Raw genomic sequence first — 41,472 nt, 5'->3', positions numbered from 1 at the left:
AGTTTATGCTGCTGCTTACCTCCTGATTTATTATGCGGGAGGATATTTCATCCCCATGATCGTAATGATCCTGCTGTGGGGGATTGTGCATTCCGGCGGGCTTATTGTCAGCCAAAGCTGGCTTATGACTGAAGCGCAGGAGGCCCCTGAGTTCGGCAACAGCCTGTTTGTCTCCTTCACGAATCTCGGCATCACAATCGGAGCGTCGGTCGGCGGCTGGTTGATCGGGCAGTGGGGAATCCACCAGTTGATGTGGAGCGGGATCGGGTTCGCCCTGCTGGCTTTCCTGCTCATCAACGCAAAAATTAACGGTACAGCACGACAGCTGGGATCAAGGAGCAGGGGACTGCGACGCCATAACCGGTCAGCGCTTTAGCCGCAGGATTTTTATAGCAAGTTTTTTCTTTCTTCCAGGTGTGCTAAACTTAAGAACATAAGGAATGTGACCTCTAGGACCAAACTCGGAAGAAAGGAGCTCTGACCGATGCAAATTTCCGATTTTCTGTTCCCCAAGGACAAAGTGGCCTATATTATCTCGTCTGCTACGATGCAGGAGGCCTTGGACAAGCTAGAGCAAAGCCAATACACGGCAATTCCCGTGATTGATGGGGAGGGGAAATACATTGGTACCCTCTCGGAAGGGGATCTATTCTGGAAGATGAAGAATACCCCCGGATTGAGCTTTCAAAACCTGGATATTATCAAAGTGCATGAAATTAAACGCCGTATTCATAATGAGTGCGTTCCGATCAATGCGCACCTGGACGATATGCTTCATCTGGCTGCCGATCAGAACTTCGTTCCCGTCGTAGAAGACAACCGGATCTTCATCGGAATTATCCGCCGCAAAGATATCATCGAGTACTATACGAATAATATTACGGACTAGCAGCGGGGCTGTCTGTCGAAACTTGCTTTCAAAGTAAATCCCCTCGAAGCAGCATTCTTGAAAAAGAGTGCGCTTGGAGGGGATTTTTCGATTTTAAAGATGATGTAAATAGTAGAATAAAAGTAAATAAAATATAAAATTGTAAAATATTATTGTTAAAATGGCAATATTATGCTATTTTGAGTTTAGTATATTGTGCACATTATACTAAACTATCATTAAGGAGTGACTTTATGAAAAAGCTTTTGATTTCCGCTATGGTTACACTCACCTTGATGACCCCTACAAACATTTTTGCAGCTTCCCCCGATTCTGTTGCTTCCATTGCAGCGGCTGAAAATAGCGGCTCTGCTTGGGTTGCGAGATTTCCCGGCTCCAAAAGTGTCGATGACCTCAACGACCCGTTCAAAAGCAATGTCAAGAGATTCATAGCTGCACTTCACGAGGCGGGCATTTCCACGAGCATCGAATCTACTTATAGACCGGAAGAACGGGCTTATTTGATGCACTGGTCTTGGAAGATCGTGAATAAGAAGGTAAGCCCGAAGGATGTGCCTGCCAAGGCCGGCGTTAACATCAAATGGGTACACGATAATGATGATGCCAATTACAGCAAATCGATCGCCGGAGCAAGAGCAATGGTAAACGGCTACGGGATTTCTAACCTGAACGTTGCACCGGCGCTGAACTCCAACCATACCGCAAGAAACGCGATAGATCTTGGTACGTCTTGGTCGAAGGCCAGCGTTGTGATCACGGATGCGAACGGCAAAAAAGTAACGATCAATTCCGGCGCCAAAAATAGTACAAACGCAACGTTGATTTCCGTAGCCAAAACCTACGGCCTGGTCCATTACACTCCTGTAAATGACGATAAAAACCATTTTTCGCCTAACGGGCGCTAGTTTGCAGTCAAGAGTCGAAGTTATTCGACTAGCTTGTTGTGAAAGTGGCCAGTTGAGATAATAGAGGTTACGAGGCGGTGGGGTATCTACTTCCGGTCGCTGTTGTCAGCAGGAAACTTTGATTGAAGCCGCTTAGCAGCGGATGTTTCCCGCAGACAAAGGCGAACGCTATCGCTCCTCCAGTAGATACCCCACCTCCGTATGCAGCTCTATTTTTGAAAAAGCCCACGTTCTCAACAACCTGGAGAGTCGAATTTATTCGACTCTTTTTTATTGTATAAAGAAACTTGACATATCTATAATTTGCGATATTATAATGTGTATGGAGCCGATTGAAATTTTTAAAGCACTGTCCAATGAGTCGAGACTGCAAATTTTGCATTGGTTGAAAGATCCCGAAAAACATTTTACGCCCCACGAAGGGATTGATATGAGGAATATCGGGGTATGTGTAAGTCAAGTCACGGAAAAGTTGAAGATGACACAGTCCACAGCTTCCCAATATTTATCGATACTCCAGCGGGCAGGTCTGATCACGACGGAACGTATTGGGAAGTTTACGTACTACAAAAGAAACGAGAAATTGATACGCGAAATCGGTGCTTTTTTTAATAACGAAATCTAACGACAACAAACTGAATGCTCTCCTGAGGATTCGGTTTGTTTCAATCGTACATATCGATGTATTACAATATGTAGATTTTTATGAAAAACACATCGATAATTTATAATATATAGATGTGAAATGAATAAGGAGTGGTGAAATTGAAGTCGAACACTTGGAAAGTTTATTTTTTGGCAATTGTCAGTTTTTTGGTCGGGACATCCGAGTATGTCATTTCAGGGATTTTAGATAAGATTTCGGATACGATGGGGATCTCGATTACTTCGGCTGGGCAGCTTGTTACCGTTTTTTCATTTGTGTATGCGATTTGCACCCCTGTACTGATGGCATTGACGGCTAAAATCGAGAGGCAAAAGCTGCTCGTAGTAGCGCTAGGAATTTTCGTGTTCGCCAATATTTTGTCCTTTGTTCTGCCGGGATTCGGACTTTTTGTCCTCGCACGCGTGATGATGGCTTTAGGCGCAGGAATGGTTGTTGTAACCGCTCTGGATATCGCAGCGAAAATCGCACCCGAAGGTAAACAGGCCAGTTCCATTGCAACCGTGGTGATGGGCTTCACGACGTCATTAATTATCGGTGTTCCTCTCGGACGCATGATCGCTGCGGCCTACGGCTGGAAATCGGTGTTCGGTTTCATCGCTATAATGGGGCTTCTGGCTATCTTTGTTCTATACAAAACGATCCCGCAAGTGAAAGGGGATGCCCCCGTACCTTTATCCAAGCAGCTTGCTCTTCTAAAAAGCAGAAAAGTGGCTCTTGGGCTCTCGATCACTTTCTTCTGGCTCGGCGGTTACTCTATTGCGTATACCTACATTTCTCCTTATCTTCTCAAGGTTGCCGGCTTGAATGAAGAAGTGCTGAGCGGAACTTTGTTGGCGTTCGGCGTGGCCAGCTTAATCGGCTCCAAATTCGGCGGTTACAGTACGGATAAATGGGGAGTTTCGTTCACGTTAACCGGGGGTATGCTGCTGCACATCGCGGCACTCATTTTACTATCTGTTACAATTGCTCTAACGAATTCTTGGTTGCTCGTTGTCGCCGTACTTGTATTGTGGTCATTTGCAGCGTGGTCATCCGGCCCTACGCAGCAATATAATTTGATCCGAATCGAGCCGAATTATTCGGGAGTCATGCTCGGGCTCAACCAATCCACGATGCAATTAGCGATGGCAGCAGGAGCGGGAATAGGCGGGCTTGCCGTTGATCAGGTATCCTTATCATCCATCCCGTGGTTCGGGACGATCGGTGTAGCGATTGCCGTCATGGCCTCGTTTTTATTATTTGCATGGATAAGAGAGGAGGCAAGAAAAGCAAGCAAGCCGCAAGAACATGTGTTATCGGACTGATTCAGATACACAGGTGCTCCCCAAATGATCAATCGGCAAACCAGCGGGAGCGGCAAGATCACTTTTGGAAACCCATGTCTATCCGATGTGGGTTTCTCTTTGTTTCGGCGTCTCGCAGATAGAGGATACCTGTGAAAGCAAGGCGAATATTAAAGATATAGAAGTGAAGCCGGATTTTTTATTGGTTTTCCTTGCTAGATTTCATCGGGGGAGGTAGAGTATAGCAAGAGATGAAGAAAATGACGGAGATTCATTATTTATTGCCTATTGACTGCATTTATTTGTCTGAAGAAATAAGTGAGATTAAAAGCTTAATGGGTATTCAATTTGACGACGACTTTCTAGTATCAAAATACGATTCTTACGGTATAGGACGTGGCGATGTTCTTGTATTCAAAGCCGAGAGAGAAAGCCCGGAGTTTATGCTGTTTGACCTATATCATTCATTCACAGATCAACAATTTATGGTCTTATTTGGAGTACGCTGTTTCGAACCTTGTAACATTAAAAAATTGATGTTGGCTTTACATAACAAGAGCGAACCAACCAGCAAATTTATAATGGGTGAAGGAAACGACTTAAGCAGCATGGCCGATTTCACCAATTATCCCAAAATCATAAAGTATGGCGATCAGGTTTATAACCAATGCATAGAACTGTATGTAAATAAATCGAACAATAAAAATCCACTTCAAGGACATATACAAAATGAAAAATAAAACAATTTCTATAGCTACTATTCTATTCATACTATTTGTTTTATATTTTAACAAAGGTTGGCTTCTAACGAATCTTTCAACACCAGCAAACAACGAAGCTGAAAGCGCAGTTGTACTCCATTTTCCATCGGAGCGTTTTCCGGAAACCGGCGCCCATATAAAAGCGGCGATTGAGCATGGGAAATCCTCCATTTGTACAATCGATAGAAAAGGCGCTGAAGCCAATCGAAAAGAATCTCTAAAAGGCGTGCCCGTAAAGCCTAATTTGGACCGAGACGAGTTCCCCATGGCCATGTGCGCAGAAGGCGGCAAAGGAGCCGATATCATGTATATTAGCCCTTCCGACAATCGAGGAGCGGGATCTTGGGTGAGCAATCAATTGGAAAAGTATCCCGACGGAACGCGAGTGAAGATTGTTGTGAAGTGAAGTGCTTCTACGGCGAAAGGGCCAATGGCTCAAGTCCATTGGCACCCGCATAAAAGAAATAAATGAATAGTAAGGCTACTATTCATTTATTTTGCTAATCGCTATGGTGTTCGTTAACTTATGAATAGAGTAACCATTCAACATAAATTGAACAATACTATCGTTAAATTTTACTTCGGAGCCTTCTTCAAATGTAAATTTATAGGCTTCCAAAGGATTGTCGGTATGTTTAAGATTGCGCATTAGTTCGAATATGGCATGAACCGGGTCAACAAATAAGTAGCCGCGATCAGGATGATGCAATAAATAATTCACGCTTTGCTCAATAATCTTATGCATTTTTACTCACTCGCTCCAATCAATAAGCAATTTATTTTTTGCGGTAAGAATGAAAGCACAAAGAGTATATCACAATTTTTGGAATTGGTCATTAGACATTTTGATGATTATTACATTAGTACGCAATAAATTCATCATTTCACGAAAAAAACTACGATTTTTTTTTGGCATTGCAGCGAACAAGCCGCAGTATTTTAATAAATTAATATATTATTCGGTCATATATCAATCAGACATTTTGCAATGTAGTCCTTGTAATCGGGCAATTCTTCGCACAGCCACACTTTCCCTAATTCTGACGGCACATACATGGCATTCCGAGCTTTGGCAAAATAAGCCGCCCAAATAAGGATCTCCTCCGAATTCTCGTATCCCAAGTAATAAACCGGCTCGATTGCTTTCTTTAATAACGGTTCGATTAATGTTGGTTTGTATTTTGCAATCGATGAAAGAAACGAGAAATACCCTTCTGCGGCCGATTCACAATTGTAGCTGGGAATCCAAGAAATAAATTTTTCAACAAGATCGGCATCAGCCATAGAAGTATCTCCGGCTTCAATCCCTCGTTGAATAAGTTCCATTTCACGATAGGTTGGCATGAATTCATCGCTCCTAATTTAATACCATTTCCCTATCATTATTATCGACAAACCTCGGTTCCGTTGAACAGAAGAAATGTTCATTTTTTGTTTAGTTCGACCTTATATATTAAGTTAGGTCTTAAATATACAGGAGAGGATGAAAAAGATGTATCCGTCGTGGAAGAAATATGCGGCCGAATTCATTGGTACTTTGGTACTCGTACTGATCGGCTGCGGAAGTGCAGCTACGGCAGGGGGCGAGTTGGGGTATCTTGGAATCGCCTTCGCGTTTGGTCTGTCCATCGTCGCGATGGCCTATGTGATCGGTCCGATCTCAGGATGCCATATTAATCCTGCCGTTTCATTGGCAATGCTCATACGCGGGAGGATGCCTCGAAAGGAATTCCTGGGTTATGTGATTGCTCAGACAGCCGGTGCCGTTATGGGTTCGGCGCTGCTATCCGCGATTATCCAATCAACGGGTAAGTCCGTATCGAGCCTGGGACAGAACGGATTCGGCGAAGGGTACGGGATCGGGATAAGCGGCACGATGGCATTTATCGTGGAAATCGTTTTGACGTTCATCTTCATTTACACCATTCTCGGAGTCACGTCCGATGCTGCTAACAGTCATGTTGCAGGTCTTGTGATCGGCTTGTCGCTAGTGCTTGTTCATATTCTGGGCATCGGCCTTACAGGCACTTCCGTGAATCCGGCTAGAAGCTTCGGACCGGCAGTACTATTGGGCGGGGAAGCGTTAGCGGAACTATGGGTATTTATTGTGGCTCCTCTGATCGGAGCGGTACTGGCTGCCATTGCGTACCGGCGGTTGAATGTCAACACAGAAGCGTGATTCGGGAGGTGCCGAGAAAAATCGGCGCCTCGTTTTCTTTTATTGAGCTGACGATTTTCTAAATGCCCCCTCCAATACAAGGCGGGGTATTTGGCGTTCCCTTCGTGCCATTGACATTGTTGTGTATATTGTATATGCTGTGTATGTAATAGATACACAGTTGTGATTTGTGGAGGTCACATGAAAATTATTATTTCCAATACGTCCGATCCGCCGATCTATCAGCAAATCAAAGATCAAATCAAGGACGCCATTATTCGCGGAGAATTAAAGGAAGGAGAAATGCTGCCTTCGATACGTGCCTTGGCCAACGATCTGCGCGTAAGCGTCCTTACGACCCGAAGAGTATATGACGAACTTGAATCGGAAGGATTTATCACGACCAAGGCAGGCAAAGGCTCATTTGTCGCCAAGGAAAACTTTGAGCTGCTATTGGAATCGAAACGGCATATGGTTGAAGTCAAGCTCACGGAAGCGTGGAAAACCGCCCGTTCGTTAGGCATCAGCAAAAACGAATTGTATGCCATGATGGATTTGCTGTTTGAGGAGGGGGAAGAATGAAGCCCATTTTAGAGGTAGCAGGCCTGAAAAAAGACTTGGGGAATTTTAGGCTGGACGATGTCGGTTTTTCTTTGATCGAGGGCTGTATTACAGGATTCATTGGGGTGAACGGCGCCGGAAAAACGACGACCATTAAACTGATTCTCGGATTAATGTTGAAGGACGCGGGAGAGATACAATTTTTCGGAAAAGATGTTCAAAAAAACGAACGGGAATTCAAAAACCGTATTGGGATTGTTCTAGACGAAGGTTATTTCTATGACGAGTTAACTTTGCTGGAGATGAAAAACATTGTCGCCCCGGCCTATTCCAATTGGGATAACGCTTTGTTTAACCGTCATATGGAACGATTCGGGCTGCAGCTGAATCAAAAAATAGGGACGCTTTCCAAAGGCATGCGTATGAAGTATGCTATCGCGTTGGCGATTTCCCATCGGGCGGACTTATTAATTATGGATGAGCCGACGAGCGGTCTCGATCCGCAGGTGAGATTGGAATTAATGGACATCCTGCTTGATTATGTGAAGGACGGAAAAAGTGTCTTTTTATCTTCGCACATCACTTCGGATTTGGATAAAGTTGCGGACGCGCTAATTCTAATTGACAACGGTCGAATCGTCTTCAGTGAAGAGAAAGACATCTTGTTGGACAGACATGGACTCGTGAAAGGTGATCCTAACGAGCTGAATGAGGCTACAAGAACAATGTTTTTAACCTTGCACGAAACCGAGTATGGGTTTTCCGGCGTAACGAACGATAAAGCGGCCGTGCGTCAGCACATGCAACATGCGCTCATTGAAAGGCCGACCATTGAAGATATAATGTTAGGCTACATTAGGAGGTGACCCCGATGCTTTTTCATCTTGTGAAAAAGGATTTCCTGCTCGCAAAAAAATATTGGATCATTATGCTGCTTGCAGCGATGGTGCTGCCGGTCTTCATGCATACGAAGCTCGACTTCATTGCAGGGGAGTTTCTGCCTTTTTTTCTAAGTACGTTATACATTGCTTTTTTACTATATAGTACGGTTTCCATGATGGAATATAAATACAAAGGCGCATCGCATCTTTGTGCGACCCCATATACAAGAAAGACGATCGTGATGTCAAAGTATTTTTTTGTCGCTGCCATTTTTATCGGTTGCTGCAGCTTGTACACTATTGCGGCTCTGATCAGTCCGGTGAAAGTCGGGTTACTCGATCTATCTGAGGTAGGTCGAACGTTCTTCTTGCTAAGTATCATTTTCGGAGTCATGATTCCGGTACAATATCGTTTTGGTTACGAAAAATCAAGATATATATTCTTTTTTCTGATCTTCCTGACGCCTTTCGTATTACCGAACATCATGAAAATAGTGCAAAATAATGGAGCCATGTTCCCGGTCTCGCTGCCTTTTCCGCCATTCGTGCTGGACTTGCTCTTTGTTTTACTGGCATTTGTTATCGGGGGAATCTCGATGGTCCTATCGATCCGGATTTTTTCTAACAAAAATCTGTGATACTCTAGGGGGAGCATACCGATGAACTTCAACCGGAAAACGATCTTTTACTGTTTAATAGGGATCATTCTTGCTGTGAGTGCTTTAAGCCAAGCTTTGAATAAAAGTTACCTTGCTATATTTCCGCTCTTTGGTTCCGTTGCTTTTTTTGTGAATGCTTGGCGAGCGAATAATAAGTAATTTATACTAATCATATACGCATTTATAACATATACTTGCCCGAAGGAGAGTGTAGCTTGTGCCCGATACCTGCGTTCCGACTGGCGTGAAGCTAAAAGATACCGGCTTTGGATATACGTTGTCCGTCATAGGCGGTAAATATAAAATGATCATTATATATTGGCTGGCAGAAAATAAGGTCATGCGGCATAACGAGCTGAAGCGAAGTATCGGTACCATTTCCTTTAAATCGTTAAGCATCATGTTAAAAGAGCTAGAGGCCGATGGTCTGATCCTGCGCAAAGAATTCCCCCAAGTACCTCCAAAAGTGGAATATTCCTTATCTGAACGCGGTCTATCTCTCATCCCCTTATTAAATATGATGTGCGAGTGGGGTGAGAAAAACAGCTTGCCGGCTCAGGAGGTTTAAATCAAAAGAAGTATCTCCGTAACAAGGAAATACTTCTTTTTTTAGCTTAATAAAGCTACCACTTACAGGTTATCGATAAAATTCACGTAAGCTTGCGCGCTTTTTTCCAATTCGCTCGCAGAGGACTCGATTTCTTCACCAGGCACATTTTCGCCAGGCTCATTTTCCGTGCCGTAAAACGCAAAGAACGAACGATAATCTGCATTGCAGTATCGGAAAGTAGTTTCAAAAGGAGACAATAAATGGTCAAGCGTATAGCGATATCTACCCGCTTCACTATAATCTTCTTTTTTAATTCCGGCCGATACGGCTAAAGCCGCTTTGCGGTTCTTTAATTTATCGCCTTTCGAACCATAAGCCCAGCCATAAGCAAACACATCGTCAAGCCATTTTTTCAGGAGAGGCGGGCAATTAAACCAAAAAATGGGGAACTGTAAAACAAGATTGCCATGCGATTCAATGAGCTGTTGTTCTTTTTCCGCATCGATGTTTCCGTCAGGGTAAACCTTATGCAATTCGTGGACCGTATACTTATCAGGGTACTTTTTAAGCTCCTCGACCCATCGTTTATTGACGACGGAAGTTTCTATGCTTGGGTGCGTTACGATAATAAGAGTTTTCACTGCTTTGTCCTCCTTGAGAATGATTTACTTCTTGAGTATAAAGTGCGCGCTTCAAATATGTAAGTATGCACTTTTAGTACAGGTACTTACAAAAAGGAGAGTGTAAGATGGGGATTTTTCAAAAATAAATAAAATATCCCAGAGAATGCTAAGATACGACGAGAATCCCTATTAAAGCCAAGAAAAGATGAAGTGAACGGTTATAGATACTATACGAACGATGATATTAATACGGTAAGTAAAATAAAATTGCTGCGCAAATACCACTTTTCAATGGATGAAATAAAGAATGTACTAGAGATGGATTCTGAAGCGATCAAAGATAGATTTCAACAGAAAATCGCTGAATTAAATGAAAAAGCATTGGAATATATGGATGTAATCGAGGAAATGAAAAACTACATTGAACCTAAGAAAACTACAAATAGAGTGAATGCTTATGATGTATTGAGGGGAGTGAGGAAACCATTTCATGCTTTTTGCTTAAGAAAAACGGTGGATGAGGCTGGTTTAGAGTCGTTAATAGAACAACTTCATAAACACGTCAACGAAATCAATCCAGTTTTAGCCGGCAAATGTTTTTCAATTTTTCATTCTGTGGAGGAAAGCGATTTTTATCAATATGATGTCGAAGTATGTCAACCTATTTTAATGGAAAGAGAGATTACAGATTCCAGGATCATATGTTTTGAAGAAACAAATTATATAAGCACCCTAGCAATTATGACAGCATTAGTTTTGCTTATAGTGCCTTATATGACTGGGCCAATTCATATGGTTATCGTTTAGACGGCCCATTTATTGAAAAGTATTTTGCAGATGAGTCTGTTGCAATAGATCAAGATGATTTTGTCACGGAAGTTGGTATCGCTATAAAAATGTAACTCGCCTAAGCCTCCAATTCCATTCGCCTCATTTAACCCTCACGCTAGTTTCGAACACCTATTTTCACTTGTGCGATCTGATACTACAAAGAGACTTGAGCTTCACACCGTGTGAAGATTTATAATGTTACCGTACCGCAACGAGACCGTGGGGGATAAGAAGTAGAGGAGGCTGAAGCAGTGAATAAATATACGATTCCGGATGAAAAAAGCGAACATGAAGGTACTTGGTTACAATGGCCTCATGGATACACCTATGGCGAAGATTATAAAAAAGGGATAGAGCACATTTGGATCAAGATGGCAAGCGCTTTAAGCGAAGGTGAGAAAGTTCACATCGTTGCGTATAATCAAGCAGAAAAAGAAAAAATTAACAAACTCCTTACGAGCCAAGGTATAAATATGAACATGATTGATTTCTTTATTTCGCCAACGGATGATGTGTGGGCAAGGGATAATGGACCGATTTTTGTTTATGACCATAATAATAATCTAAACTTATGGGACCCGGGATTTAATGGATGGGGGAAGAAAACTCCTTTTGCCAAGGACGCTTCACTTCGCGAGCGCCTCAGCAAGGAATTAAACATCGAAAGAACGATTCGCATAAACTCGTCATAGAGGGCGGAGCTATTGAACTGGACGGCCATGGTACCTTTTTATCGACCAGAAGCTCTGTAGTGAATCCAAACCGAAATCCTGACTTATCCGAAGCGGAAATTGAAGAATATCTCGGCAGCCTTGGCGCTACGAATTTTATTTGGTTAGATGGAGTGCCAGGCGCGGACATTACCGACTTTCATATTGATGGATTTGCCAAATTTTACGACAAATCTACGATCATTACATTTTCAGAAAACGACTTGGCCGAATGGGGGCTGTCAGCCAAGGATATTAAAACATTATTGAATGCCAAAAATGCTTCAGGCGAGGCTTACAAGTATGTATATTTACCGCTTAGTAAACATAATGTCACTCTAGAAAATGGAGAGGCATTGGGTGAAAAAGGTTCGTATGTGAATTTTTATATAGGGAATAAAGTAGTATTGGTACCTAACTATAATGATCCTCATGATACAATAGCAAACGATATCATCCAAAAACTATATCCTGAGCGCAAAGTGGTTGGGATTGATGTAAGAGAGCTTTATAAGGATGGCGGAATGATTCATTGTGTTACACAACAACAACCAGCGATTTGAGATAAACATCAGGAGGAACCCAAACATGAATAAGAAAAAAATTGTAGTGATTGGTGCAGGTATTGTCGGCGCATCAATGGCCTATGAGCATTTGAAATCCTTCGTTAACATCTACAAGGAGGGGAGACCTTAGAGCTGGAAAGTATCGAGGTAGGAATGCGACCCATGCCTGAAGATGGCTACCCTATCGTTGGTTTTCATGATCGGATAAAGGGCCTCTATCTTGCAGTTATGCATTCGGCTATTACGCTGGCTCCTGTTATTAGCCGATTGGCGGCAAATGAGATTATAGACAACGCACAGATGAAAGAATTAGAAAGCTGCCGGTTATCCAGATTTAACTATAGCTAAAGGAAAGGGATGGATACAAAGTGAATTACATTGTGACGGATTTAGAGGCCACTTGTTGGGAAAATGACCGAACCAAACAAAACGAAATTATTGAAATCGGTGCCGTTAAAATCAATGAACAACTTGAAATTATCGATGAATTTCAAACGTTTATTAAGCCGATATTAAATCCTTGGTTATCAGATTTTTGCAAAAAACTAACTTCCATTACACAAGAGGATGTTAATCAAGCAGAATACTTTCCGGAAGCCATTCAGAAATTTCAAGATTGGATCGGTAAAGAAGATTATTTCTTGTGCTCTTGGGGATTTTATGATAAAAGTCAACTAACGAAGGATTGTGAACTATATAAAATAAGTACAGATTGGCTTGCTAATCATATCAGCATCAAACATCAACATGGCAAGACGATCGGTAAAGAGCGGGGAGTAGGCATGGCAAGGGCGCTGGAAATGGTTAAGCTGCCGCTAGACGGCACACATCATCGGGGAATTGATGATGCCCGGAATATTGCAAAGATATTTGTAAAGATTTTTGACAAGCTGGAATTTCGTTAATCATAATCTTGGTTTGGAAAAATAATACTTACAACATATTAAAAAGAGCCGTGTTATCGGCTCTTGAAATTAATCGTTTATTTCACCAGTCTACTTGTTTATAATCCTTTAAAAATACACCGGTCAATGGTCTTTCTACGTCTTTACCTTCATATATTGGATCGCAGATTCTAGCAGCAGCATCATCAAAATCCAATGGTAACTGAATCTTTCGATTATTTTTAACTTGTTCCGGGAACTGGTTCGAGACCCAACCAGGATCTACACTAGTAATGAATATTCGATGTTTCTTATACTCTTTAGCCATGGTTAGGGTCATCATATTGAGAGAAGCTTTTGCCATGTTGGTGTGGACATGGTAGCCACCCTTTCTTTTCATATTAAATCTACCTTCTGATGCAGATACATTTACGATAAAGCGGTTTTGGTGCGGACTTCTCAACATAGCATCTTTCAACTTTGTATTTATCAAAAACGGAGCAGTAACGTTAATTAACTGTACTTCGAGCATTTCAACAACAGATATTTGATGAGATTGTGCTGTCCACGAATTATGTAACAGTGGATTGTGATTCATAACTACTTGCTCACAATTAATCTGTTGTAGATGCTGAAATTCCTTTGTTTCATTCTCCGATTTAACGAAGTGAGAAATACGCATCCTGTCCGCAATAAGTTGTAATTGTTGGTTGCCGGTGATTTGTCTTTGGAGTTCCGCTTCATTTATGGATAATGCCTGATATTCCTCTTCCGACATTCGTACCGTCTGAGCAGCGTTATTAATAATGATATCAATGTAGGGAAACTCTTTGTCTATGAATTGCGCAAACATCTCGACTCTTTCAATTTGACGAAAATCTAATTCATAGATGTGAATGCGATCACACCAATTTTCGAAATCAGGTTCTTTAATATAACGTTGTAAGGCGTCATATGGAAAGCGGGTTGTTAAAATTACACGTGAGCCATCTCGTAGTAATCGTAATGCTGTATGATATCCTATTTTTGTTCGTCCACCTGTAATCAAAGCGGTGTAAGATTCTAAATTTTGCTTGGCTAGGCGTTTCTTTTCATTGTATTCACCACAAGTTTGGCATAGTTTTACATAGTGTTCGTGAGTTACAATAAGAGGTTCTTTGCAGACATAACACCTATTCTTTCTATCATTCTCGTTGGTTTGTTCCTGATTTTTCATTTTATCACCTTGAAATTATTTACAAGCATCATAGCATATGCTATTATACTAAAACACAGTAGCTTAATCAAAGCGCCTGCCTTTCACGCAGGAGAATGAAGGTTTCGCTCCTTCCTGTGTAAGGTGATAGTTTAATGAAAATACCTTCATGCTAAGAAGGAGATGGAGGTCTCACTCCTCCTCACCTTTATAATTGATTAGAGTGGCCTTGATTCTTGCTTTCTCGCGAATCAAGGCTTTTTTGTAGGTAAACTACACTGTCTGCTAAAGGAAACATTTTTTTCGGTAGTGGTCTGCTTATTTTCATTGAATGCTGCATCTACTATTCCTTTTACGATCACTTGTTTTGCAAGCATCGTTTTATTACAATCATCATAAATAGTTGACTCGAGGAAGAGTACCATATGACAATCGACACAGATAAAGTTGATTGTCTTTTTTGTTTTTAAATTCAATAAGGAATATACTCAAAATGTAACAATATTCCTTTAGGGAGTGTTAGAGAATGCGTGATGAAACGGTGAAGCATAAATACACAAATCGGCTCATAAATGAGAAGTCTCCATACTTATTACAACATGCTCATAATCCCGTAGATTGGTTCCCGTGGGGAGAAGAAGCTTTTAGTAAATCTGCACGCGAAGGCAAACCGGTATTCTTGTCCATAGGCTATTCCTAGCCTTCGGGCTAATGCGATGAAAGAAGTGTGACTAGTTTTACTTGCCATTGGTGTCACGTCATGGAAAGAGAATCCTTCGAGGATGAAGAGGTTGCGGCGCTGCTGAATCGCGATTACGTAGCGGTCAAGGTAGACCGCGAGGAGCGGCCGGACGTGGATAATCTGTACATGTCCGTCTGTTGACTCGCCGTGTCATAGAGATGAACATTCTAGAGTCCGTGGGACGGGAAACGATTCGTCAAACGTTAAAAAAACGAAACTTAAGCCTCACCTGAAGAAGCAATGGTGCATTCCGGCTAAAGCCAACGCTGAATTTGTCGCACGCATGGAAGACATCCTGGAAACCTATGCCTTCCCGTATGACCCGGAGATTCCGCTCATCTGTATGGATGAGCAGCCCGTACAGTTGCTTAATCACTCCCGCTCGCCGGAACCGATGAAACCAGGGAAGGTACAACGAGAAGACTATGAGTATGTACGCAAGGGCTGTTGCAGCCTGTTTCTGTTTACCGAACCCTTGGCCGGGTGGCGTCATGTCCATGTGAGCGAAAGACGAACGAAAGCCGATTGGGCGAGACAGGTCCGAGAACTGCTTGACTTGCATTATCCGCAGGCGAAGCGCGTTCGGCTCGTCATGGATAACTTGAACACCCATAGGATTTCGTCATTGTATGAAACGTTTAGCCCCGACGTTGCCCTTTCGTTAGCGAAGCGTCTGGAGATTCACTACACCCCAAAACATGGAAGCTGGCTGAACATTGCTGAAATAGAACTGAGTGCCCTGACGGTGCAGTGCCTGCATCGCCGAATTGACTCCATGGAACAATTACAGCGAGAAACAGCAGCTTGGGAAACGGACCGCAACCACGCTCAAAAGTCGGTACAATGGCACTTCACCACCGAACAAGCCAGAGGGAAACTAAAACATTTGTATCCTGATATTTGACTCGGTCAAAGTACTAGTACCTTGACCGAAGTAAATTTAAGGTTTTGTGTGAGCTTCCTAACGCTACCTTACATCGTCTAACAGAAAAATCAGTCCTTAGATTTGGCGCGGTCAAGGTACTAGTAATATCATTTGATAATTCTTCAAAGTTTTTCATTTTAAATAGAGTTAGAAGAAATCTATAGGTATTGTTACTGATGATGTATCGAAACGATCGAGTTACTTAGCGTCTTCACTCATCTTCTTCAGTAAGAGAAGAGAGCCCAATAACAGATAAATTCCTTTGCTATTTCTGAAGACATTCCGTTCCTTAGGAATCAGTAATATGAGCGATTCCTAAATTTAGGCCAAATTCAATTGAACTATTATTGCTTTAACTAACTAAAAGATGTTAAAATGATAATTATGTAATAAGGAGCAAATCCTGTAATGAAGTAATTTGAGCTTTGAAAGAAAAAACACCTCTTATATACTGGGTAACGTTCCGACCAAAGAACAACCCCACATACGAAAAGAGGCATACACATGAAGTAAAGATGAAGCAGAATCAACGGATAACACGAATTACCGAAAAAACGTTGGTCGTCGGCGCGGACATTGCCAAGAAAGTTCACGTAGCCCGGGCCGTGGATTTTCGCGGAATCGAGCTAGGGAAGGACTGTGTGTTCCAAAACGATCAGGAAGGGCTGACGAAGCTGGCAGAGTGGATGAAGGAGCTAGGCCGAGTTCGTGACAAGACAAGACAGACATTGTATTCGGCATAAAGCCTACCGGACACTACTGGTTCCCGTTAGCAGCGTTTTTGAAAGGGCAAGGCATCCAGATTGTCGTTGTCAATCCGCACCATGTGAACAAGAGCAAGGAGCTTGAGGATAATTCACAGACCAAGACGGATTATAAGGATGCGAGGGCATTGCCGACCTTATACGGAACGGGAAGTATTCTGAGCCCAACTTACCGACGAAGGAATATGCACAGCTGCGCATTCTGATGAATTTTCGCGAGAAGGTCATGGTGAGCTTGAATCAAGTAAAACGCGGATTACAAACTGGTTTGACCGCTACTTTCCGGAATATCCACAAGTGTTTAAGGATTGGGAAGGCAAAGCATGACTGATGACGATGCGTCAACTCCTTAAGAGATCGTCTCTACAGGCGCCAGAGACGTCCTCACACACTGGAAAAGGGAAACTAAACGTGGAGTAGGCATCAAGAGAGTGGAGCAGCTTTATGCCGCCTACAGTCTCGATCGGGCTTGCCGAGGGCTGGCAGCGGCTCGATCGAGCTTGCCGCCTTGCGGATCAATACGACTTGTACTGCAAGCAAGAAGAAACCATCATGGCTAACGTTCTGCAGATTCTGGAGAAAATCCCCGGAACGAAGCAAATGCTGGATATCCCAGGAATTAGTGTTTTGACCGTCGCTGGTTTCTTGGCGGAGGCTGGCGATTTAAATAGCTACGACCACGGACAGCAGATCATCCGCTTAGCTGGACTCCATTTGACCGAGAACAGTTCCGGGAAACGAAAGGGAAAGACCGGAATCAGTAAACATGGGCGTTCTCGTCTCAAAGGCATTTTGTTTTGTGCTATGCTGCCCATGGTGGCCAAAAACACAACATGCAGTCAGAATCCGTTAAAGAAGAAGCAGTCGATCATAACCTTTAGTGGAACACTGGTTCGCGTCCTTTATACATTGGGGACAAAGGAGAAAGAGTATAATAACGCAACCGATGTACTAGGGTAGGTTCGCAAAGTCCAGACTGTAGTCTCGCTTATTCACATGTGCACAACTACGACAACGGAAGCACCGGAGAAGCCGAAGGATTATAATCCATAAGGGCAACGACCCAGTCAAGGAGCCAAGAATCGGCCTCCACCCCTTGAGAGGTAGAACGAAGGAATGTAAGGGCTAGACCCAGTGCGACATGGGACCCGAGGGCGGATGTGGAGATCCACTGTGCGATAATAACCTTTCATCCACAGTTTGGAAATCAATGATTTCAAGCTCTCTTCCCGCAACCGGCCCCTACAGAAAAATATGTATCCTTTAGGGAGGATTTTTTATGAGTAAAACTGTATTAGTAACAGGTGGGGCTGGATTTATTGGATCCCATATTTGTGAAATGTATCTCAAAGAAGGATATGAAACGATCTGTATTGATAATCTTGTTTCCGGAAAACGTGAGAATATCAGTATATTAGAAGAAAATAGTCATTTTACATTTTATAAAGTAGATATTAGAAACTATGATGAACTAGAAGAAATATTCAAAAAACACCAGCCAAAAATTATCAACCACCACGCCGCTCAAAAATCAGTAGCTTATTCAGTTGAAAATCCAATATATGATTTAGAAAATAATCTCTTTGGCTTAGTAAATCTATTAAATTTAGTTAAAAAGTATCCAATAAAAAACTTTATCTATGTTTCTTCTGGTGGGGCACTTTCTAAAGAAATTTTGGGTAATGAAAAATCAACTGAAATAGATACACCTCAACTTGTATCTCCCTATGCTATTACGAAATTTGCAGGTGAAAAATACCTCAGCATCTATAGTAAGGAATATAATTTTAACTACACTGTATTAAGATATGCAAATGTATTTGGACCTAGGCAGATTCCTGATGGAGAATGTGGTGTTATTCCTATATTTATTAACAATGTTCTTGACGATAAGGGATCTATTCTTATGACCTACCCTGATATGCCAAGAGGGTGTACAAGAGACTATGTCTATATATCAGATGTTGTTGAAGCCAATAAACTCTGTACTGAAAAACCAGTCAATACTGTCATAAATATTGGTTCAGGGATTGAATTTGAAATTTTAGGAATCTATGAAGATATTTTAGAGGTTTTCAGCAAAGATCTTCCAATTAAAATTACAGGACCGAGAAGTGGAGACGTCAAACGTTCTGTTTTAGATTGCACCTTGGCAAAAGAAAAATTAGGCTGGGAACCACAATATACACTTAAAGAGGGTTTGAAAAAATTACAAGATTATTTGAGATAAAAAATGCAATTAATAAGTAGTTATTCCTGTAATGAATTTAAAATGCGGTTTGCAAAACAAAAAGCGCCTCCTGTATGCTGGGTCTCGGAATGGCACACATTCACTGCCCGAATTAAGAGGAGGACGCTCCCTATGAAGGGTAACCAATCGAACAAGCAAAATCAATGAATTTCGAGAATTTCTGAAACGACGCTGGTTATCGGAACCGACATCGCGAAGCACAATCATGTCGCTCGTGCCTTTAATTACCGTGGCATTGAGATTGACAAGCGCTGCTTGTTTCAAAGCGATGAAAACGGCCTTTTGAACCTGTTAATGTGGATCGAATCCATCAAGCAGGAGCATGGGTTGACGGACGTGCTGCTTGGCGTAGAGACAACCGGTCATTACTGGTTACCGCTGTTTCACTTCCTGAAGCAGCGCGCGCGGTATCGAAGTCGTGCTGGTGAACCCGCATCATGTCAAGAAAAGCAAGGAACTTGACGACAACACGCCGACCAAGAACGACATCAAAGATGCGAAGGTTTTTGCTAAGCTCGTCATCGACGGACGCTATACACAGCCACAGATGCCGGAAGGCGTTTACGCCGACCTGCGTGTGCTGATGAACCAGCGAGACCGTCTATGCAGAGATTTGAACTGCGTGAAAGGAAGAATCCACAATTGGCTGGATCGCTTCTTTCCCGAATATAGGGAAGTGTTTAAAGACTGGGAAGGCAAGGCCTCGCTCATTACGCTAACGAACTTTCCGCTACCGAAAGATGTCATCGCTGCTGGCGAAACAACGGTGGTGGCTACCTGGAAGAAGAACGACGTGAAACGAGCCGTAGGCCCCAAGAGAGCGGAACTGCTTTACCGAAAAGCTGGAAAGTCCATCGGCATTACAGAAGGTGCTACGGCGGCCAAGCATGAACTAGCCATGTATTTGGAGCAGTACGTCATACTGTGCAGGCAGATCGAAGAGCTGATGGAGCTTGTGGCGGGTCTGGTGGAACAGATTCCGGGCGCCACCCACATGATGAGCATTCCGTGCATCGGTCTTATCACCGTGGCAGGCTTCTTAGCGGAAGTTGGAGACTTGAGCAGCTATGACCACAGCCAGCAAATCGTGCGTCACGCCGATCTCAGTCTACGGGTGACAACTCCGGGATTCACAAAGGGGAAACGATCATCAGCAAGCGAGGTCGCTGTCGCCTCCGGGCCTTGCTGTTCCGGTCGGCCCTGGCAAGGCGAAATTCAATTTTGAATTAATGGATGATAATGATACAACAACTCCACCAATGTTCTCGTGTGAACAATGTGGAGGATCAAGTATCCGTAGACCAACTGAAATATTGGCTCTACAAAGCAAAAAAATCCTCTCCTGCGGATACGGGACTGGCCCCCGTTGGTGAGACAGGGATCAAAACACCTTGCAAGTCTAAGCAGCCAGTTGTTGGAAATGAACCGGCGACTGGTTATTTAGTTTCGTTTGAATGCGAATTGAGTTATAGTAAGTAATGTAGTCTCGAACGGTCTGTACAACGATTGCCGTCGTTGTACAGGTGAAACCTTCGAGATAGAACGTTTCAGACTTTAGCGTGGAATGAAACGATTCGATGCGGGCATTATCAGCGGGCGTACCCTTACGGGATATGCTCATTGTAATGCCTTTTCCTTTCACAGCTTCCTGGTACGCCCAGGACGTGTACACACTACCTTGATCGCTATGGAGCATGGCGCCCGGTAGGTCTGGCAGTTGATTCAGCTTGTCCAGAACAAATGCTGTATTTTGCTTGTCTGCTATACTGTAAGCCACAATCTCCCCGTTAAACAAGTCTAAAATGCTCGACAGGTATAATGTTTTCCGCCAAACGTCAAGTACGTAATATCGGTGACCAGTTTTTGCATCGGCGCATCGGCTTGAAATTGACGTTTCAGCAGGTGCTCCGCGATGTGTGCAGGCTGTCCGGTGAGTTTACGTTTCTTTACCTTGACGCGACATTGTAGTCCTTCACGCTGCATAATCCGTTGCACGCGTTTGTGATGATCTGTTCCCTTCGAAGTAGTTTCGGTAGCCGTAGCGAAATTTATGCTGTTCACAGAGATTCCGAATTCTCTCTACCGCAGGTTCCGTATGCTCAGCCCCATATGCTGCTTTCCATCGATAGTACGTCGCGCGGGGAATCCCTAGCCATGCACAAGCTTGGGACACACTGAATTCCCCTCGAATGGACTCCATCCATGGGATCACGATTTCTGGCGACACCTCCTTTCCAGTTCCTTGTACTTTTTTAGCACATCGAGTTGTTGTTTCAGAAACCGGTTCTCGGCTTTCAATTTTTCGATTTCCGACGCATACTCAGGGCCTTTACCGTAGCTATATTGTTTACCAACAGGCTCCTCCAATCGATGGCTTTCCCCACTACTACCATCTCTCATCCAGGTCTTAAGTTGAGTCCTGTTTCGTATGTTCAGCTGTTCCATCACATCTTTCACTGGAATTCCTGCCAATCTCATCTCAATGGCTTTCATCTTCACTTCCATCGGGTAACTGACTCTGGTTGCCAAAGCAAAAACACCTCCAAGGTTGTCTCCATATCTTATGACATGGTCGCATTCTCTTGAAGGTGTTTTATTTTGTCTCACGTCTGGGACAGTCCCTACAGCCTCTTCCTCTGTTGGTTGGGTTCCTCTCGACGTTACTCATGAAATGCAAATTGTGCCCGAAATTGTAGAGTTACATTAGTGCCATGGTCGCAGTCGATTCCCATTACATGCCGCCCTCATCTTGTTTCAAGTTGGGGTTATTTGACACTTGTCTCTATATTGTGATAAAATTTTTTAGTAGAAAAGGTAATTGTATATATAAATGGAAGAATGAAGAAGACCTTCCGTACAAAAGAATTAATAACTTGAGTCTTGCGAATTTCGGTACAGTGTGCCCCAATGGGCAGACCTGTAGCGTGAATGGTGGAGTAGCGGTTTAGGCCGAGAGCTTTAAATGGCGCAAAATGTCGAGAAGAGGCTTTTTCTCCAAGGCTTGCTCATAAACATATACAACAATTTGCCCGAAGAACACTTCTCGGATGCGACGTACGACATCGCCAAGCGTCAAATCTGCCTCATCGCTCATCCACTCCTGCCGCTGAAACTCAAGAAAGTTCTGCAAGGAATTGAACGGCCCAAAATCGCTGAATCCCCTTAAACGAAAGCAACTGGTATTGGTCAAAGCCCAGCAGTTCCTTGAAAATAGCGATACCCCGTCTCGATGTTCCAGCGTACGTGATAATACCGCTGAATCGTAACGAGATCCAGCGCAAGATCGGTACACAGGAGACAAACCTACGGTTTGCTCGATGCGGTGTGATCGTCTTTCCAGGACAGCAGCAGCCTATACGCCTTGACCTTGCACCGTAACGGAGCGGAGGTCCCCTGGACCAGAGTAAACAGATGTCGGAGCTGTGGTTTGGAAAATTCCAATTTCAGTGCCAAAATGAACTTGACGATCGGCATGTAGAGGGATACCATAAGAATGGGATATCTCCTTTATATGGAAAATTGTTGGCCTGGTAACCGACCATTTCTCCACAAAGAGACGATGTCCTTTTTTCTTTTGCCAGTTCGACGAAGGTTCTAACATTTCTACTTTTGTAGCGTTAAATCGACAGCGCAGTTTTTGCAATACTCAAGTTATTAAGGAATGGTGTTGTCAGCAGAAAGATTTAAGGAAAACCTCTGGTGCTATATTCGTACAATGGCAGTGAAGTGAAAGTTGAAACATTTCAAGTTTTCTGGATGAACTGGGCATTCAAAACTCATAGAAAACCGGACAGTCGGTTTACAACCTTAATCGAGACCACAGTGAGTAATGATAATCCCTATTGTCAATGTGTCGAACGTAAAAATATAGGTCAGAATTTCCATATTAATGGATTTATAATTTTGCGTTGTATGTATATTAAGTTAACGAAAGGAATGAATATTATAATGATAAATGATACTGAAAATAGATTAGTACACTACACGGAATGCTCAAAGGAAGAAAGAGATTTTATAATTGAAGAGTTAGCTAGCATTAATGATGATGGTTTAGAAGTATTTGAAGAGAAGATTTTATTCGATGATATAAAAATAAAATATTTAAAAGCTACTTTCAATTATTTAGAAAAATACCCTGTTAAAAAAAAGATTGAAAACAATCTTATTTTATTTTGTTTTAATAAAAATAAAAGTGAAAGTGAAGTAAAAAGGATAAAAGAAGAAAAAGATCTATTTAGAATGAGAATAAGTGATGATCATATGCTTGTTTTTACTTACACAAATAACGAAATTGTTGTAAAAAAAATCTATCGTCATTTTATACATCGTACTTCAGTTAGAATTGAACTTTCGCGAATTAAAAAAAATTTTCCTGAAATCTTAACAACTACAGAAAGCATTAATTATATATTGGAAAATAAATGTTCTCTAGCAAGATATGGTGATGGAGAATTAGACCTTTGTTACGGGAAAGATATAAGTTTTCAAAAAGCATCGATTGAGTTACAAAAAAGATTAGTAGAAATACTAAAACACGGCAGTAATAAAAACATTTTAGTAACTATACCAGAGTTTAATTCGAAACATAATAATATTTTTAATCACTATGGTCAAATATCTTTTTGGGAACATTACTGGTTGAAAATGTATAAAAAATTACGTAAACTCTTTGTTCAACCATTATATGGAAATACTGATATAACTAGAAATTCTGTGTTCTACGAAAATGAAATAGAAGAAATAAAAAGATTGTGGAATAAAAGGGAAGTCGTCTTTGTTATAGGAGATAGAGGAAGATTTGAAATGAAAGAAGAATTATTTGATAATATTTTATCTCATAAAACTATTTTAGTTCCTCCTGTAAATGCCTTTGATAAATATCAAGAAATAATTGATTCATGTTTGAAACAAAATAAAGATACATTGTTTTTAATTTCTTGTGGCCCAACAGCAACTGTTTTAGCATTTGATTTAATGAAACAGGGCTATCAAGCACTAGATATAGGACATTTACCTAATGCCTATGATCAATATCTAGGAAAAATAAAATATCCAGAATCAATTCCATTTATTAAACAGCATGATTGAACAACAAAGAACATAGTATTACGAACTCTAAAGAGGAAAAACATAAGAAAAAATAAAGATGGTTTTAAACAAAGCTGCGTATGTTTTTGATGAGGAGAAGTGTTAGGAAATGACATCAGGCGACGGAGAGGATCGTCGCGATTGCTGCGGGTTGCCGCCAGCCGGCCGGGAGCTGCGTCGGGGCAAGGCGCGCTGCGTGGAGCTGCAGCGCGAACAGCGTCTCGATTTTGTGTCTGCTCCGACGGCATTCGACGCCCGAGCCGACCTTGGCCAGACGGCGGTTCTTGATTTTGTGCTCCCGGTCGTATTCGCCCCACGATAGAAAACCAGACAGTCGGTTTACAATGAAGATAAAAACTGCTCAAAATGAACCTGATATCAAAATTTAGGGTTACATTTTCATAGTTTAACATAATTGTCATTCCTTAATACCGGCCTTTATTTGCGTAATATAATTCATTTGGGGCAACTATATCAATTATTGTTGTGGTTGACCCCAATTGATCTTTCGATTAGTTGTTTTGCACTTTTTGAAACTCCTATAGTTAAATGACGTGCTACTTCCAATTCATAGAGCAAAATGATGTATTGTAGATTTTTAGCAGTTTGTTAATTAGTTCAAGATTGTCTAGTTTTACATTTTTATTTGGCTAAGCAGTGTGATTTCTATAATTAGGTGTGATTTTTATTAAAGAAAAAAATTATTTAATCAGAATATTTTTAGACTCTAAAAAGCAATGGTTACTAATGTGTAAACTTTCGCTAACACTATTAATAATTGCTGTTCTTGGTTCATATTCTGCCACCCTATTTGGCAATATGGTTGATTTCGGGATTTTAGGTAACATATCAAAAATCTATAAGTTATTGTTCATTATTATTTTTTTAGCTATTATAAAAAGTTCGTTGAATATAGTTCACTCTGTTGTAGCCCGTATTATAGTGGAAAAAATAGTCTTACACTTTCGAGGAAGAGCTTTTGCTGTGCTAAGTAATATTAAAATTCCTGTATTAGAAAAAAAATTAAGGTCAGGAGACTTATCTACTAGACTAAATAGCGATTTAGAATCTTTGTCAGATTTATTATCAATAATATTAAATTGGTACTTGTGGGTTATAGTATATGCACTAGTAGGTTTTATATCTTGTTTTTTGTTAAATTGGAAAGTCTCTATTTCATATTTTATTATAGTTCCAATTTTTATTTTCTTGACACAATATATTAGTAAGCCCATTGAAAAACAGCAAAAAAGTTTAGCTGATAACTTGGGATTGGCTATGAATATTGCTACCGAAAGCATAAAAAGTAATGAAGTTGTTAAATCTTTTAAGGCTGAAAATTATATTAATAATAAATATTCACAGTATATTGACGAATCTATATCAAGTAATAAATTAAGCGCAAAAATTGGTATGAAAATGACTATGATTAAGTATATTACAAGCTTACTTTTATTACTTAGTTTATTTTTTATTGGTGTATTTTTCATAAGTGCAAATATTATTACAGTGGGGCAATTTATTACTTTTGTCATACTAAGCGCCAACGTTAGGACGGCTATAGAGCTTACAGATAGTATGATTAAAACTGCTCGTCAAGGTACTGCTTTATCAAAAAGGTTATATGAATTTTTAGACCTTGAGCTTGAAACGAATTATGAGATATTATCAGATGAAAATATTTTAACTGACGATTGTATCTGCATAAAAAATTTAAAATTTGGCTATAGTGATTCAAACAATATTTTTGAAAATATTTCATTAAAAGTTAAGCACGGTCAAAAAATTGGACTGATAGGCTCAAGTGGTAGTGGCAAATCCAGCATAATTAAACTTATTTGTAAATTTTATGAACATCAGTCTGGCGAGCTTATTTTTCTAGGTAAAGATATTAAGAATTGGTCTCTTAATGAGTTACGAAAACATTTATCAATAGTGACCCAAGAACCTTATTTGTTTGACGGAACCATTTATGAGAATGTTTTATATGGTAATGAAGAAGCAACCGAAGAAGAAATAATAAATGCGTTAAAAGAGGCCCAGCTATGGGATTTTGTTCAGAGTTTAGAAAAGGGTTTGAATTCTTACATTGGAGAAAGTGGTTCCCACTTATCTGGAGGACAAAAACAAAGATTATCTATCGCACGAGCTATTATAAAAAACGCCCCAATAATTTTACTTGACGAGCCCACATCTTCTTTGGATACTCAATCAGAAATTCTTGTTCAAAAAGCTTTGAATAGATTGTTAGCAAATAAAACTGCAATTATTATTTCCCATAGATATAGTACGTTAAAAAATGTAGATTATATTTATTTTTTGGATAAGGGGAAAATAATTGAAGAAGGCATTCCAGAACTATTATTTAGAAAAAAAGGATATTTTTATGATTTTAAGGCTGTACAAGAAAATTAATCCTAGCCATAGAAAGGAGGAAGTGACTTGAAAAATAATAAAATAAGTTTTGTTCAGACTATTAAAATTATGGTTAGATCTTTTAGTTTTATTGGTAAGGAACGCAATAAGTATCTGCTTGGTTGGGTATTATCTTTTGGTGAAATTATTATGATTTTTGTAACTCCCTTTATCTATGAGAAGTTGGTATATATGGTAAAGAATAATTTTTCTGATAATGATTTTTATATTTTATTTGTTATGTTCGGCGTATTTTTGGTGATAACACCTTTAATCTGTATAGGTACTTATTTAAGGAACACTACCGCATATTATGGTGCATCTTTACTGAAAAAACAATTATTTAGCCATATTCAATATTTGTCAATATCAGAGTTTAATGAATACAAAACCGGCGATTATATAAGTCGTCTTAGCACTGACGCTTCCAGAACAGTTGGAATGTTTAGTTCTGCTCCTTTTACGGGGCTTGTTAAATTTATTGTGTATCTTATTTTTGGTACTTTTTTACTTATTCAAATTCAATGGAAATTAGCCGTCATATCAATTTTATTATGTTTTATTTCAATATTTTTTACCGTTTTATTCAACCCAAAAGTTAGAGCCTTAGAAAATAGTGCAAGAAAAGCTGCAGCAAGTTCTATTACACATATAATTGAAACTCTTGTAGCAACACCTGTTGTCAGAATATTTTTATTGCAAAATGTTTTGTCAAATAATTATTTTAAATCTTGTAAAAATATCTATGATAAAAAGGTTAGCTTTAACTTATGGTCAGGATACACCTATGCCACATTAAACTTTTTTGGATATATTACACAGCCTTTATGTTTTGGTTTTGCTATATACCTAACTACAAAAGGCACATTGAATATTTCTCAAGTAGTATTTGCAGCATTTGTAACTGATATTATAGCTAAAGCTGCTATGGAAGCGAATACTTTTATTCAATATATTCAACCAAGTTTAGTTTCAGCTCAACGTGTGTTTGAAATATTAGACAAACCTGTTGAAGTAAACATAAGTGGCCAAAATCCCTGCATCAAAAGCAATTCAGAAAATGCATTAGAATTTAAACAAGTAAGCTTCTCATATCCCAATGGCACTACTGTTTTAAAGGACATCAGTTTTAATGTTAAAAAAGGAGAAACTATAGCAATAGTTGGTGGTTCTGGTAGCGGAAAATCTACTTTATGTAGACTTATACTTGGAATGTATAAACCGCAACAAGGTAAAATTAGCTATTTTGGGAAATCAATCAATGAATTAAATATCTCAGATATTCGTGGCGAAATAGCATATGTTTCTCAGGATTGTACACTATTTGATTGTTCAATATTTGAAAATATTGCTCTTGGAAAAGATAATGCTACGGAAGAAGAAGTTATTATGGCTGCAAAAGAAGCTAACATACATGATTTTATAATAAGTAATGTTGATAAATATAAGTTGCTGGTTGGTGATAGAGGGACTCAATTGTCTGGAGGTCAGAGACAAAGAATAGCAATTGCTAGAGCAGTATTAAAAAATGGAAGTATTTTATTGTTTGACGAAGCTACTTCAGCTTTAGACCCTGAAACAGAGGCTCAAATTAATGAAAACATCGCTTGTATTTCTAAGAACAAAACTACTATTGTTGTAACTCATAGATTAAATACAATTAAAAATGCAGATAAAATTTTAGTTATTGAGAATGGAGAGATTGTTGAAGAAGGTACACATAACAAATTGATTACTAGCGGAGGAAAATATAAAAAACTGTACGAAATGCATCTCACAGCGTGAAGGGATTCAAATTGTCAAAGGAAAAGGGTTTTTACCGATAAGAAAAGAAGTTTCAACCAAGGGTAAAGGAAAGGATAAATTGTTTATGATGAAGAAGTTCGATTTACTTGCTGCCGGTGAAAGTGTGATGAACATTCATCGTAAAACACATCTTTCACGAAACATAATTTAAGCAATAAAGCTTGTGATTGATCATGATCGAAGGGGGTTGCATAACTACGAAAGAAAACTGAATTTATAGTAGTACGGTAAAGGAGTAAATGCGATGCCTTATGATATTTGTGAAAACTCAATTTTCCTAAAGCAACGACAAAAATCTGATTTAAATGAACAATTCCAAGAATTAGCGACAGCACTAAACTCCAATTATTCACAAAACGGCATTGATGCCTGTATATATTTAAGTGGTTCTCTTGCGAGACAAGAAGCGTCTGCGCTTATTTCGTCGAATGGTCAAGCTACTTTATATTCAGATATTGATTTAGTTATAATTCCAACTAAGTCATATGAAGATCATGAAATTGTTGTGAATACTGCCAGGTGGTTATGTGATATGTTTCCTGCAATAAAGAGTACTGCTCAAATTATTCCGTTTAATACGGTTACGTATGCGGAATCTGCCTTTGCTAGGGACATCGCTTTAAAACAAGATTTTCCGCTTTATTCCACCTTATCTCCTATTTATTTGGGTAGCAAAAGAGTCAACAAACGTGATTGCTTTGAGGCCATTATTCATCAGATTTCAGGATACATACTTAATTGGGAGCGTCTAATCCGTACCAACAACAAATCGGATATTTTTAGAGGAGACCTTCAGTACCACTATATAAAACTAGTTCTTGAATGTTTGAGATCACAATTTTTTAACGACGGTGATTTTGTAACTGGTTATTTTGACGTTTATCACCAAAGGTATGACCCAAGATTGACGTCATTAATTAAACCTGAAGAAATTGAACAATTTATTAAAAGTAGAGAGTTGTTCGGGTATGTGGAAGCCCCTCAACTTGATATTATCCCATTTATTCAAAAAAGTTTAACTAGGTTGATTGGATTACCAGTGTCCGAGTTTAGTCATATTCATGAAATATATAGCGCACATACGAAACTTAAAGAAATCTCCAAGGATGTAATTCATTGTTATCCACTAGTGATGTCTCTGGTTATATTTGGATTGGATAAACCTTTGAAAGATCGTTTAGAATTGTCCAATCTTGCAACCAATATTATTGAAGAAATGGATAAAGCCAATATTGGAACTACTCTTAAAGAGGAATTGAAAGAGCTATGTGAATTGTTTAAGAGTAATAATGAATTAATTATGGAACGTATTTTTAATTGCTTACGAAGCTTTCAGAAAGAGTATTTAAATCATCTGGCAGATAGAAACAGTGGGGTTACCTCACAACAGTCTTCTTTAGGCTTAACAGTTTAACTTAATGAGGTGTTTCTGTGGAGTTATATTGGTGGTTGCCCACACAAGGTGATGGTAGGTTTATTGGTACAAAGCATGGAATGAGAGATATTAACTTGAATTACCTAGGTCAAGTGGCAAGAGCTGTGGAACTATTAGGTTTCGACGGTGCATTGGTACCAACCGGCCGTTCTTGTGAGGATCCTTGGGTCATATCTTCGGCATTATTATCTATGACCGACAAAATGAAATTCCTAATCGCAATCAGGCCAGGTGTTTTGTCTCCAACGGTTGCAGCTCGAATGTCTGCAACCTTTGATAGGATATCCCGTGGACGATTACTGTTAAATGTGGTAACTGGGGGAGTACCTAGTGAATTAGCAGGAGATGGATTGCATCTCGACCATGATCAGCGTTATAAAGTAACGGAAGAGTTCCTCGCTATCTGGCGTCAATTAATGAGTAACGAGCAAGTTGATTATCAAGGCGAGTATTTGAATGTTAAAAATGCAAAGGTGTTATTCCCAGCTGAGCAAAAGCCATATCCACCGATTTTCTTAGGTGGTTCATCAGAGGCAGCTCAAAAAGTCGCAGCAAAACATGCTGACGTGTATATAACGTGGGCAGAGCCTCCTAAGTTGGTTGAAGAGCGGATAAAAAGAGTCCGAAACTTAGCAGAAAAAGAAGGCAGGACCGTAAAGTTTGGAATTAGATTTCAAATTATTGTACGGGAAACTGAAGAAGAGGCACGCTTAGCAGCAAAAGAATTGATCCAACATGTAAGATTAGAAGACATTAATGCAATAAATATTATCAAGAATACTTATGACTCAGAAGGGCAACGAAGACAAACTGAATTGGTCAATTCTAGTGATGACTTATGGGTCTATCCTAACTTGTGGACAGGAATTGGATTAGTCCGCAGTGGGGCTGGTTTGGCGATTGTAGGTAATCCCGACCAAGTGGCTGAAAGATTAATTGAGTATCGATCTATAGGTATTGATTCATTTGTGTTGTCAGGATACCCACATTTGGAAGAAGCCTATCGGGTCGCAGAGTTAGTAATACCAAAATTAAAGGAATTTGATATTGGAGAAAAATCATGCAAGGAATCTGTACATGGAAAAGTGATTGCATGGTTTTAATTCGTTACCAAAATTAGCGGAGATGGTCTGATGTCTCAAGTAATAGAGAAAAAATATACTCACGTAGTTACACTCGGTCCCGAGGGAACTGATGCATCCACTGTTGCAAATCTAGTCAGTGAGAAAGTGATTTATCGTAATTCTTTTCCTGATTGTATGGAGTATGCGCTAGAGCATGATTATCTAGCCTTGATCTGTGTAGGTTACGTTGAAAGAAAAGGTGAAGTCGTCGTTGATAACTGGGTGGATTTGAACTTCAGATATCATAAGAAGATGGAATTGATTGAGGTTTTCAAATCAGAGACAAAACCAATGGCACTTGCTAAAAGGCGTAATTGTCATGAATGTAATACTATTGTCATTCACCCAGCAACCAAAGAGTTTGCTTCGCAACTTGTTCCACAAGCTAAAGTTTCATATGTAAATAATAAACCACTTGCGGTAGAGCTAGTCGCAGAGGGACACTTTGATTATTGTATTGGTTCCCAGGACGTGGTTCAACAATACGACAGTCTTGAAATAACAAAAATAATACCACCACCTGTAATGATCTGGGCCGTATATCAAAAAGTAGGCTCAACGGTAAAGAAGTTTATTTTCAACAAATATGAGTCGGAGGTCACACTGTGAATTTGTTAGGTTATAGTTTGCCGCTTTCCCCTTCTGGGCAATCCTCCCTTGTCTCTTCTCCACCTTGGTATTTTGGTGGCGATGTTCTTGAAATTGCTTTTCTTGCTAACAAGGAAATCCTCCAACAATTTATTCCGTCACCATTGAAGTTGTGTGAGGATGGTATTGCAGCAGTTTCAATTGTTGATATGACGTCAATTTCTGAGAAAGAGTTTGCATATGACCGTCCTGAGTTAACACAATACAGAGAATGCTTATTAAAGATTCTTTGTGAATTTGAAGGACAGAGGGGTTGGTTTGTCCCTACTACTTGGGTAAATACTGATTTTTCCTTATTGAGAGGATTTATCCAAGGCTTCGGAAAGCAGTTTGGTCAAATCCATATTACGAAATTTCACAAGATGAATACATTAATTGGTGAGAGAGTAATTGGTAGTAAGATAAAAGGTATATGCGAAGTATTCAACAGCATACATATTAGTCTTGGCCTCTCAATTTCAAAAGAAACAACGGATGATTACTTCAAGGGAATATCAATGTTTGTTATGAGACACTACCCTGATATCGAAAACTCATCACAGACTATTGTTCAAGAACTTTCTGAATTGCAAGTAAAAGATTACAGGAAATCGGAGATTCTGGTTGGTGAAGGTGAGATTAATATCATGTCACTAAATAGATCTGAATGGGCAAATATTCAACCTCTGAAGGTAATTTCAGCCCGTTGCTTTAGTGAAGGTTTCACACTAATTGGTGGTAAAATACTGCATAAATACTAACAGGGGGGTTTTTAATTGGGAAGAACAGCTCTTTTTATGCCCAAACATAATGGAATGGGGCACGTGACTCGTTGTCTTGGCATAGCTCAACATTTAAAACAAACTGGGTGGGATTGTATTTTTGATATAGCAGGACCCTATCAGCAGCTAGTTGTTGAATCTGGCTATAAAGTAGTCTCAAATACTAGCCATAAAATGAGAGATCTCCGGACAAGGGCAGCTCAAAATGTTCCACCTTTTGTTTTATGCCATAAACCAATTGAAGAATATAATAATTTTGAATTCTTACAAAAAGAAGTTCAAATTGCAATTGAAAATTATCGTACTATAAATCCTACCGTGCTAATCGGGGACATGGATTGGAAAACACGTCTTGTTGGTAAGGTCCTCGATATTCGAACTGTTGGTATCATCCAACAACAATGGTACCCGGGACATTCCGAAAGATGGAGATGCTGGTGGTACGATATTCCATCAAAATATATGAATGATTCTAATGAGGTTGAAATCTATAACCAACTATGCAAAACCTTATCTGTTGAGCCTATTGAACATTTTTATGAACAGTGGGCGGCGGATCTTTTAATAATACCGGGCATCCCTGAAATTGACCGCATTAATCAAAATGATAAATACCCGGTACATTATGTTGGGCCAATTCTTCATGATTGGGTTAGGGATACTGATCAAGAAGTAAGCCAATGGATCGAGAGGAATAGTGGTTATTTCATATTTGCTAGTAATGGAGGTACATACTCGGACTCTAAAATTAATGATTTACTTATCTCTGCAACCAGAAGAGCAAACATTCCCTTGCTCATGGCGATTGGTCCCCAATCTACACCAATTAATATGGATAATACTTCGACACTTAAAATCGTGAATTTCATCGATTGGAGAGAGACTGTTAATCACGCTTCCGTGAATATCCACCACGGTGGACATGGTAGTACTATGGCAGCGATTTTAGCTGGTCAACCAAGTATTATAACTCCGTTTCAATGCGAACAGGAAACGCAAGCGAGAATGGTGATGGAGCAGGGTGCTGGTCTACTTGTGCCCAAAAACAAGGATCCATATAAGCATTTTACTTTTGAGGCAGACCAACTAAGAGAGGCGATTGGACACTTAGAGGTTACTCTGAAAGAAGAAGATATTATTGAGGCATTAGAACATGTACAAGGCGTATCCTATAAAACTGCAGTCAAATCTCTGAAGAGAAAAGCTGAACAATTGGGTGGACCCAATTACTCAGCCCAATTGATCGCGAAGCTTGTTGAGTAGCAATTCACGGGAGGAACCTAATGGTAAATAATCACGAAACTATAGCCTTAGAGGTCAGGAAGTTAATTAATAGTAATGTAGAAATTATCTATGACGAACCATTGGTATATTATGGCCTTAATTCTTTGAAATTAATGCAACTAATTTATCGGTTAGAGAACCTTTTTCATTTTTCTTTTACCGACGAGGAACTGAGCGGTCATAATTTTTCAACTGTAAGTAGCATAAATGAGACAATTAACAAAAAGAAACATGATATTATAATTGATAGTTCGAATAACAGCCTTAATCAAAAAGAAGTTATTGATAACGATAAGACCTTAAAAAGATGTGTATTAAGAGGAGGGTGTGATTTACGTGCGACCCACGCATTCTTAAGTGAGGCGGGCTTATCTATCACCTCAGAATTGACTTACGTGTCGGATGATTCGGTTATCATTCGGAACGATCATATTGAAATTTTAAACGGTGCTGTATCTCTATCAAATGATGAGAAGTTAATGCTGATCAAGCATCTTCCTTTTTATGATGAAAAAATCTTTAGTACTGTGATTTTCGATAATCAGGATGTTGTGGTTCTAAGTTTGTTGCGTTCATATTATGCCGGGTTGTATAGACATAAGGTTAATCCATATATTGTGGTGCCATTTGGAAGCTACAATACTCCCTTTCAAGATATTGAGAACTGGGATGCATGGTTTAATGGCAATGAACGAACTCCTGCAACAAGAACGCATATTCCCCTAGATAAGTTGAATTGGTTCAAAGAGAACTTCGAATTTATTGGTGCAATGTCGGAATCGATTATGAAGGAAAGCTTGCAAGTGTTCCGGGAAAAAATACCGGGCAATACTAAACTTATTTTAGTAAATGGTAGTGAAACCGATGTAGAGAACGGGCTTATACCAGAAAGGTCCAAGCATTATCAGTTCCTTAATCGCGCAGTCCAAGAAATTGTTAATACTTTACCAAATACCTTTGTGGTAAACATCAATCAGTATATCCAAAACAGAGAAGATCTTATGGATAATATAGGTCATTATAAAAGACACCATTATAAGAGTATTGCCCGAGACATAGCTAGATTTGTACATTCAAACTTACATGTTAATGAGAGGGATTCTAATGCTTCTTATCTTTGAGATTGATAGGTCTTTTGCCGATCGGTTGGGGGAACTTATTCACTGCATCAATTTTGTCTCGGAAGACATTATAGCCGTGAATTTACTACATGAGCACTTACATGTTACTTTAGCAGATACAAGTGAACATGCTAGTATTATAAAGAAGATCGAAGAACTTATACAGCAATTTCGTACATCACCGTTACAAGAAAAAGTCCTATCAGAAAGTCGAGCAAGGGAGACTTTTAGCGGGGAAGAAGAGCTTTATGACTCAGGGCTCCTGAAAAAATACGGCAATGGACTTGTTCGATTGCAGGGAAAAGCAGTTGAACTAGCTCATTTTTTTGATGCTAAATTCAGGCGAATAGCTCTTGACCTTGGAGCAGTAGAATTCTCATATCCCGTGCTGCTACCGGTGGAAACATTAAAGAAAACTGGGTATGTTAATTCTTCTCCTCAATATCTCCTCTTCGTTAGTAAACTTGTTGAAAACACTGATATTTTTGCTGGTCTTACGGATGCAATTGACAACGGTACGATTGCAAGTTTATGCTGCAGTCCGAAACATGCGTTATCTCCTTCTGCATGTTTCCACTGTTACGCCGATTTATCTAATCAAAAATTACCTTCTCCTTATGTAATAACATTGAAACAATCTGTATTTAGAAATGAAGGAAGACTCAATTTTAATCAGATTGGCAGATTAATGGATTATAATGTCCGTGAGATTGTTTTTTTGGGGGATCAGAACTATGTACTCGAAATTAGACACAAAATTGTAAATGCAGTGTCCCGATTTCTCGAAGATATTGGACTACAAGGTAAACTTAATATCGCCTATGATCCCTTTGTAATACCAATGATGCAAAGATATAAAAAGATTCAATTGAGGGATGAAATGAAGTTAGAATTAAGACTCTCATTAGGTAAAGAAAAAGATTTAGCAGCGGCTTCATTCAACGTACATGGAGAGTCGTTTTCAAGTACATTTAACATTACTATCCAGGATATTGATGTTGTAACCTCTGGTTGTGTTGGCTTTGGCTTGGAAAGGTGGGTCATCGCATTCCTGTGTCAATTTGGAGTAGATCCAAGCAAGTGGCCTGAAATAGTTACCAATGAACTAATTAAAGAGGTAAACCAACCTGTATATCTATAGAAGGAGATAGGAATCATGTCAAATGGAACAGTAAAAATGCCTAACGATCTTTATAGCTATGAAAAGCAAGCTGTTGTTCTTGAAAACCCCTTAGAAATAAACAATAAGCACTTAAACTTTTATAAACAGAATGGCTATCTTGCTGTTAATAATGTCTTGGGATCAGATAGTGTTAAGCAGGCAAAGGAAGCGCTTATGGATATTATTTATGGAAAATATGAAGGACCGAAAATACAGTTTTTAACGAAAGAAAATAGTAACTGGACTCCTGAAGAGCGTGAGCTGCATATTCGAAAACTGTATAACTTTATTGATTATGTTCCTGTTTTACGTGATATTGTATGCAGTCCTGAAATCGTTAATATTGTTGAGGGGATTTTAGGAGAAGAAAGTAGACTTACAGATCCTATCTCTCTGCTGAAGTCCCCTAAGGTAGGTCCTGAGAAGCCTTGGCATCAAGATATGGCATATGGAGTTACTGCTTACGACAAGCCTTTAGTTGGGGCGTGGGTGGCTTTAGATGAAGCAAGAGCTGAGAACGGATGTATGCATATCATTCCACGTTCACATTTACAAGGTGCAGTTCCTCACTATAGCATTAGGGATTGGCAGGTTTGTGACGAAATCATTCAGGTTGACAAAGATGAATACGTACCTTTAAAACCAGGTGGGGTTCTATTTTTTCATGGATTACTGATTCATGGAACACCTGAAAATAACTCGAATTTACGCAGACGTTCTCTTCAATTACACTTTTTAGCAAAAACGGCTAATAAACTGTCCTCTGCGGAGTATAAACGAATGTTTACTAATGAACTAACTGGTGCGGAATGTTAATTCAGTTAGTAAATAAAATCACAAAGAAGGAATGGCGATCGATTTGAATTTAAATGTGTTCACACCTGTCTCAGCAGAAAATCAAGTTTTCCTCAATTATGGAGTGTCTGGTAAATGCAGTAGCGAGGTAGTATCTGCGATTTACCAAAGACTTATACTAGAAAGTAATTATGGCGGTGGAAATCCGTATATTCAGCGTTTGAGACAGGAAACTAGACGATTAGCTCGTGCCAAGTTTGCAGAAGTAATTAATGCTTCAGAAAGTGAAATTATGTTAACCTCAAGTACTACAGAGGGTGTGAATGTAATATCAAACGGAGTAAAGTTTCAACCAGGTGACGAGGTAATTATCACTAATCATGAACATTACTCATGTCTCGTAACTTGGAAGAATCTCCAAGTAACAAAGGGCATTCATATAAAAACAATAGATCTAAGTACTCTGTTAGTGGAAGATGGAAAGTTAAATCTTGAGTTATTTCTAGAAAAACTGACTGGTTTAATTTCACATAGAACGAAGTTGTTCTTTTGTAGTCATATTCTTTATACAACCGGAACAGAGATGCCGATAGAGCGTATCTGTGAGTTCTTAAGAAGCAAAAATGTTCTTTCTCTTATCGATGGGGCGCAATCCTTCGCACATATTGAGGTTGATGTTAAAAAACTTGGTTGTGATTTTTATGCGGTGAGTGGTGCAAAGTGGCTATGTGGCCCCCCTGGTACGGCTGCTCTCTACATCAGAGTAGACAAACAAAGTGAACTAGAGCATACCTATTGTGGTTATGTTTCGGTTACTAGTTCAGAAACACTTGAGTTCGAGATAAATGCATCTAGCTTTGAGGTTTCCACGATAAATATACCTTTATTATGTGGTACGATTCAGGCGATAGATGAATATTTGATTCAAGGTAAAGAAAAGCTAGAGAGAATTCGTCGAAACGCTTCGGCTATTTATCAGTTTTTGGCGGCATATGATCACATTAATTTTTATTCAAGTTATAGTTCAAACGGAATTATAACTTTCAAAAGTACGAAAATAGCTTATGAAGAAGTATTTAAGGAATTCCTTGAGAAAGGCATAGTTTGTCGCGATATTTCTGAGTTAGAAGCTGTTAGATTAACTGTGCCTGATGTTCTAGAGTCAGAAGATTTTCACAAAATAAGGAAAGTGATGCAAAATATTTTTAGTTAATATTGTATCCAAGTATGAGGTGTATCATGAAGATTCTGGTTACTGGTGGGGCAGGTTTTATTGGATCTCATGTAGTTGATGCGTACATTGAAGCAGGGCATGAAGTAGTAGTCGTTGATAACTTATGTTCAGGAAGTCTTGAACAGATTAATCCAAAAGGCAAAGTTTTATTTATCGGATATTCGAGCTAAAGAGATCGAAAAAATTATTGAGATTGAACAACCGGATATTATTAATCATCATGCTGCTCAAAAGTCAGTACCACATTCCGTTGATGACCCAGTAAATGATGCTGAGATCAATGTGATGGGTCTCATTAATGTTCTTAATTGCGCAAAAAAGCATAAGGTAAAGAGAATCATCTTTATTTCCTCTGGAGGCGCTCTTGGAGGTGATCGTGATATTCTGCCGACGCCTGAGACTCATCCAGTGACAACACTCTCGCCTTATGCCATTACGAAGTTTGTTAGCGAGAAATACTTAAACTACTTCCAAGTCACGTTTGGACTTGAGTATGTAGTTTTACGTTATGTAAACGTATATGGACCTCGGCAAATTGCTGATGGCGAGTGTGGAGTAATCCCGATTTTTATGAACAATATCTTGGCTAATCAGCCTTCTCGACTCATGACATATTCAGATATGCCCAAAGGAGTAACGAGGGATTACGTATACATTGATGATATTAAAGAAGCTAATATTCTTGCACTGACTCGAGGTGCAAACCAGAACTTTAATATAGGCAGTGGTGAAGAAGTATATATTGCAGACATTTATAACAAGCTTCTTGAAGTCGCAGAGGTAGACTTGCCCTTAGTTCGTGAGGGTAAGCGCTTAGGTGATGTGAGGCGAAGCGTACTAGATGTCAGTAAAGCCAAATTGAACTTGGGTTGGGAACCCAAAACCGAACTTAAAGAAAGGTATCGAGTATACTTACCAGTTTTTAAAAAATCAGATGCTTGCGAGCAGTCGAGTTTAATGAAATACGTTTGGGGAACTGCCTTTGGGTAGTGTCCCATTTGGCATGGAATCCTACCAAAATCGGTCGTGTATCGGCTAATAAATCAGTGAAAAATATCTTATGGTCAGAAAGTAATTGATTGGTAGGTTTTGAAGTTTAAAAAACTTACTTTGCATCGACTCTTCGTTTTTTTAACTAATTCTCCTTAATATTGATTACAAGTAAAGATGATACTATTGAAACTTGGTCGCCGTTAGTAAAGGTTTTGTCAAATTTCGGTTCAGAATAAATACCGAATAACTCAAGTTCTCCCAATTTCAGCCCTGTTTTCTCAAAAACATCCCTTCCAGGAGTTGTCCGACGACACGGACTAAAACAGAAAATATATATAGATTAATCATTATATGGAAGATAATTCGTCGCTATTTGTCGAATAGTATGTGTACCACAAGAGCAGAGGTGCTTAGCCATGGCGAAATTCAAGCCATATTTAACTGAACAAGGCGAATTCATCCCGACCTATCTAAGTGAATGGGTACCAGAAAACCATTTGGCACGCTTTGTGAGCGATTTCGTCGAAGAAGTACTCCAACCGTGGGGAAGAAGGCTATCACCCTGCTCTACTATTGAAATTGTGGTTTAATGGGGGCGTTACCTCCATTCAATCAACCTTACGGACTGTTCAGGATAAGTATCAACTACTTGATATTGATGATCTTCTGAGTAACATAGAATGAAATGAATATTAAAACTTTACCATATATAATAAACGGGAGCGAAAGCTATGAATAGAATACCATTTATCGAAATGAAAAATGAATTTAAACGTGTGCTACTAAAGTACGATTTTTCCGAGGAACGTGCGGAGTTGTGTGCCAGATTGTTTACAGAAACAAGCTGTGATGGTGTGTATTCACATGGACTGAACCGCTTCCCTCTTTTTGTGAAATATTTGCAAAAAGGGTATGTACGGGGAAACGAAAAACCTGTCTTAATAAGTGAAATAGGATCAATGGAACGTTGGGACGGTAAATTTGGAACAGGTAATTTAAATGCACATTTTTGTATGGAGCGGGCTATTCACCTCGCACATCAGCATGGAATGGGATGCTCGGTACTGCGGAATACGAATCATTGGATGAGGGCTGGTACCTACGGATGGCAAGCTGCTGAGGCAGGATGTATTGGAATTTGTTGGACAAACACAATGCCTAATACGCCACCTTGGGGTTCTAAAGAAAAGAAAGTGGGGAATAATCCGCTTGTTATGGCTGTTCCTCGTGCTGAGGGTCATATTGTATTAGACTTTGCTATGTCGCAGTTTTCCTACGGTCAGCTTGAAAGTTATTCTACAAAAGGGGAAGTCTTACCTGTAGCTGGTGGATTTGACCAGGAGGGTAATATTACCCGTGATCCATCAGCGATTCTGGCTTCCGAACGACCTTTACCGATTGGTTATTGGAAAGGGTCTAGTTTATCACTAATGTTGGATCTAATTGCTATGATGTTGTCAGGTGGACAAGGGACATATGAGATTGGTAGTAACGGTTCGGAAACGGGGATTTCCCAAGTATTTATTGCTTTCGATTTGAAAAAACTACCTGATTGGCATCTATTAAACTTAAAGATTGAAGAAATTGTCGCCGATCTTCACACAGCCATTCCTGATGAAAAAGGAGAAGGTGTCCGTTACCCTGGTGAGAGGACACTACGGGTCAGAGCGGAAAATCTAGAAAGAGGCATTCCAGTTGATCCCACTCTTTGGAACCAGGTTCTAACCATGTAATGTTCGAAGAATTCATTGTTTCAAAATTTCTTCATTATTGGATGTTGATTTATCAAAAACATTCTTGTTCACTAGTGTTGCATAAATAATGTCGCAATTTTCAGTTTAGGGTGGAGCCGTCGCAATCATGTTGGACCACTGTCAATAGATTGGACACATAGAATCGAGAGAATTACGCAGCAGAGCGGTACATACGTTCGTGCTGATTGGGTGTAAAATACCCGATGGAAGAATGGATTCGTTTTCCATGTAGAAGCATGCAATATACTCAAAAATCCGTTCTCTCGCTTCTTTGCGGCTCATGCTGCCTTTCATCTTATATTTTTTAAGCCGCTCCTGGTACTCCAAAGGGGCATACTGACTGCCTCGATTAGAGTGGTGGAGAACTTCACCTCGTGGCTGCTGAAGCCGATAGGCTTGATCTAGCGTCTTTATCACAAGTGACTTCTTCATTCGTTCATCCATGTGAAACCCTACGATTTTACGGCTGTATAAGTCCATGACGCTCGCTAAATAAAGCCATCCCTCATCAGTCGGGACGTAGGTGATGTCTGTCATCCAGACCTGATTGGGCGCAAATCGCTTGAAACTATTGATTCAGCACATTCGCGGCTACCGGCAAGTTATGCTTGGAATTCGTTGTTGCTTTAAATTTCTTGACTGTCAAGCCGAGCTCCTTCATGATTCGAGCAACGGTTTTCTCGGCTACCTGAACGCCCTGTTTCTTCAGGGCTTCCCAGATTTTCTTGCTTCCATAAAGACGCCTATGGTCAAGAAAGATCCGCCGAATCAGCTTTTTAAGCCGCTCATGACGTTTGCTTTGACCGCTTTCTTTCCGCCGGGTCCAATCATAGTAACCGCTTCGGGAGATTCCAAATACGGTGCACATCTTCGCGACACAGAGTTTGAAGCGGTGATCGTGGATGAATATATAGATCAGCGCCAGTCTTTTGCGAAGTAGTGCATCGCCTTTTTTAGGATTTCGTTCTCCTCTTCCAGGTCACGAATTCGCTTCTGAAGATCACGCATGGCCTTGTCTTCCGATTTTAGTTGTCCACTACCGGGAAA

At 39.9% G+C, this 41,472-nt stretch carries 44 protein-coding genes and 5 pseudogenes; 42 read left to right on the top strand and 7 right to left on the bottom strand.

Annotated features, from left to right (window positions below):
* From QJ48_RS21300 to QJ48_RS21270, 7 genes and pseudogenes are all read left to right on the top strand, one after another.
* Positions 1 to 376, top strand: a pseudogene (locus QJ48_RS21300) (hypothetical protein); the annotation flags it as partial.
* A gap of 108 nt (positions 377 to 484) precedes the next feature.
* Complete coding sequence (locus tag QJ48_RS21295) at positions 485 to 889, top strand: CBS domain-containing protein (RefSeq protein WP_054975513.1); 405 nt, start codon at positions 485 to 487, stop codon at positions 887 to 889.
* Positions 890 to 1,122: 233 nt separating this feature from the next.
* Positions 1,123 to 1,794 carry a hypothetical protein gene (locus QJ48_RS21290; protein WP_054975512.1) on the top strand — a complete coding sequence of 224 codons (672 nt, stop codon included), beginning with the start codon at positions 1,123 to 1,125 and terminating at the stop codon, positions 1,792 to 1,794.
* A gap of 322 nt (positions 1,795 to 2,116) precedes the next feature.
* A complete protein-coding gene (locus QJ48_RS21285; protein ID WP_054975515.1) occupies positions 2,117 to 2,419 on the top strand; it encodes a helix-turn-helix transcriptional regulator in 303 nt (100 codons plus the stop codon).
* Positions 2,420 to 2,559: 140 nt separating this feature from the next.
* The gene (locus QJ48_RS21280; protein ID WP_054975511.1) at positions 2,560 to 3,765 is read left to right on the top strand and encodes an MFS transporter; all 1,206 of its coding nucleotides are present in this window, start codon (positions 2,560 to 2,562) and stop codon (positions 3,763 to 3,765) included.
* Between the two features lie 239 nt (positions 3,766 to 4,004).
* Entirely contained in the window at positions 4,005 to 4,484 is a 480-nt protein-coding gene (locus QJ48_RS21275) for a hypothetical protein (protein WP_157261710.1), read from the top strand.
* On the top strand, positions 4,474 to 4,911 hold the full coding sequence (locus tag QJ48_RS21270; protein WP_054975509.1) for a NucA/NucB deoxyribonuclease domain-containing protein: 438 nt from the start codon (positions 4,474 to 4,476) through the stop codon (positions 4,909 to 4,911). The genes QJ48_RS21275 and QJ48_RS21270 overlap by 11 nt, the downstream gene beginning before the upstream one ends.
* Before the next feature lie 557 nt (positions 4,912 to 5,468).
* Here the strand turns inward: QJ48_RS21270 and QJ48_RS21260 are convergent.
* Complete coding sequence (locus tag QJ48_RS21260; protein WP_157261709.1) at positions 5,469 to 5,849, bottom strand: hypothetical protein; 381 nt, start codon at positions 5,847 to 5,849, stop codon at positions 5,469 to 5,471.
* A gap of 148 nt (positions 5,850 to 5,997) precedes the next feature.
* On the opposite strand from QJ48_RS21260, the gene QJ48_RS21255 reads away from it, so the two are divergent.
* From QJ48_RS21255 to QJ48_RS21235, 5 genes are all read left to right on the top strand, one after another.
* Complete coding sequence (locus tag QJ48_RS21255) at positions 5,998 to 6,684, top strand: MIP/aquaporin family protein (RefSeq protein WP_054975506.1); 687 nt, start codon at positions 5,998 to 6,000, stop codon at positions 6,682 to 6,684.
* Between the two features lie 180 nt (positions 6,685 to 6,864).
* Complete coding sequence (locus QJ48_RS21250) at positions 6,865 to 7,245, top strand: GntR family transcriptional regulator (RefSeq protein WP_054975505.1); 381 nt, start codon at positions 6,865 to 6,867, stop codon at positions 7,243 to 7,245.
* Entirely contained in the window at positions 7,242 to 8,090 is an 849-nt protein-coding gene (locus QJ48_RS21245; protein ID WP_054975504.1) for an ABC transporter ATP-binding protein, read from the top strand. The genes QJ48_RS21250 and QJ48_RS21245 overlap by 4 nt, the downstream gene beginning before the upstream one ends.
* Before the next feature lie 5 nt (positions 8,091 to 8,095).
* Positions 8,096 to 8,743: an ABC-2 transporter permease gene (locus QJ48_RS21240; protein WP_054975503.1), complete on the top strand. Its 648-nt coding sequence runs from the start codon at positions 8,096 to 8,098 to the stop codon at positions 8,741 to 8,743.
* Between the two features lie 238 nt (positions 8,744 to 8,981).
* Positions 8,982 to 9,332, top strand: a complete 351-nt coding sequence (locus QJ48_RS21235) for a helix-turn-helix domain-containing protein (protein WP_054975502.1) — start codon at positions 8,982 to 8,984, stop codon at positions 9,330 to 9,332.
* A 62-nt stretch (positions 9,333 to 9,394) separates the two neighbouring features.
* On the opposite strand, the gene QJ48_RS21230 is transcribed toward QJ48_RS21235, so the two are convergent.
* Positions 9,395 to 9,955 (bottom strand): NAD(P)H-dependent oxidoreductase, encoded by a 561-nt coding sequence (locus QJ48_RS21230; protein ID WP_054975501.1) that lies wholly within the window; start codon positions 9,953 to 9,955, stop codon positions 9,395 to 9,397.
* A gap of 135 nt (positions 9,956 to 10,090) precedes the next feature.
* Between QJ48_RS21230 and QJ48_RS39525 the strand changes: the two are divergent.
* The 5 genes and pseudogenes from QJ48_RS39525 to QJ48_RS21210 form a co-directional block, all read left to right on the top strand.
* Positions 10,091 to 10,243: pseudogene (locus QJ48_RS39525) on the top strand (MerR family transcriptional regulator); the annotation flags it as partial.
* Positions 10,244 to 10,255: 12 nt separating this feature from the next.
* Positions 10,256 to 10,744 (top strand): hypothetical protein, encoded by a 489-nt coding sequence (locus QJ48_RS21225; RefSeq protein ID WP_237763004.1) that lies wholly within the window; start codon positions 10,256 to 10,258, stop codon positions 10,742 to 10,744.
* Between the two features lie 275 nt (positions 10,745 to 11,019).
* Positions 11,020 to 12,041: pseudogene (locus QJ48_RS21220) on the top strand (agmatine/peptidylarginine deiminase).
* A 25-nt stretch (positions 12,042 to 12,066) separates the two neighbouring features.
* Positions 12,067 to 12,174, top strand: a complete 108-nt coding sequence (locus tag QJ48_RS39240) for an FAD-dependent oxidoreductase (protein WP_162238528.1) — start codon at positions 12,067 to 12,069, stop codon at positions 12,172 to 12,174.
* Positions 12,175 to 12,412: 238 nt separating this feature from the next.
* On the top strand, positions 12,413 to 12,949 hold the full coding sequence (locus tag QJ48_RS21210) for a 3'-5' exonuclease (protein WP_054975498.1): 537 nt from the start codon (positions 12,413 to 12,415) through the stop codon (positions 12,947 to 12,949).
* Positions 12,950 to 13,031: 82 nt separating this feature from the next.
* Here QJ48_RS21210 and QJ48_RS21205 read toward each other — a convergent pair whose 3' ends face one another.
* Positions 13,032 to 14,144: an SDR family oxidoreductase gene (locus QJ48_RS21205; RefSeq protein WP_054975497.1), complete on the bottom strand. Its 1,113-nt coding sequence runs from the start codon at positions 14,142 to 14,144 to the stop codon at positions 13,032 to 13,034.
* Positions 14,145 to 14,649: 505 nt separating this feature from the next.
* On the opposite strand from QJ48_RS21205, the pseudogene QJ48_RS38890 reads away from it, so the two are divergent.
* The 8 genes and pseudogenes from QJ48_RS38890 to QJ48_RS21185 form a co-directional block, all read left to right on the top strand.
* Positions 14,650 to 15,003: pseudogene (locus tag QJ48_RS38890) on the top strand (DUF255 domain-containing protein); the annotation flags it as partial.
* The gene (locus tag QJ48_RS21200) at positions 14,981 to 15,769 is read left to right on the top strand and encodes an IS630 family transposase (RefSeq protein ID WP_157261708.1); all 789 of its coding nucleotides are present in this window, start codon (positions 14,981 to 14,983) and stop codon (positions 15,767 to 15,769) included. The pseudogene QJ48_RS38890 and the gene QJ48_RS21200, both read left to right, overlap by 23 nt.
* A 536-nt stretch (positions 15,770 to 16,305) precedes the next feature.
* Complete coding sequence (locus QJ48_RS38885; protein WP_237763003.1) at positions 16,306 to 16,533, top strand: IS110 family transposase; 228 nt, start codon at positions 16,306 to 16,308, stop codon at positions 16,531 to 16,533.
* Positions 16,518 to 16,760: a transposase gene (locus tag QJ48_RS38880; protein WP_337589635.1), complete on the top strand. Its 243-nt coding sequence runs from the start codon at positions 16,518 to 16,520 to the stop codon at positions 16,758 to 16,760. Before QJ48_RS38885 ends, QJ48_RS38880 begins: the two co-directional genes overlap by 16 nt.
* Positions 16,761 to 16,998: 238 nt before the next feature.
* Entirely contained in the window at positions 16,999 to 17,514 is a 516-nt protein-coding gene (locus QJ48_RS38875; RefSeq protein ID WP_237763001.1) for an IS110 family transposase, read from the top strand.
* Positions 17,515 to 17,833: 319 nt separating this feature from the next.
* Positions 17,834 to 18,784 carry an SDR family NAD(P)-dependent oxidoreductase gene (locus QJ48_RS21190; protein WP_054975495.1) on the top strand — a complete coding sequence of 317 codons (951 nt, stop codon included), beginning with the start codon at positions 17,834 to 17,836 and terminating at the stop codon, positions 18,782 to 18,784.
* 168 nt (positions 18,785 to 18,952) lie between these two features.
* The gene (locus QJ48_RS38870) at positions 18,953 to 19,267 is read left to right on the top strand and encodes a transposase (protein WP_337589634.1); all 315 of its coding nucleotides are present in this window, start codon (positions 18,953 to 18,955) and stop codon (positions 19,265 to 19,267) included.
* Positions 19,224 to 20,030, top strand: coding sequence for a transposase (locus QJ48_RS21185; RefSeq protein ID WP_237763000.1), 807 nt, complete (start codon positions 19,224 to 19,226; stop codon positions 20,028 to 20,030). The genes QJ48_RS38870 and QJ48_RS21185 overlap by 44 nt, the downstream gene beginning before the upstream one ends.
* A 174-nt stretch (positions 20,031 to 20,204) precedes the next feature.
* Here the strand turns inward: QJ48_RS21185 and QJ48_RS36120 are convergent.
* Both QJ48_RS36120 and QJ48_RS37020 read right to left on the bottom strand, forming a co-directional pair.
* Positions 20,205 to 21,334: pseudogene (locus QJ48_RS36120) on the bottom strand (IS3 family transposase).
* 415 nt (positions 21,335 to 21,749) lie between these two features.
* The gene (locus QJ48_RS37020) at positions 21,750 to 21,995 is read right to left on the bottom strand and encodes a hypothetical protein (RefSeq protein WP_157261707.1); all 246 of its coding nucleotides are present in this window, start codon (positions 21,993 to 21,995) and stop codon (positions 21,750 to 21,752) included.
* Positions 21,996 to 22,753: 758 nt separating this feature from the next.
* Between QJ48_RS37020 and QJ48_RS21160 the strand changes: the two genes are divergently transcribed.
* From QJ48_RS21160 to yiaK, 17 genes are all read left to right on the top strand, one after another.
* Complete coding sequence (locus tag QJ48_RS21160) at positions 22,754 to 23,893, top strand: GT-D fold domain-containing glycosyltransferase (RefSeq protein ID WP_237762999.1); 1,140 nt, start codon at positions 22,754 to 22,756, stop codon at positions 23,891 to 23,893.
* A gap of 109 nt (positions 23,894 to 24,002) precedes the next feature.
* Complete coding sequence (locus tag QJ48_RS21155) at positions 24,003 to 24,215, top strand: hypothetical protein (RefSeq protein ID WP_054975488.1); 213 nt, start codon at positions 24,003 to 24,005, stop codon at positions 24,213 to 24,215.
* 356 nt (positions 24,216 to 24,571) lie between these two features.
* On the top strand, positions 24,572 to 26,308 hold the full coding sequence (locus QJ48_RS21150) for an ABC transporter ATP-binding protein (protein ID WP_157261706.1): 1,737 nt from the start codon (positions 24,572 to 24,574) through the stop codon (positions 26,306 to 26,308).
* 27 nt (positions 26,309 to 26,335) lie between these two features.
* A complete protein-coding gene (locus QJ48_RS21145; protein ID WP_054975486.1) occupies positions 26,336 to 28,093 on the top strand; it encodes an ABC transporter ATP-binding protein in 1,758 nt (585 codons plus the stop codon).
* Between the two features lie 265 nt (positions 28,094 to 28,358).
* A complete protein-coding gene (locus tag QJ48_RS21140) occupies positions 28,359 to 29,528 on the top strand; it encodes a hypothetical protein (RefSeq protein ID WP_157261705.1) in 1,170 nt (389 codons plus the stop codon).
* A 17-nt stretch (positions 29,529 to 29,545) separates the two neighbouring features.
* The gene (gene ssuD, locus QJ48_RS21135; protein WP_054975484.1) at positions 29,546 to 30,652 is read left to right on the top strand and encodes an alkanesulfonate monooxygenase; all 1,107 of its coding nucleotides are present in this window, start codon (positions 29,546 to 29,548) and stop codon (positions 30,650 to 30,652) included.
* Between the two features lie 30 nt (positions 30,653 to 30,682).
* Positions 30,683 to 31,282: a hypothetical protein gene (locus QJ48_RS21130; protein ID WP_054975483.1), complete on the top strand. Its 600-nt coding sequence runs from the start codon at positions 30,683 to 30,685 to the stop codon at positions 31,280 to 31,282.
* A complete protein-coding gene (locus tag QJ48_RS21125; RefSeq protein WP_054975482.1) occupies positions 31,279 to 32,061 on the top strand; it encodes an acetoacetate decarboxylase family protein in 783 nt (260 codons plus the stop codon). The genes QJ48_RS21130 and QJ48_RS21125 overlap by 4 nt, the downstream gene beginning before the upstream one ends.
* Before the next feature lie 15 nt (positions 32,062 to 32,076).
* Positions 32,077 to 33,345 (top strand): glycosyltransferase, encoded by a 1,269-nt coding sequence (locus QJ48_RS21120; protein WP_054975481.1) that lies wholly within the window; start codon positions 32,077 to 32,079, stop codon positions 33,343 to 33,345.
* Between the two features lie 20 nt (positions 33,346 to 33,365).
* Complete coding sequence (locus QJ48_RS21115; RefSeq protein ID WP_054975480.1) at positions 33,366 to 34,487, top strand: acyl carrier protein; 1,122 nt, start codon at positions 33,366 to 33,368, stop codon at positions 34,485 to 34,487.
* Positions 34,471 to 35,628 (top strand): hypothetical protein, encoded by a 1,158-nt coding sequence (locus QJ48_RS21110; RefSeq protein WP_054975479.1) that lies wholly within the window; start codon positions 34,471 to 34,473, stop codon positions 35,626 to 35,628. Before QJ48_RS21115 ends, QJ48_RS21110 begins: the two co-directional genes overlap by 17 nt.
* A 15-nt stretch (positions 35,629 to 35,643) precedes the next feature.
* Entirely contained in the window at positions 35,644 to 36,465 is an 822-nt protein-coding gene (locus tag QJ48_RS21105) for a phytanoyl-CoA dioxygenase family protein (protein WP_054975478.1), read from the top strand.
* Positions 36,466 to 36,496: 31 nt separating this feature from the next.
* Positions 36,497 to 37,657, top strand: coding sequence for an aminotransferase class V-fold PLP-dependent enzyme (locus QJ48_RS21100; RefSeq protein WP_054975477.1), 1,161 nt, complete (start codon positions 36,497 to 36,499; stop codon positions 37,655 to 37,657).
* A 26-nt stretch (positions 37,658 to 37,683) separates the two neighbouring features.
* Positions 37,684 to 37,848, top strand: coding sequence for an NAD-dependent epimerase/dehydratase family protein (locus QJ48_RS39235; protein WP_272948144.1), 165 nt, complete (start codon positions 37,684 to 37,686; stop codon positions 37,846 to 37,848).
* On the top strand, positions 37,796 to 38,668 hold the full coding sequence (locus tag QJ48_RS21095) for an NAD-dependent epimerase/dehydratase family protein (protein WP_272948143.1): 873 nt from the start codon (positions 37,796 to 37,798) through the stop codon (positions 38,666 to 38,668). The genes QJ48_RS39235 and QJ48_RS21095 overlap by 53 nt, the downstream gene beginning before the upstream one ends.
* Before the next feature lie 419 nt (positions 38,669 to 39,087).
* Complete coding sequence (locus QJ48_RS37015) at positions 39,088 to 39,261, top strand: hypothetical protein (RefSeq protein ID WP_157261704.1); 174 nt, start codon at positions 39,088 to 39,090, stop codon at positions 39,259 to 39,261.
* Between the two features lie 141 nt (positions 39,262 to 39,402).
* Positions 39,403 to 40,404, top strand: a complete 1,002-nt coding sequence (yiaK, locus tag QJ48_RS21090; RefSeq protein ID WP_054975476.1) for a 3-dehydro-L-gulonate 2-dehydrogenase — start codon at positions 39,403 to 39,405, stop codon at positions 40,402 to 40,404.
* Positions 40,405 to 40,545: 141 nt separating this feature from the next.
* On the opposite strand, the gene QJ48_RS39520 is transcribed toward yiaK, so the two are convergent.
* Both QJ48_RS39520 and QJ48_RS39515 read right to left on the bottom strand, forming a co-directional pair.
* Positions 40,546 to 41,001 carry a DDE-type integrase/transposase/recombinase gene (locus QJ48_RS39520; protein ID WP_369126846.1) on the bottom strand — a complete coding sequence of 152 codons (456 nt, stop codon included), beginning with the start codon at positions 40,999 to 41,001 and terminating at the stop codon, positions 40,546 to 40,548.
* A complete protein-coding gene (locus QJ48_RS39515) occupies positions 40,994 to 41,293 on the bottom strand; it encodes an IS3 family transposase (protein ID WP_082420613.1) in 300 nt (99 codons plus the stop codon). Before QJ48_RS39515 ends, QJ48_RS39520 begins: the two co-directional genes overlap by 8 nt.
* Positions 41,294 to 41,472: the final 179 nt, after the last annotated feature.

Source organism: Paenibacillus sp. A3 (assembly GCF_001399685.1).
In the GTDB taxonomy this organism is placed as follows: domain Bacteria; phylum Bacillota; class Bacilli; order Paenibacillales; family NBRC-103111; genus Paenibacillus_G.
This window is presented reverse-complemented; position numbering and strand designations above follow the sequence as displayed.

Bases quoted from the DNA above. Each gene is read 5' to 3' on its own strand.
- QJ48_RS21110 (WP_054975479.1), top strand. From the start codon at position 34,471: ATGCTTCTTATCTTTGAGATTGATAGGTCTTTTGCCGATCGGTTGGGG.
- QJ48_RS21130 (WP_054975483.1), top strand. From the start codon at position 30,683: ATGTCTCAAGTAATAGAGAAAAAATATACTCACGTAGTTACACTCGGT.
- QJ48_RS38885 (WP_237763003.1), top strand. From the start codon at position 16,306: ATGAAGCAGAATCAACGGATAACACGAATTACCGAAAAAACGTTGGTC.
- QJ48_RS37015 (WP_157261704.1), top strand. From the start codon at position 39,088: ATGGCGAAATTCAAGCCATATTTAACTGAACAAGGCGAATTCATCCCG.
- QJ48_RS21155 (WP_054975488.1), top strand. From the start codon at position 24,003: ATGACATCAGGCGACGGAGAGGATCGTCGCGATTGCTGCGGGTTGCCG.
- QJ48_RS21270 (WP_054975509.1), top strand. From the start codon at position 4,474: ATGAAAAATAAAACAATTTCTATAGCTACTATTCTATTCATACTATTT.
- QJ48_RS38875 (WP_237763001.1), top strand. From the start codon at position 16,999: ATGCCGCCTACAGTCTCGATCGGGCTTGCCGAGGGCTGGCAGCGGCTC.
- QJ48_RS21190 (WP_054975495.1), top strand. From the start codon at position 17,834: ATGAGTAAAACTGTATTAGTAACAGGTGGGGCTGGATTTATTGGATCC.
- QJ48_RS21115 (WP_054975480.1), top strand. From the start codon at position 33,366: ATGGTAAATAATCACGAAACTATAGCCTTAGAGGTCAGGAAGTTAATT.
- QJ48_RS39240 (WP_162238528.1), top strand. From the start codon at position 12,067: ATGAATAAGAAAAAAATTGTAGTGATTGGTGCAGGTATTGTCGGCGCA.
- QJ48_RS39515 (WP_082420613.1), bottom strand. From the start codon at position 41,293: ATGTGCACCGTATTTGGAATCTCCCGAAGCGGTTACTATGATTGGACC.
- QJ48_RS21205 (WP_054975497.1), bottom strand. From the start codon at position 14,144: ATGAAAAATCAGGAACAAACCAACGAGAATGATAGAAAGAATAGGTGT.
- QJ48_RS21250 (WP_054975505.1), top strand. From the start codon at position 6,865: ATGAAAATTATTATTTCCAATACGTCCGATCCGCCGATCTATCAGCAA.
- QJ48_RS21160 (WP_237762999.1), top strand. From the start codon at position 22,754: ATGATAAATGATACTGAAAATAGATTAGTACACTACACGGAATGCTCA.
- QJ48_RS21285 (WP_054975515.1), top strand. From the start codon at position 2,117: ATGGAGCCGATTGAAATTTTTAAAGCACTGTCCAATGAGTCGAGACTG.
- QJ48_RS21255 (WP_054975506.1), top strand. From the start codon at position 5,998: ATGTATCCGTCGTGGAAGAAATATGCGGCCGAATTCATTGGTACTTTG.
- QJ48_RS21245 (WP_054975504.1), top strand. From the start codon at position 7,242: ATGAAGCCCATTTTAGAGGTAGCAGGCCTGAAAAAAGACTTGGGGAAT.
- QJ48_RS39235 (WP_272948144.1), top strand. From the start codon at position 37,684: ATGAAGATTCTGGTTACTGGTGGGGCAGGTTTTATTGGATCTCATGTA.
- QJ48_RS21225 (WP_237763004.1), top strand. From the start codon at position 10,256: ATGGATTCTGAAGCGATCAAAGATAGATTTCAACAGAAAATCGCTGAA.
- QJ48_RS21100 (WP_054975477.1), top strand. From the start codon at position 36,497: ATGGCGATCGATTTGAATTTAAATGTGTTCACACCTGTCTCAGCAGAA.
- QJ48_RS21290 (WP_054975512.1), top strand. From the start codon at position 1,123: ATGAAAAAGCTTTTGATTTCCGCTATGGTTACACTCACCTTGATGACC.
- QJ48_RS21260 (WP_157261709.1), bottom strand. From the start codon at position 5,849: ATGCCAACCTATCGTGAAATGGAACTTATTCAACGAGGGATTGAAGCC.
- QJ48_RS21275 (WP_157261710.1), top strand. From the start codon at position 4,005: ATGACGGAGATTCATTATTTATTGCCTATTGACTGCATTTATTTGTCT.
- yiaK (WP_054975476.1), top strand. From the start codon at position 39,403: ATGAATAGAATACCATTTATCGAAATGAAAAATGAATTTAAACGTGTG.
- QJ48_RS21295 (WP_054975513.1), top strand. From the start codon at position 485: ATGCAAATTTCCGATTTTCTGTTCCCCAAGGACAAAGTGGCCTATATT.
- QJ48_RS21105 (WP_054975478.1), top strand. From the start codon at position 35,644: ATGTCAAATGGAACAGTAAAAATGCCTAACGATCTTTATAGCTATGAA.
- QJ48_RS21140 (WP_157261705.1), top strand. From the start codon at position 28,359: ATGCCTTATGATATTTGTGAAAACTCAATTTTCCTAAAGCAACGACAA.
- QJ48_RS21240 (WP_054975503.1), top strand. From the start codon at position 8,096: ATGCTTTTTCATCTTGTGAAAAAGGATTTCCTGCTCGCAAAAAAATAT.